At 65.2% G+C, this 55,108-nt stretch carries 60 protein-coding genes and 2 pseudogenes (1 of these 62 cut by a window edge); 31 read left to right on the top strand and 31 right to left on the bottom strand.

Annotated features, from left to right (window positions below):
- The 4 genes in view from R3P93_RS11565 to R3P93_RS11550 are tightly spaced (at most 10 nt apart) and all read right to left on the bottom strand, a layout consistent with a single transcriptional unit that may run on beyond the window.
- Positions 1-436 carry the 5' portion of a spermidine synthase gene (locus R3P93_RS11565; RefSeq protein ID WP_149406796.1) on the bottom strand. Its footprint begins 389 nt before the window's first position, so only the first 436 of its 825 coding nucleotides appear in the window; it begins with the start codon at positions 434-436; its stop codon lies beyond the left edge, outside the window.
- Positions 429-869 (bottom strand): cupin domain-containing protein, encoded by a 441-nt coding sequence (locus R3P93_RS11560; RefSeq protein WP_149406795.1) that lies wholly within the window; start codon positions 867-869, stop codon positions 429-431. Before R3P93_RS11560 ends, R3P93_RS11565 begins: the two co-directional genes overlap by 8 nt.
- A gap of 10 nt (positions 870-879) precedes the next feature.
- Positions 880-1,545, bottom strand: a complete 666-nt coding sequence (locus tag R3P93_RS11555) for an SDR family NAD(P)-dependent oxidoreductase (protein ID WP_149406794.1) — start codon at positions 1,543-1,545, stop codon at positions 880-882.
- Positions 1,542-2,243, bottom strand: coding sequence for a TetR/AcrR family transcriptional regulator (locus R3P93_RS11550; protein ID WP_149406793.1), 702 nt, complete (start codon positions 2,241-2,243; stop codon positions 1,542-1,544). The genes R3P93_RS11555 and R3P93_RS11550 overlap by 4 nt, the downstream gene beginning before the upstream one ends.
- A 188-nt stretch (positions 2,244-2,431) precedes the next feature.
- On the opposite strand from R3P93_RS11550, the gene R3P93_RS11545 reads away from it, so the two are divergent.
- Genes R3P93_RS11545 through atzF form a run of 5 tightly spaced genes read left to right on the top strand, consistent with a single transcriptional unit; the run spans position 2,432 to position 9,171 of the window.
- Complete coding sequence (locus tag R3P93_RS11545) at positions 2,432-3,979, top strand: amino acid permease (protein WP_068049473.1); 1,548 nt, start codon at positions 2,432-2,434, stop codon at positions 3,977-3,979.
- 6 nt (positions 3,980-3,985) lie between these two features.
- Positions 3,986-4,774: an urea amidolyase associated protein UAAP1 gene (locus R3P93_RS11540; RefSeq protein WP_149406792.1), complete on the top strand. Its 789-nt coding sequence runs from the start codon at positions 3,986-3,988 to the stop codon at positions 4,772-4,774.
- Positions 4,771-5,412 (top strand): urea amidolyase associated protein UAAP2, encoded by a 642-nt coding sequence (locus R3P93_RS11535; RefSeq protein ID WP_149406791.1) that lies wholly within the window; start codon positions 4,771-4,773, stop codon positions 5,410-5,412. The genes R3P93_RS11540 and R3P93_RS11535 overlap by 4 nt, the downstream gene beginning before the upstream one ends.
- Positions 5,409-7,421, top strand: a complete 2,013-nt coding sequence (locus tag R3P93_RS11530; protein WP_121871507.1) for a 5-oxoprolinase/urea amidolyase family protein — start codon at positions 5,409-5,411, stop codon at positions 7,419-7,421. Before R3P93_RS11535 ends, R3P93_RS11530 begins: the two co-directional genes overlap by 4 nt.
- Complete coding sequence (gene atzF / locus R3P93_RS11525) at positions 7,411-9,171, top strand: allophanate hydrolase (RefSeq protein ID WP_259468088.1); 1,761 nt, start codon at positions 7,411-7,413, stop codon at positions 9,169-9,171. Before R3P93_RS11530 ends, atzF begins: the two co-directional genes overlap by 11 nt.
- Here the strand turns inward: atzF and R3P93_RS11520 are convergent.
- Positions 9,096-9,737 (bottom strand): LysE family translocator, encoded by a 642-nt coding sequence (locus R3P93_RS11520; protein ID WP_121871509.1) that lies wholly within the window; start codon positions 9,735-9,737, stop codon positions 9,096-9,098. The two genes, atzF and R3P93_RS11520, sit on opposite strands and share 76 nt — an antisense overlap.
- 63 nt (positions 9,738-9,800) lie before the next feature.
- Entirely contained in the window at positions 9,801-10,691 is an 891-nt protein-coding gene (locus R3P93_RS11515) for an SGNH/GDSL hydrolase family protein (RefSeq protein WP_269596144.1), read from the bottom strand.
- 254 nt (positions 10,692-10,945) lie between these two features.
- Here R3P93_RS11515 and R3P93_RS11510 point away from each other — a divergent pair, with 254 nt between their 5' ends.
- Positions 10,946-11,113, top strand: coding sequence for a hypothetical protein (locus tag R3P93_RS11510; RefSeq protein ID WP_269596145.1), 168 nt, complete (start codon positions 10,946-10,948; stop codon positions 11,111-11,113).
- On the opposite strand, the gene R3P93_RS11505 is transcribed toward R3P93_RS11510, so the two are convergent.
- Positions 11,110-11,352: a hypothetical protein gene (locus tag R3P93_RS11505; RefSeq protein WP_269596146.1), complete on the bottom strand. Its 243-nt coding sequence runs from the start codon at positions 11,350-11,352 to the stop codon at positions 11,110-11,112. The genes R3P93_RS11510 and R3P93_RS11505 overlap by 4 nt on opposite strands.
- Before the next feature lie 237 nt (positions 11,353-11,589).
- Here R3P93_RS11505 and R3P93_RS11500 point away from each other — a divergent pair, with 237 nt between their 5' ends.
- From R3P93_RS11500 to ggt, 3 genes are all read left to right on the top strand, one after another.
- The gene (locus R3P93_RS11500; protein WP_269596147.1) at positions 11,590-12,564 is read left to right on the top strand and encodes an NAD(P)/FAD-dependent oxidoreductase; all 975 of its coding nucleotides are present in this window, start codon (positions 11,590-11,592) and stop codon (positions 12,562-12,564) included.
- A gap of 166 nt (positions 12,565-12,730) precedes the next feature.
- Positions 12,731-14,962 carry a putative bifunctional diguanylate cyclase/phosphodiesterase gene (locus R3P93_RS11495; RefSeq protein WP_269596148.1) on the top strand — a complete coding sequence of 744 codons (2,232 nt, stop codon included), beginning with the start codon at positions 12,731-12,733 and terminating at the stop codon, positions 14,960-14,962.
- A 30-nt stretch (positions 14,963-14,992) separates the two neighbouring features.
- Entirely contained in the window at positions 14,993-16,915 is a 1,923-nt protein-coding gene (ggt, locus tag R3P93_RS11490; RefSeq protein WP_394855290.1) for a gamma-glutamyltransferase, read from the top strand.
- Here ggt and R3P93_RS11485 read toward each other — a convergent pair.
- The 8 genes from R3P93_RS11485 to R3P93_RS11450 all read right to left on the bottom strand — a co-directional run bounded on the left by R3P93_RS11485 (position 16,912) and on the right by R3P93_RS11450 (position 25,554).
- Positions 16,912-17,589, bottom strand: a complete 678-nt coding sequence (locus R3P93_RS11485; protein WP_317533056.1) for a response regulator — start codon at positions 17,587-17,589, stop codon at positions 16,912-16,914. The genes ggt and R3P93_RS11485 overlap by 4 nt on opposite strands.
- Positions 17,586-20,039, bottom strand: a complete 2,454-nt coding sequence (locus R3P93_RS11480) for a sensor histidine kinase KdpD (RefSeq protein WP_317533055.1) — start codon at positions 20,037-20,039, stop codon at positions 17,586-17,588. Before R3P93_RS11480 ends, R3P93_RS11485 begins: the two co-directional genes overlap by 4 nt.
- Complete coding sequence (locus tag R3P93_RS11475) at positions 20,023-20,679, bottom strand: potassium-transporting ATPase subunit C (protein WP_149406782.1); 657 nt, start codon at positions 20,677-20,679, stop codon at positions 20,023-20,025. Before R3P93_RS11475 ends, R3P93_RS11480 begins: the two co-directional genes overlap by 17 nt.
- 2 nt (positions 20,680-20,681) lie before the next feature.
- Positions 20,682-22,682: a potassium-transporting ATPase subunit KdpB gene (kdpB, locus tag R3P93_RS11470; protein ID WP_317533054.1), complete on the bottom strand. Its 2,001-nt coding sequence runs from the start codon at positions 22,680-22,682 to the stop codon at positions 20,682-20,684.
- Positions 22,679-24,343: a potassium-transporting ATPase subunit KdpA gene (gene kdpA, locus R3P93_RS11465; RefSeq protein ID WP_317533053.1), complete on the bottom strand. Its 1,665-nt coding sequence runs from the start codon at positions 24,341-24,343 to the stop codon at positions 22,679-22,681. Before kdpA ends, kdpB begins: the two co-directional genes overlap by 4 nt.
- A gap of 7 nt (positions 24,344-24,350) precedes the next feature.
- Positions 24,351-24,434 (bottom strand): potassium-transporting ATPase subunit F, encoded by an 84-nt coding sequence (locus tag R3P93_RS11460; RefSeq protein ID WP_082898670.1) that lies wholly within the window; start codon positions 24,432-24,434, stop codon positions 24,351-24,353.
- An 89-nt stretch (positions 24,435-24,523) separates the two neighbouring features.
- Entirely contained in the window at positions 24,524-24,982 is a 459-nt protein-coding gene (locus R3P93_RS11455) for a hypothetical protein (RefSeq protein WP_317533052.1), read from the bottom strand.
- Positions 24,967-25,554 (bottom strand): RNA polymerase sigma factor, encoded by a 588-nt coding sequence (locus R3P93_RS11450; RefSeq protein ID WP_317533051.1) that lies wholly within the window; start codon positions 25,552-25,554, stop codon positions 24,967-24,969. Before R3P93_RS11450 ends, R3P93_RS11455 begins: the two co-directional genes overlap by 16 nt.
- 149 nt (positions 25,555-25,703) lie before the next feature.
- On the opposite strand from R3P93_RS11450, the gene R3P93_RS11445 reads away from it, so the two are divergent.
- The 7 genes from R3P93_RS11445 to R3P93_RS11415 are packed head-to-tail and all read left to right on the top strand — an operon-like array spanning position 25,704 to position 28,453.
- Positions 25,704-26,195 carry an Asp23/Gls24 family envelope stress response protein gene (locus tag R3P93_RS11445; RefSeq protein ID WP_068049443.1) on the top strand — a complete coding sequence of 164 codons (492 nt, stop codon included), beginning with the start codon at positions 25,704-25,706 and terminating at the stop codon, positions 26,193-26,195.
- Between the two features lie 11 nt (positions 26,196-26,206).
- Positions 26,207-26,482 (top strand): Asp23/Gls24 family envelope stress response protein, encoded by a 276-nt coding sequence (locus tag R3P93_RS11440; protein WP_317533050.1) that lies wholly within the window; start codon positions 26,207-26,209, stop codon positions 26,480-26,482.
- 4 nt (positions 26,483-26,486) lie between these two features.
- Complete coding sequence (locus R3P93_RS11435; RefSeq protein WP_317533049.1) at positions 26,487-26,771, top strand: hypothetical protein; 285 nt, start codon at positions 26,487-26,489, stop codon at positions 26,769-26,771.
- 15 nt (positions 26,772-26,786) lie between these two features.
- The gene (locus R3P93_RS11430; RefSeq protein ID WP_027495126.1) at positions 26,787-26,966 is read left to right on the top strand and encodes a hypothetical protein; all 180 of its coding nucleotides are present in this window, start codon (positions 26,787-26,789) and stop codon (positions 26,964-26,966) included.
- On the top strand, positions 26,959-27,339 hold the full coding sequence (locus R3P93_RS11425; protein ID WP_317533048.1) for an Asp23/Gls24 family envelope stress response protein: 381 nt from the start codon (positions 26,959-26,961) through the stop codon (positions 27,337-27,339). The genes R3P93_RS11430 and R3P93_RS11425 overlap by 8 nt, the downstream gene beginning before the upstream one ends.
- A complete protein-coding gene (locus tag R3P93_RS11420; protein ID WP_317533047.1) occupies positions 27,336-27,878 on the top strand; it encodes a DUF6286 domain-containing protein in 543 nt (180 codons plus the stop codon). Before R3P93_RS11425 ends, R3P93_RS11420 begins: the two co-directional genes overlap by 4 nt.
- Positions 27,875-28,453, top strand: coding sequence for a hypothetical protein (locus R3P93_RS11415; protein WP_317533046.1), 579 nt, complete (start codon positions 27,875-27,877; stop codon positions 28,451-28,453). The genes R3P93_RS11420 and R3P93_RS11415 overlap by 4 nt, the downstream gene beginning before the upstream one ends.
- A gap of 15 nt (positions 28,454-28,468) precedes the next feature.
- Here R3P93_RS11415 and R3P93_RS11410 read toward each other — a convergent pair whose 3' ends face one another.
- Genes R3P93_RS11410 through R3P93_RS11400 form a run of 3 tightly spaced genes read right to left on the bottom strand, consistent with a single transcriptional unit; the run spans position 28,469 to position 32,097 of the window.
- Positions 28,469-29,440 (bottom strand): endonuclease/exonuclease/phosphatase family protein, encoded by a 972-nt coding sequence (locus R3P93_RS11410; RefSeq protein ID WP_317533045.1) that lies wholly within the window; start codon positions 29,438-29,440, stop codon positions 28,469-28,471.
- Positions 29,441-29,454: 14 nt separating this feature from the next.
- Entirely contained in the window at positions 29,455-30,753 is a 1,299-nt protein-coding gene (locus R3P93_RS11405; protein ID WP_269596158.1) for a lipase family protein, read from the bottom strand.
- Between the two features lie 60 nt (positions 30,754-30,813).
- Positions 30,814-32,097 (bottom strand): HNH endonuclease signature motif containing protein, encoded by a 1,284-nt coding sequence (locus R3P93_RS11400; RefSeq protein WP_269596159.1) that lies wholly within the window; start codon positions 32,095-32,097, stop codon positions 30,814-30,816.
- Positions 32,098-32,333: 236 nt separating this feature from the next.
- On the opposite strand from R3P93_RS11400, the gene R3P93_RS11395 reads away from it, so the two are divergent.
- Positions 32,334-33,578, top strand: a complete 1,245-nt coding sequence (locus R3P93_RS11395) for a molybdopterin-dependent oxidoreductase (RefSeq protein WP_269596169.1) — start codon at positions 32,334-32,336, stop codon at positions 33,576-33,578.
- Positions 33,579-33,698: 120 nt separating this feature from the next.
- Positions 33,699-34,300: pseudogene (gene lppU, locus R3P93_RS11390) on the top strand (LppU family putative lipoprotein).
- Here the strand turns inward: lppU and R3P93_RS11380 are convergent.
- The gene (locus R3P93_RS11380) at positions 34,297-35,058 is read right to left on the bottom strand and encodes a class I SAM-dependent methyltransferase (RefSeq protein ID WP_317533044.1); all 762 of its coding nucleotides are present in this window, start codon (positions 35,056-35,058) and stop codon (positions 34,297-34,299) included. The pseudogene lppU and the gene R3P93_RS11380 overlap by 4 nt on opposite strands.
- A 97-nt stretch (positions 35,059-35,155) precedes the next feature.
- Between R3P93_RS11380 and R3P93_RS11375 the strand changes: the two genes are divergently transcribed.
- Positions 35,156-36,406 carry an Nramp family divalent metal transporter gene (locus R3P93_RS11375; protein WP_300514765.1) on the top strand — a complete coding sequence of 417 codons (1,251 nt, stop codon included), beginning with the start codon at positions 35,156-35,158 and terminating at the stop codon, positions 36,404-36,406.
- Here the strand turns inward: R3P93_RS11375 and R3P93_RS11370 are convergent.
- Entirely contained in the window at positions 36,403-36,846 is a 444-nt protein-coding gene (locus tag R3P93_RS11370; protein ID WP_394855281.1) for an SRPBCC family protein, read from the bottom strand. The genes R3P93_RS11375 and R3P93_RS11370 overlap by 4 nt on opposite strands.
- A gap of 53 nt (positions 36,847-36,899) precedes the next feature.
- Complete coding sequence (locus tag R3P93_RS11365) at positions 36,900-37,769, bottom strand: D-2-hydroxyacid dehydrogenase (protein WP_317533042.1); 870 nt, start codon at positions 37,767-37,769, stop codon at positions 36,900-36,902.
- A gap of 113 nt (positions 37,770-37,882) precedes the next feature.
- On the opposite strand from R3P93_RS11365, the gene R3P93_RS11360 reads away from it, so the two are divergent.
- Together R3P93_RS11360 and R3P93_RS11355 are read left to right on the top strand one after the other, a co-directional pair.
- A complete protein-coding gene (locus R3P93_RS11360) occupies positions 37,883-38,389 on the top strand; it encodes a GNAT family N-acetyltransferase (protein ID WP_269596164.1) in 507 nt (168 codons plus the stop codon).
- A gap of 10 nt (positions 38,390-38,399) precedes the next feature.
- Entirely contained in the window at positions 38,400-38,960 is a 561-nt protein-coding gene (locus R3P93_RS11355) for a sugar O-acetyltransferase (RefSeq protein ID WP_269596165.1), read from the top strand.
- Here R3P93_RS11355 and R3P93_RS11350 read toward each other — a convergent pair.
- Complete coding sequence (locus R3P93_RS11350) at positions 38,952-40,019, bottom strand: hypothetical protein (protein ID WP_269596166.1); 1,068 nt, start codon at positions 40,017-40,019, stop codon at positions 38,952-38,954. The genes R3P93_RS11355 and R3P93_RS11350 overlap by 9 nt on opposite strands.
- Before the next feature lie 26 nt (positions 40,020-40,045).
- On the bottom strand, positions 40,046-40,846 hold the full coding sequence (locus R3P93_RS11345; protein ID WP_394855280.1) for an ABC transporter ATP-binding protein: 801 nt from the start codon (positions 40,844-40,846) through the stop codon (positions 40,046-40,048).
- Between the two features lie 35 nt (positions 40,847-40,881).
- On the opposite strand from R3P93_RS11345, the gene R3P93_RS11340 reads away from it, so the two are divergent.
- On the top strand, positions 40,882-41,685 hold the full coding sequence (locus R3P93_RS11340) for an SDR family oxidoreductase (protein WP_317533041.1): 804 nt from the start codon (positions 40,882-40,884) through the stop codon (positions 41,683-41,685).
- Positions 41,686-41,743: 58 nt separating this feature from the next.
- Positions 41,744-43,309 carry a Na+/H+ antiporter gene (locus R3P93_RS11335; protein ID WP_269596168.1) on the top strand — a complete coding sequence of 522 codons (1,566 nt, stop codon included), beginning with the start codon at positions 41,744-41,746 and terminating at the stop codon, positions 43,307-43,309.
- Here the strand turns inward: R3P93_RS11335 and R3P93_RS11330 are convergent.
- Together R3P93_RS11330 and R3P93_RS11325 are read right to left on the bottom strand one after the other, a co-directional pair.
- Complete coding sequence (locus tag R3P93_RS11330) at positions 43,306-44,088, bottom strand: pirin family protein (protein WP_149406764.1); 783 nt, start codon at positions 44,086-44,088, stop codon at positions 43,306-43,308. The genes R3P93_RS11335 and R3P93_RS11330 overlap by 4 nt on opposite strands.
- Before the next feature lie 31 nt (positions 44,089-44,119).
- Positions 44,120-44,611, bottom strand: a complete 492-nt coding sequence (locus tag R3P93_RS11325; protein ID WP_149406763.1) for a VOC family protein — start codon at positions 44,609-44,611, stop codon at positions 44,120-44,122.
- An 85-nt stretch (positions 44,612-44,696) separates the two neighbouring features.
- Here R3P93_RS11325 and R3P93_RS11320 point away from each other — a divergent pair, with 85 nt between their 5' ends.
- The 3 genes and pseudogenes from R3P93_RS11320 to R3P93_RS11310 form a co-directional block, all read left to right on the top strand.
- Positions 44,697-45,149 (top strand): MarR family winged helix-turn-helix transcriptional regulator, encoded by a 453-nt coding sequence (locus R3P93_RS11320; protein ID WP_094669507.1) that lies wholly within the window; start codon positions 44,697-44,699, stop codon positions 45,147-45,149.
- A complete protein-coding gene (locus tag R3P93_RS11315; protein ID WP_317533040.1) occupies positions 45,146-45,868 on the top strand; it encodes a pirin family protein in 723 nt (240 codons plus the stop codon). The genes R3P93_RS11320 and R3P93_RS11315 overlap by 4 nt, the downstream gene beginning before the upstream one ends.
- A 13-nt stretch (positions 45,869-45,881) precedes the next feature.
- Positions 45,882-46,589: pseudogene (locus R3P93_RS11310) on the top strand (alpha/beta fold hydrolase); the annotation flags it as partial.
- Between the two features lie 103 nt (positions 46,590-46,692).
- Here R3P93_RS11310 and R3P93_RS11305 read toward each other — a convergent pair.
- Positions 46,693-47,127 (bottom strand): MarR family winged helix-turn-helix transcriptional regulator, encoded by a 435-nt coding sequence (locus R3P93_RS11305; RefSeq protein WP_269596015.1) that lies wholly within the window; start codon positions 47,125-47,127, stop codon positions 46,693-46,695.
- Between the two features lie 63 nt (positions 47,128-47,190).
- Here R3P93_RS11305 and R3P93_RS11300 point away from each other — a divergent pair, with 63 nt between their 5' ends.
- From R3P93_RS11300 to R3P93_RS11285, 4 genes are all read left to right on the top strand, one after another.
- Positions 47,191-47,562, top strand: a complete 372-nt coding sequence (locus R3P93_RS11300) for a VOC family protein (RefSeq protein WP_317533039.1) — start codon at positions 47,191-47,193, stop codon at positions 47,560-47,562.
- A gap of 148 nt (positions 47,563-47,710) precedes the next feature.
- Complete coding sequence (locus R3P93_RS11295; RefSeq protein ID WP_317533038.1) at positions 47,711-47,908, top strand: hypothetical protein; 198 nt, start codon at positions 47,711-47,713, stop codon at positions 47,906-47,908.
- A gap of 148 nt (positions 47,909-48,056) precedes the next feature.
- On the top strand, positions 48,057-48,644 hold the full coding sequence (locus tag R3P93_RS11290; RefSeq protein ID WP_317533037.1) for a helix-turn-helix domain-containing protein: 588 nt from the start codon (positions 48,057-48,059) through the stop codon (positions 48,642-48,644).
- 8 nt (positions 48,645-48,652) lie between these two features.
- Positions 48,653-48,865 carry a hypothetical protein gene (locus R3P93_RS11285; RefSeq protein ID WP_269596018.1) on the top strand — a complete coding sequence of 71 codons (213 nt, stop codon included), beginning with the start codon at positions 48,653-48,655 and terminating at the stop codon, positions 48,863-48,865.
- 12 nt (positions 48,866-48,877) lie between these two features.
- Here the strand turns inward: R3P93_RS11285 and R3P93_RS11280 are convergent, their stop codons facing one another.
- The 4 genes from R3P93_RS11280 to R3P93_RS11265 form a co-directional block, all read right to left on the bottom strand.
- Entirely contained in the window at positions 48,878-49,819 is a 942-nt protein-coding gene (locus R3P93_RS11280; RefSeq protein WP_094638341.1) for a DUF808 domain-containing protein, read from the bottom strand.
- Between the two features lie 115 nt (positions 49,820-49,934).
- Positions 49,935-51,098, bottom strand: coding sequence for an NADH:flavin oxidoreductase/NADH oxidase (locus R3P93_RS11275; protein ID WP_269596020.1), 1,164 nt, complete (start codon positions 51,096-51,098; stop codon positions 49,935-49,937).
- Positions 51,099-51,222: 124 nt separating this feature from the next.
- Positions 51,223-52,443 (bottom strand): pyridoxal phosphate-dependent aminotransferase, encoded by a 1,221-nt coding sequence (locus R3P93_RS11270; RefSeq protein ID WP_149406755.1) that lies wholly within the window; start codon positions 52,441-52,443, stop codon positions 51,223-51,225.
- Positions 52,440-53,381: a DMT family transporter gene (locus R3P93_RS11265; RefSeq protein WP_269596021.1), complete on the bottom strand. Its 942-nt coding sequence runs from the start codon at positions 53,379-53,381 to the stop codon at positions 52,440-52,442. Before R3P93_RS11265 ends, R3P93_RS11270 begins: the two co-directional genes overlap by 4 nt.
- Between R3P93_RS11265 and R3P93_RS11260 the strand changes: the two genes are divergently transcribed.
- Positions 53,380-54,774, top strand: a complete 1,395-nt coding sequence (locus R3P93_RS11260; RefSeq protein ID WP_269596022.1) for an aminotransferase-like domain-containing protein — start codon at positions 53,380-53,382, stop codon at positions 54,772-54,774. The genes R3P93_RS11265 and R3P93_RS11260 overlap by 2 nt on opposite strands.
- Here R3P93_RS11260 and R3P93_RS11255 read toward each other — a convergent pair.
- Positions 54,767-55,042: a PLD nuclease N-terminal domain-containing protein gene (locus R3P93_RS11255; protein WP_269596023.1), complete on the bottom strand. Its 276-nt coding sequence runs from the start codon at positions 55,040-55,042 to the stop codon at positions 54,767-54,769. The two genes, R3P93_RS11260 and R3P93_RS11255, sit on opposite strands and share 8 nt — an antisense overlap.
- Positions 55,043-55,108: the final 66 nt, after the last annotated feature.

Below are 55,108 nucleotides of genomic sequence, written 5' to 3'. Positions count from 1 at the left end.
TCTCGCTGAGCGTCTCGGTGACCGCCCGAGCTTCGCCGACGCGGATGCGCAGCAGCGGTGCTCGTGGCAGGTCGAACCATTCGCGCACCAGCTCTGAAAGCTTGCCGTCGAGCTCCACCACCACCTGACGCGCCCCGGGATATTCCGCGGTGAACGAGCGCGCCAGGGTGCACGCCCCGCCCCCGAGGTGCAGCGCCCGCAGCGGAAAGCTCGAATCCCACTGCGCACGAACGAGGCCCGAGATCCAGCGCATGTACTCGAACTCGAGCACCGTGGGGTCGTTCATGTCGATGTGCGAACTCGGGACGTCGTTGACGTTGACGACCCACCCGTCGTCCGAGAACGCGTCACGGACCAATTCACATGTGCCCGAATCGATTTGGAACACTCCGGGTTTCAGGGAGCCGGCCGGTGCCGATGCCCGCTTCCTACCCACGTTGGCCCTCGAGTCTGAAGTCCTCGAAATCGAATCCCGGGGTGACGGTGCAGCTGACCAGGCTCGGTTCGTTGCCCACCGGCCGAGCGCGCTGCCACACGGACGGCGGCACGATTTGCTGCGGAGATTCCGGCCCGACCAGCAGCGAAGTCACTTCACCCGGCTCGGTCCCTGAGCCGCCGAGATCGAGCTGCACCGGACTACCCCGGTGGTACAGCCACATCTCGGTGCCGCGGACGGTATGCCACGCCGACTGCTGACCGGGCATGAGCAGGAACAGGATTGCCGTGCCTGCGGCGCGCGGGCCGGGATAACCGTCGGGCAGAGATGTCTGTGGAATCGTGACCTCGCTGCGCCAGGTCTCCCGGAACCAACCACCCTCGGGGTGGGGTGCGAGGTCGAGGGCCTGAGCCCAGTCGGGCAGCGACGTCATGTACGCAACCCTAGTCAGTCGAAACCTGAACCCGGAACCTGTCGCGTTCGGTGTGCAGGCTCCACAGCTGCTCGGCGAGTGCCTCGGGGCTCTTCTTCGGATCCTTGCCGTCGATGGCGCCACCGATGATCAACTGCGACACCTGGATTCCTTCGCCCGCCAACTCCTCGTTGAGCAGCTGCGCGTATGCGGCCTGGCCTGCGAACGCGATGGAGGTGCCGGTGACCGTACGCCCGGGCTTCACCGCAGAGCCGCCGTTGACGAACAGAATCGTGCCCTTGTTCTCGCCGAGGAACCGCATGCCCGGCAACACCTGATGGACGGCGGCGATCGGTCCGTAGATGGAGAACTCGACCGGCCCGACCATGTCGGCCGGGGTGGTCTCGAGCACGGGCCGCATGAAGTCCTTCTGCGGCAGCGGGCTGTACTGCAGCACCTCGATGGGTCCGAGTGTTTCGGTGACCTGCTCCAAGGCTGCGGCGATCGAGGCCGGATCGCGCACATCGGCGACGAAGCCCTTCGCGGACACGCCGTCGGCGACCAGCTGATCGGCGAGTGCGTCGACGCGGGACTGATTACGAGAGATGAGGCCGACCGAGAAGCCCTGCGCGCCGAACTTGCGCGCGACTGCTGCTCCGAGACCTGCACCTGCTCCGACTATTGCTATCGATGTCATGTCGAATGCAAGGACCGAGGCTCGAAGACTATTCCGACGACCGTCTCGAGCAGGGCCTCCGCAGTCCGATGCAACGCGGTGACATCCCCGGTCCAGCCGAGTACCCGCAGAGCGGCCTCGGCGATTCCGGCCGCGTCCGCCGTCGCGTCCCGGCGGCCGTTCTCCCGATCGGCTCGCGCGTTCACCACGGTCTCCACCAGGCGAAACGGTAGGTCCTCGGTACCCGGCCTGCGCTCGGAATCGAGCTGGACCAACGTGTCCGACGCAATGTCCGCATACAAGCTCATCAGCGTGTACCGATGGTCGCGGAAGGTCTCGAAGCGCTCGCTGCGCAGTTCGGGCAGTAGATAGAGCGCGCCGAGATTCCAGGTGGACGCACCGAGCTGTCCGGCGTCGAAGTAGGCCAGCGCGTACATCTGGGTCGCCGCCTCGGCTCCCGACTGCCGAATGCGCAGCGCGACGGCCAGCGGCGCATCGACCGTGCCGCTGAGCAGCGCGTCGAGTATGTCGTCCTTGGTGGCGAAGTGGTGATAGAGCGAGGCCTGACGCAAACCGACGGCGTCGGCTATGACGCGGGTGGAGGTATTTGTGAATCCGCGAGTGGTGAAGAGCTCGGCCGAGGCGTCGAGAATTTCCTCGCGAGCGGTGTCGCCCGGCCGCTTCTTCGTGCTCAGCCTTGGCCTGCCTGCTCCGGTCATGACTGCATCTTGTCAGGTCGACGTGACGGTGAGATTTCTGTCATCTGATCGAAATAGACGAAACGAGGTTGTTTCACGACGGACACCGCCAGGGAACGGCGGTGCCGAAAACTATCAACTGACAGAAACCCGCCTCGGCGATGCAGCGGGCGGTCACTCACCACCCACCTCGCCCGTAGGAGACTTCCATGAGCTCGACAACACTGCCGGCCCCGGGCTCGGGTTCGGAACCCTCGCCCACCACCGACCATTCCGATCTGGCTTCCCTCGGCTACGACCAGCAGCTGCACCGCAGCCTCGGCAAGTACGCGTCCTTCGCCGCCGGCTTCTCGTTCGTCTCGATTCTCACCACCATCTTCCAGCTCTTCGGACTCGGCTTCAGCTTCGGTGGCCCGGCCTTCTTCCTCACCTGGCCGCTCGTGTTTCTCGGGCAGTTCATGGTGGCCCTGAACTTCGCCGAACTCGCTGCCCGCTATCCCATCTCGGGCGCGATCTACCACTGGTCCAGGCGTATGGGCGGTGAGCTGGTCGGGTGGTTCGCCGGCTGGTTCATGATCATCGCGCAGATCGTCACCGCCTCCGCCGCCGCGATCGCACTGCAGGTCGTTCTCCCCAGCATCTGGGGCGGCTTCCAGCTGATCGGCGAGGACACCGCGCTCACCTCGCCGAGCGGAGCCGCGAATGCCGTTGTGCTGGGCTCGATTCTGCTGGTGCTCACCACCACGATCAACTGCATCGGCGTGAACTGGATGTCGCGCATCAACAGCATCGGCGTCACCTGCGAGATCGTCGGCGTCATCGCGCTGGTGCTGGTGTTCTTCACGCACGCCGAGCGCGGACCACAGGTGGTGTTCGATACCGGAAGTGCCGGAGCCGATCCCGGCTACATCGGTGCCTGGATCGTCTCGGGCCTGATGGCGGCCTACGTCATGGTCGGCTTCGGCTCGGCAGGCGAACTCGCCGAGGAAACCCGCAATCCCCGACGCGTCGCGCCGCGCACCATCCGTCTGGCCCTCTCCGCATCGGCACTGGGCGGTGGCCTGATGATCGTCGGCGCACTGATGGCCGCACCGAGCCTCACCGACGGTCAGCTCGCAACCCAGGGGCTTCCGTACGTCATCGACTCGATCCTCACCTCACCGTGGGGCAAGGTCCTGCTGGTCGACGTCGCCATCGCGGTGTTCATCTGCACCCTCGCCATCCAGACCGCGGCATCGCGGCTGATGTTCTCCATGGCCCGCGACGGACGCCTGCCCGCCTCGACGGCTCTCGCGAAGGTCAACTCGCGCACCGGAACTCCCATCGCACCCTCGGTCCTGATCGGTCTGGCCTGCGTGGCGATCCTGGCCGTCAACGTCGGCAACTCCGCGATCTTCACCACGCTCTCCAGCGTCTGCATCGTGCTGATCTACCTCGCGTACATGATGGTCACCGTCCCGCTGCTGATCCAGCGACTCAAGGGCTGGCCGCACGGCGGCGTGCAACACGACTCCGACGGCCAGAAGCTCTTCACCCTCGGACGCCTCGGCCTGCCGGTCAACATCGCCGCAGTTCTCTACGGCGGCCTGATGGTGGTCAACCTGTCGTGGCCGCGGGCCGAGATCTTCGACCCCACCGGCGAATTCCCACTGCTGCGCTGGGCCGCACCCCTGACCGTCCTAGCCGTGATCGTCGTAGGTATCGCCTGCCTACCCCGCGGCAAAGCCCACCCCAAGCCCGTCACGATCGGAGCCTGAACCAGTATGAGCACGGCAACTGCAACCACCCACTCCGCCAAGGAACACGCACGCTCCCAGGCGACGGTCGCACCGGCACCCACTGCACCGGAGGGCATCTCGGAGCTCACTTGGGCAGAATCGGTCCCCGGCGGCAGCTACACCACCAAGGTCCTCGCTCGCGGAACCCGGCTACGCCTCGTCGACGTCGACGGTGATGCCTGCGCCAATCTGCTGCTCTACCGCGCCGACGCCCCGTGGGAGCGACTCAACACCGCCGACACCGTCAAGGTGCCGTGGCAGGCGTATCTGAGTGCCGGCCATCCTCTGCTCTCGGATCAGGGGCGCGTGCTGGCGACCATCGTCGACGACACCTCCGGCCACCACGACGCCCTGTGCGGCACCACCTCCACCGCTACCAACACCGCGAAATACGGAGTCAGCGGACCACATTCGTCCGCTCCCGCAGGCCGCGAACTGTTCACCCTGGCCGCGGCGAAGCACGGACTGGAACCACGCGACGTCGCACCGTCCCTGTCGTTCTTCCACGGCGTGAGAGTCGACGCCGACGGGGCTCTTGTCGGCACCGGCTCGGCGGGAGCGGGGAAGTCGGTGGACCTGCTGATCCACCTGCCGGTGATCGTGTTGCTGGCCAACACCGCTCACCCGCTCGACCCGAGGTCCGAGTTCCCTACGACGGCCCTCGACGTGCTGGCGTGGCGAGCACCCGAGGAACTACTCACCCTCGACAACACCGAACCGGAATACCAGCGCGCAGTACAGAACACCGAGAACGCATGGAAGGCAGCGCAATGACCGCCAGCACCCTCGAGACCACGATCGTTCGTGACGAGATCGCCCCCGCATTCGGCCCGTGGTCCGCCGTCGTCGAAGCCGGTGACGTACTGACGATCGTCGATCTGTACGGCAATCAAGCCGTCGACACCCTGATGTACGGCGCGCACGATCACTCGATCCGTTACTCCGCCCCCGCCACCGTCACCGCTCAGCAGAACCTGTTCCTGACCACCGGAACCGTTCTGCGCAGCGATGATTCGACTCCGATCATGACGATCGTCGACGACGAGGTCGGCAACCACGACACCGTCGGAGGTGCGTGCTCCAAGGAATCGAACACCCTGCGCTACGGCCACCACACTCAGCATCAGCACGCGTGCGTCGAGAACTTCCTCATCGAGGGATCCAAGTGGGGACTCGGCAAACGGGACCTGGTGCCCAACATCAACTTCTTCATGAACGTCCCCGTCGACGCCGACGGCACGCTCGGCATCGTCGACGGTCTGTCGGCTCCCGGCAAGAAGCTCTCCTTGCGTGCCGAGATCGACACGCTGGTACTGGTGTCCAACTGCCCCCAGATCAACAACCCCTGCAACGGATTCGACCCCACCGCGGTGCGGATGATCGTGACGCGAGAGCCGGGCGGTCGAGCATGAACGCGACCAAGATGACCGTCCAGCGACCCGGCATGATCACCACCGTGCAGGACTGGCCGGGTCGCATCGGGTACTGGAAGGTGGGCGTACCGCCGTCGGGGCCGATGGACGACCTGTCGTTCCGGCTCGGCAACGTCGCGCTCGGCAACCCCGAGGGTGCCCCGGGCCTCGAATCCACCATGGCCGGGCCGGCATTGACGTTCGACGCCGACACCTACGTCTGCGTCACCGGCGCAGCGGTACCGGTTCGCATCGACGGCCGATCGGCCGCGCAGTGGAAGCCGGTGCTGGTTCCCGCCGGCGCCACCCTCGATGTCGGCACCACCACCGGGCACGGGCTACGGGTCTACGTTCTGATCCAGGGCAGCCTCGAGGTCGACGACTATCTCGGCAGCGCAGCAACGTTCACTCTCGGTAAGTTCGGTGGACATCGCGGCGGCACCCTCGGTGAGGGCGACGTCATCGGCCTGGCCGGACGCTCGGACAACTCCGAGATTCTCGGTCCGATACCGATGGAACACCTGCCGGTGCTGACGTCGAACTGGGACATCGCCGTCACCGAGGGCCCCCACGGCGCACCGGAGTTCTTCACCCGCGAGGACATCGACACCCTCTACGCCACCCGCTACGAGGTGCACTTCAACTCCGATCGCACCGGGGTCCGGCTCATCGGGCCGAAGCCGCAGTGGGCTAGGACCGACGGCGGCGAAGCCGGACTGCACCCGTCCAACATTCACGACAACGCCTACAGCGTCGGCGCACTGGACTTCACCGGCGACACCCCGATCCTGCTCGGACCGGACGGCCCGAGTCTGGGCGGATTCGTCTGCCCCGTCACCGTTATCGCCGCCGAGCGGTGGAAGCTCGGCCAGCTCCGCCCCGGGGACACCATCCGCTTCGTACCGGTGCGAGCCGCGGCCACCGCGCCGTTGGGATCACTCGGACTCGCTCGGCGCGCTTCTCTGCCTGCAGTGTTCTCCGCAGGCGGCGACGGGGACGACGGCGTCCTCGCTCGACGCGACGCCGATACGTGCGTCACCTACCGGCGCTCGGGAGACGACAACGTCCTCGTCGAGTACGGCGACATGAAACTCGACCTGGCCCTGCGTGCCCGAGTCCACGCCCTGCACCAGCGCGTCGAGGCACTCGCCCCGCGCGGGTTGGTGGACCTGACCCCGGGCATCCGCTCGTTGCAGGTGAAGGTGAATCCCGATGTGCTGTCCATCGATTCGTTGATGGGTCTGCTGTCCGAGGTGGAGGACGATCTTCCCGCGGCCTCGGAGCTCGTGGTTCCCAGCCGCCAGGTTCGGCTTCCGCTCTCGTGGGACGACCCCTCGACCCGCGAGGCGATCCAGCGGTACATGCACGGTGTGCGCGCCGACGCTCCATGGTGCCCCTGGAACATCGAGTTCATTCGGCGCATGAACGGACTCGACTCGGTGGCAGACGTGTTCGACACCGTCTTCGCCGCCGACTACATGGTGCTCGGACTCGGCGACGTGTATCTGGGCGCTCCGGTGGCGACACCACTCGATCCGCGACACCGCCTGGTGACGACGAAGTACAACCCGGCGCGAACCTGGACGCCGGAGAACGCCGTCGGCATCGGTGGGGCATACCTGTGCATCTACGGCATGGAGGGTCCCGGCGGATACCAGTTCGTGGGTCGCACCACACAGGTGTGGAACCACAGCGCCGCCTACAGTGACGGCCCGTTCGAGGAGGGCACCCCGTGGTTGCTCCGGTTCTTCGACCGAATCTCCTGGTACTCGGTCGAACCCGAGGAACTGATGGATCTGCGCGCCGATCTGGCGGCCGGCCGCGGCGGCGGCGTGGACATCACCGACGGTGAATTCTCGCTGGCCGAGCACGAGAACTTCCTGGAGACCAACGCGGACTCCATCGCCGAGTTCCGCGCGACGCAAGCCGTTGCCTTCGGTGCCGAGCGCGATGCGTGGTCGGCAGCAGGCGAATTCGATACGACGAAGGGCAAGACCGATGCAGCCTGAGGTGCGAGAGCGAGTTCTGCAGGCCTACAAGCGGATCGCCGAGGTGGATCGGCCCGAGGTCTGGATCACCCTGCGTGACGAGAACGACGTGCTGGCCGAGGCAGTCGCCCTCGAGGAGGCGCTCGCGGCCGGTGCGGAGCTACCGCTCGCGGGCACACTGGTCGCGGTCAAGGACAACATCGACGTGGCCGGTCTGCCCACCACCGCGGCCTGCCCCGAGTTCGCCTACACCCCTTCGGCATCTGCTGTCGCCATCGAACGACTGACCAGCCAGGGCGCACTGATACTGGGCAAGACCAACCTCGACCAGTTCGCCACCGGATTGGTCGGCACTCGCAGCCCCTACGGCGCGGTGCGGTGTGCCTGGGATCCCACGCTGGTCTCGGGAGGCTCGAGTTCCGGGTCCGCCGTCGCGGTGGCACTGGGCATCGCGGACATCGGAATCGGAACCGACACAGCAGGATCGGGTCGAGTACCCGCAGCCTTCCACGGAATCGTGGGCATCAAGACCTCACTGGGTATCGTGCCGAACACCGGTGTCGTTCCCGCCTGCGCCGACTACGACTGCGTCACCGTCCTCGCCCGTGATCTCGACAGTGCCACTGCGGCCATGAAAGTCATGACCGGCCCGACTGCCACCGATTCCCGCAGCCGGGCCTGGCCCGCCGACGTCGGACTGGCCGCATCCCCGCAGCCCCGTGTGGCCGTCCCACGAGGTGAGGATCTGACGTCGCTCAGCCCGGCGTACCGTCGAGCATTCGAGGAGACGGTCGCCGGCCTGGCCGACAAGGGAATGTCCTACGCCGAGGTCGACATCTCGGCGCTGCTCGACGCGGCGACACTGCTGTACGACGGAGCGATTGTGGCGCAGCGCTATTCGGCCGTGGGGGAGTTCCTCGACACCGCGCCTGCCGGTGCCGATCCCACGGTGGCCGCGATCGTCCGCTCGGCCGCAGGGCCGTCCGCGCACCGATACGTGGATGATCTCGACACCCTTGCGCGAACGAAGACAGCAGCCCGCACATTCCTCAGCGAGTTCGACGGCCTGCTGTTACCCACCACCACCGAACATCCCACTATTGCAGCGGTGCAGTCGGATCCGATGAGCATCAACCGGCGACTGGGTACGTTCACCAACTTCTGCAACCTGCTCGACATGGCCGCAGTCGCCGTTCCCGGAGCTCCGACGGCGGACGGCACTCCGTTCGGAGTCATGGTCGTCGTACCCGCGTTCGAGGATCAGATCGCAATCGACCTGGCGGCACAGTTGAGCGGAATCGAGTCACCGTCGTTGATCGACGACGGCATCGAGGTACTGGCCGTCGGCGCACATCTGCGCGGTTTTCCGGTGCATCACCAGTTGACCGATCGCGGTGCGCGATTCAGCGGCGAGGTGACGACCACGGCGGACTACCGGCTGGTGGATCTGCACACCACCCCGCCCAAGCCCGGCCTGATACGGCGGGCAGGCGACGGCGCTCCCATCTCCGGAGAGCTCTATCGCATGTCCGCTGCGGCGCTCGGGACCTTCCTCGCGGGGTTGCCCGCGCCGATGGGTCTGGGTCCGGTCGAATTGTCCGACGGTCGCTGGGTCACCGGATTCTGCTGTGCGCACGACGCGGCCGAGGCGGGAACCGACATCACCGAATTCGGCGGCTGGCGCGCGTACAGAGCTCACGCCGGGACCGGTTTGCCCCCGTCGGTCGCCACTCGTACCGCGAGCAGCCCGAGCACCGTGCCCATGACGTAGCGCTGCACCCGCAGCCACGTCGGGCGAACGGCGAGGAACCGCGCGATCGATCCGGCGAGCACCACGATCGCCAGGTTGACCGCTACGGCCACGGCGATCTGCACCCCGCCGAGCGTGAATCCCTGCAGCAGAATGTGTCCCGCTGCAGGGTCGACGAATTGCGGGATGACCGAGATGTACATGATCGCGATCTTCGGATTCAGCAGGTTGGTCACCAAGCCCGTCGTGAACAGCCGGCGGTTCGAATCCTGTTGCAGCTCGGTCGGTTCGAATGCCGACACCGTCCCGCGCACGGCCTGCACCGCCAACCAGGCGAGGTAGGCCGCGCCGGCGAGCTTGACCGCCGTGTACAGGGCGGGCACGGCCGTGAACACCGCGGCCAGGCCGAGATTGGTGGCCGTCAGATAGATCAGGAATCCGATCGCGACGCCGGCCAGCGATACGAATCCCGCCCGTCGGCCCTGCGAAATACTGCGCGAGACAAGGTAGATCATGTTCGGCCCCGGCGTCAGAACCAACGCGAGAGCCACTGCGAACACACCGAGAACTGCGGAGTACGAGACCATGCGGTCAAGACTTCACGTCTACCGGCCTGCAGGAGAAGAGCCAGTTACGGTGTCGTGGTTCCCTTATCCGGCACGCACTGCCGAGGCCACCGCGGCACCGATCGCCGCCATTCCCGCCGCCGTCGGATGCAGGGGTGCCGCAGGATTCTGCGGGACGACCCCCTCGAAGTACCGCTGATCGGCAGCCACGCACACGTCGTGGCCGACACTCAACGGCTCGGTGTCGACGAACTCTGCACCGTGTTCTTCGGCCTGGGTCTGCAGGGCGTCGTTCATGGCGGTGATGCTGCCCTGGATGTAGTCGGCGTCCTCGGGCAGCATGGGTTGAGTGGGGAAGCAGCCGCCGTCCGGCAGATAGGTGCCGTAGCCGACGACCAGAATTCGAGCATCGGGCGCACGCTCGCCCACCGCGTCGAGCATGGCACCCCAGCTGGGGGCCTTGTCTTCGATGGCAGCGGCGACGGTATCCACGCCACCTGCGGTGAGCCGGTCCTTGCAGACGTTGGCGGCGGAGGTGTCCGCGAAGGTGAGGCATTGCACGGCTGTCGAGACCAGCCCGATGTCGTTGCCGCCGATCGTGACGGTCACCAGATCGGTTTCAGGGGTCAACGCGTCGAGTTGCACAGGAACCTCACCGCTGGAGGTTTCCTGCGGAGTGGAGAGGATGTTCTCGGTGACGGCACCCGAGCAGGTGACGTCGACGAACGAGCCGACCGCCAGATCCTCGGCGAGTACGTGCGGGTAGTTGGCATCGGACTGCTGGCATCCCGGTACGCCGACCTGGTTGGGGATTCGCGGGCCCGATGCGGCCGAGTCACCCAACGCGACGTAGTTCACCGAAACCGGGGCCTCCGACGGCTGAGCGGGCGCTTCCGATACCGAAGACTCCGACGAACAGCCCGCCAGTACGCAGGCGGACACAGCAAGACCGACGAGAATTCCCTGGCTCCTCACAGCTTCGACGCTACAGCTGCCGGTAACCTCGACCGGGTTGTCCAGGACAGAGCGTCCATCGCATCGAACAGAGGAATTTTCATGATCACCGCGTTCATCAACCAGATCCTCGGCGGCTTCGGCTCCATTTCCGCTGGCAGCAGCGGCTTCGAGCTGGCACCGGGAACGCTGCCCTTCGGGCTGTAGAGACCTCCGGAACGCCCGCCCGTGCGGGGCCGACGATTGCATCGGTTCCGCGCGGGTACCCCGGGGTCATGACTACCCACAACAACGACTCGAAGAACGACGACACCGCTCCCGACGCCAAGGAAGACGTGACCTCCGATCCGGCCGCGGCGGCGGAAGACAACGATTGGTCGAGCGAAGGCGGAGCGATCGAAACCGGTCCCGCGACCGACGACGAGCGAACCGACAGCAACTAACCGATCAGACGGCGGGGAGCGGCCCGCAACGTGCGGACGTCGCCGTCGGCGACTATATGCTCCACCGTCTCGCCTCGGGTGCGCATCGACTCGCCGACGGTGAAGCTCACGCGAGCGTCACCGAGCCAATCGACGCCGACGACGATTCCCACGGTCCCTTTGGGAATTCCGCTACGCCATCGCACATGTCCCAGGTTGCGGACCGTGATCACGGTCTCGCCGATCTCGAAGTGCCCCACACGCCCCCCCGGCTCGATTCTTACCGACCAGTAGACCTCGAGTGAACGCCCTGTTCAAGCGGTAGATCCGCGCTTACATCGACCGCTGGCCGCCTCGATGCCAGTCGGCACGATCACAATTCGGCACTAGGCCGGGTATGGGCGTTCGATCCCGTCGTGCGGTATTTTTCGATTCCACCATTTGCTGTTGTGGCAAGTTTTCTTGCCAACTGTTGGGCTGTGTCGGACACTCTCCCCATGACTACAGACACCGATCGACACACTCCGGTCGACGCGATCATCGTCGGCGGCGGAGTCGCCGGACTCAGCGCCGCCGTGGCCCTCGGCCGTTCCCGACGATCCGTCGCGATCATCGACGCGGGCGATCCCCGCAACGCTCCGGCAGCGCATTCACACAACTACCTCACCCGCGACGGCGAGTCGCCTCTCGAGCTGGTTCGCCTCGGCCGAGACGAGGCGCTCCACTACGGCGCACGCATCGTCGAGGGTGTCGCGACGTCCGCGAGTCGAACCGAAGCCGGGTTCGAGGTGACTCTCGCCGACGGTTCCGTCGTCCGCGGACGCCGCCTCCTGGTCACCACCGGCCTCACCGATGTACTGCCCGACATCCCCGGCCTCGCCGATCGGTGGGGGCGCGACGTACTGCACTGCCCGTATTGCCATGGCTGGGAGGTACGCGATCGCAGGATCGGCATCATCGGCAGCGCCATGATCGGACATCAGGCACAGATGTGGCGTCAGCTCACCGAGCACGTCACGGTGTTCGCCCACACGGCAACACGATCGGCCACCCAAGAACGCGAGCGACTTGCCGCACGTGGCATCGAGGTCGTCGACGGGGAGATCGCTCGGGTCGATGTCGAGGGCGACGCGATCGTCGGAGTGACGCTCGCGAGCGGCACGCAGATCCCGGTCGACGCATTGGTCGTCGGACCCAACTTCACCTCCCGCGCAGACGTCCTGTTGTCGCTGGGGCTGGCCACGACCGAGATGGTCATGAACGACCATGTTCTCGGCACGTACGTCGAGGCCGACCCCGTCGGTGCCACATCCGTGCCCGGCGTGTGGGTTGCGGGCAACGTGTCTGCACCGATGGACACCGTCGTGGCGGCGTCCGCGGCCGGAGTCAAGGCAGGCGCGGCGATCAACGGTGACCTGATCGAGGAGGAGGTTCGCCTCGCCGTCGAACAGGCGAAGGCCATCGCCTCCTGAATGCCCGGAGACTGGCGCCTGTGCGCTGTCACAACATCTGTTGAGCTTCTCCGGCCTCCGGGTCGTCTTCGGCCCCGTGTGCGCTGCGCAAAGACGTATATTCACCCATGGAGGCGCCGCGAACAGGCACGCGAACGCTACGAGCGAGAAGGAAGTAGGTCCTTCGATGAATACGAAGGTCGCTGCGCCCTTCGCCATGCACACCGTACGAACCGTCGGCCTGGGTGCAGTGGTCGTCGTCGCGGGCACCGTCTTCGTTCTCGGCGACGCCGGAGTGCGGGCCGGTGTGCTGGCCACCGTCGCAGTCGGATCGGTACTGGCCATCAGCGCCGCGATCCGTAGATACCGTCCCGACGACTCTCGATGCTGGTGGGCACTGTTCGGTGCCTCGGTGCTGTTCATGTTCGGGGTCTCGCTCCGCAGCGATCCCACCGCTCTGAACCATTCGTTCCCGCTGCTGCCGGATCTGTTCACCCTGACCGGGTACGCACTCGTCGGGTACGCACTGTCGCGGTGGATTCGAGATCGCCGGTCGATCGACGACATCACTCCGCTCGTCGACGCCGGCCTGATCTTTCTCGGCACCCTGTTCCTGTCGTGGTTGCTGTTCATCTCTCCGGCCCTGGGATCTCCCCGTTCGTCGGCATCGACGGTGTTCAACGGGCTGTATCCGGCGATCGACGCGGCACTGATCACCTTGACCACCTACCTGCTGTTCTCGTCCAAACCCCGTACCCCAGCGCTGCAGTGGGCTCTGATCGCACTCGTCGCGACACTCGTCGGCGACATCTCGTACGCCTTCGCGGCCACCACCGACGACGCGCCGTCCTCGGGATTGCTCGACGGCATCTACCTGTTCGCGTATCTCGCCCTGGCGATGGCCGCCCTGGATCCGTCGATGCGCACCGTCTCCCAGCGGCAGACTCCTGCACCGGCGCACAGCAGCCGCCGCGTCGTGTTCGTGGTGACGCTGCTGGTCGTCTGCGCCACGGTCCCGCTGCTGGGCTCGGCCGTGTCCACCGGAGATCTGATCGTGCGGTCCCTGTTGCTCGCCTCGATCCTGGTGGGGGCCTTCCTGCGCGGCGAACGCGCACTGACCCGAGTGCAGGTCGGCGAGGAGCACGCGAAATACCTTGCCGCTCACGATCTGTTGACCGGCCTACCGAACCGCACGATGCTCGACGAGGAGTTCACCCGGCTCGAGCGCACCGAGACTCCGGGGCGCACGTGCGTCCTGTTCGTCGACCTCGACAACTTCAAGATGGTCAACGACTCGTACGGTCACCGCGTCGGTGACGAACTCATCGTCGCCGCAGCGCGACGCATCCGCGCCGCCGTCGGTGCCGCCGACACCGTGGTCAGGTACGCCGGTGACGAGTTCGTCGTGTTGACCCGCCGCGATCGCGGCGGAGCAGAAGCGTTGGCCCGCCGCATCATCGATCGGACCAACGAGCCGTTCCCTCTGAGCGCCGCAACGGCATACGTCACGGCCTCGGTGGGAATCGCGGACGCGGACCGACTGCACGACGCCATCCGAGAGGCCGACACCGCGATGTATCACGCGAAATCTCTCGGCGCGGCGCGCTACGCGTCCTTCGACGAATCCCTGCGGGCCCGAGCGACATCCGCGATCGAGACCGCCACCGCGCTGCGCGGCGCGATCAGACGCGGCGAGCTCGAGGTGTACTACCAGCCTATCGTCGAGACGACCTCGCGCACCACCGTCGTCTACGAGGCACTCCTGCGCTGGAACTGGCAGGGGCGAGTGCGTACCCCCAACGAGTTCATCCCGATCGCCGAATCCACCAATCTCATCAAGGAAATCGGCGAATGGGTGCTGCGCACCGCGATGTCGGATCTGGTGACACTTCGTTCCAACGGGCAGGACGTCACCATGTCGGTGAACGTGTCCCCGATGCAGTTGCGTGACGATTCGTTGCCGGTGATCGTCGCGCGACTGCTCGACACGTACGGCCTCGACGGAGCAGATCTGGCCCTCGAGATCACCGAGAGCGTGCTGATCGACGACATGGGTACGGCGAAAAGCGTTCTCGACCGACTCGCCGCGATGGGTGTGCTCATCGTTCTCGACGACTTCGGTATCGGCTACTCCTCGTTGAGCAGGCTGCGCGCGATGCCGATCGCACTGCTCAAGATCGACAAGTCGTTCGTCCACCAGATCGGCACTTCGGAATCCGACACGCAGCTGATTCGCGCGATCGTCGCCATGGCGTCGGCGCTGCCGGTGGCCACGGTCGCCGAGGGCGTCGAGACCGAGGAGCAGGCCGCGATCATCGAGGCTCTCGAATGCCGCTTCGCGCAGGGCTTTCTGTTCGGTAGACCGGCACCCGTCGCGCATTGGCTTCTCGAATCTGCCGAGACCCGTGCCGGCAGGTGAGCCGGGTGTTAGCGTCGGGCGGTGTCTGTAATCGGAGTGCACCGCTCGACTGTCCTTGCGTGTGCCCTACTGCTGGTGCCGCTCGCCGCGTGCAGTAGCAGCGAGAGCACCGATCCCGACCCCGCGTCCGAGAACAGCTGTGTTCTCGGTGCCAGCGGCGGCACCCCGGTAGAGGGGACGCCGAGTGCGAGTTCGGGTGACATCTCCACCAATCCCGAAGTGGCGACCGGGTATCGATCCGACATGGCTCCGGTGGAGACGGCCTCGTATTCCGTCTCGACGGCCAACCCGGTCTCCACCGAGGCCGCGTGCGCGGTCCTGCGTGACGGTGGCACCGCGACCGACGCGCTGATCGTGGCGCAGACGGTGCTCGGCCTCGTCGAGCCGCAGTCCTCCGGCATCGGCGGCGGGGCCTTCCTGATGTACTACGACGCGGCCACCGGTGAAGTACAGAGCTACGACGGCCGCGAGACCGCCCCGATGAGTGCGACCGGCGACTACCTGCGGTACATCGACGACGTCGATCGCACTCTGCCGCAACCCGATGCCCGTTCGAGCGGCCGATCGATCGGCGTCCCCGGGGTGCTGCGGATGCTCGAGCAAGCCCACGACGATCACGGCACCAAGCAGTGGGGTGAGCTGTTCGACCCCGCAATCGGTCTCGCCGACAACGGAATCGAGATCAGCCCGCGCATGGCATCGTCCATTGCCGACTCGGCACCGAAGCTCGCCCTCGACCCCGCGTCCAAGGACTACTTCCTGCAGCCGGACGGCACCGGCAAGCCGGCCGGGACGGTGCTGAACAACCCGGCGATGTCGAAGACGCTCTCCGCCATCGCAACCGACGGTGCGGACGCCTTCTACACCGGTGACATCGCGCAGGCCATCGTCGACGCGACCGCGGACACCACCGCCGGCCGTACCCCCGGACAGATCACGCTGGAGGATCTCGCCGCGTACGAACCCAAGACCCGCACGGCCGTCTGCACCGAGTATCGCGACCACGACATCTGCGGTATGCCCGGCCCGTCCTCGGGCGGTATCGCGGTGGCGTCGGCGATGGGAATTCTGTCGAATTTCGATCTCGCGCAGTACGCCCCGACGGGAATGGACGCCAACGGCGGAACCCCGACGGCCGAGGGCGTGCACCTGATCGCCGAGGCCGAGCGCTTGGCCTACGCCGACCGCGACAAGTACGTCGCCGATCCGGACTTCGTACCACTGCCCGGCGGATCCCCCGATGCACTGCTCGATCCCGAATACCTCAGTGAGCGAGCGGGACTGATCGACGAGGGCAGATCCATGGGCACAGCGCAGCCCGGCGACTTCGGCCCGGTGCAGTTCGCCTCGTCCACCGATCCCGAGTTCGGCACCAGCCACATCTCCGTCGTCGACAGCCAGGGCAATGCAGCCTCGATGACGACGACCGTCGAGTCGGCTTTCGGCTCGTTCCACATGGTCGACGGCTTCCTGCTCAACAATCAGCTCACCGACTTCTCGGCATCGCCGGTGGCCGAGGACGGTACGCCGGTGGCCAATCGCGTCGAGCCGGGGAAGCGTCCGCGTAGTTCGATGGCACCGACCCTGGTCTTCGACCGAAACGACGACGGCACGCGCGGAGATCTGGCGCTCGTCGCCGGCTCTCCCGGCGGTTCGGTGATCATCCAGTTCGTCGTCAAAACACTGGTGGGACTGCTCGATTGGGGTATGGATCCGCAGCAGGCGGTGTCGATGGTCGACTTCGGTGCGGCCAACACCCCGTCGACCAACTACGGCGGTGAGCACCCGAACGTGATGGGCGAGAACGATCCGGTGGTCGTGCAGCTCCGCGAGATGGGCCACCAGGTGTCGGTCGCCGACCAGTCCAGCGGACTGAGTGCGCTGCAACGGACCGACGGAGGTTGGATCGGGGGAGCGGACCCACGCCGCGAGGGTGAGGTACTGGGCGGTTAACTCACAAACCGGTAGCCCATACCGGTTTCGGTGATCAGATGCACCGGGGACGCCGGATCTCGTTCGAGCTTCTGCCGCAGTTGGCCGAGATAGATTCGCAGATAATGTGTTTCACGCTCGTGGCCGGGTCCCCACACGGTGCGCAGTATGTCCTTCTGCGACACCAGCTTGCCCTCGTAGCGCACCAGCAGTTCGAGAACCCCCCATTCGGTGCGGGTCAGGTGCACGTTCTCGCCCTGCCGTACAACGGTTTTGGCGGCGAGATCGACGGTGAAGTCCTCGGTGACGACAACGGGGTCGGCGACGGAGTGCGGTCCACGGCGCAGCGCGGCGCGCAATCGGGCCAGCAACTCGTCCATGCCGAAGGGCTTGGTGACGAAGTCGTCGGCACCGGCGTCGAGTGCCTCGACGGTATCGGCCGAATCGGTGCGAGCCGAGAGCACCAGGATCGGTACGTCGGTCCAGCCGCGCAGACCGGCGATGACGTCGATTCCGTCGATGTCGGGCAGCCCGAGGTCGAGAATCACGATGTCCGGGTGGAAGTTCGCGGCCACCCGCAGCGCCTCTCCGCCACTCGCCGCGCTGACCACCTCGAACCCACGGACATTGAGGTTGATCCGCAGCGCCCGCACGATCTGCGGCTCGTCGTCGACGACGAGCACCCGCACCTTCACCTACTCGCCGCCTTCAACTCGACCGTCATCGTCAGCCCGCCGCCCACGGTGTTCGATGCCGTGACGGTACCGCCCATCGCCCGCACGAATCCTCGCACCACCGACAACCCGAGCCCGACGCCCACCGAGTTGTCGCGATCCCCGAGGCGCTGGAACGCGTCGAACATCGTCTCCTCGGCTCCCTCGGTGATGCCGGGGCCGTGGTCGGCGACGGAGATACTCGCCCACTCGCCGTGCACCGCCGCACTGACGATGATGTCGCCGGTGGGTGCGTAGCGGGCACTGTTGTGCACCAGGTTCGCCAGCACCCGCTCGAGCAGACCCGGGTCCGCCAGCACTTCGACATCGCCCACGTCCACTCGAACCCGATCGTCGGCTCCGATCAATGCGCCGGCCAACACGTCGTCGACGAAAACGGGTCGCAGGCTCGGCTGAACCACGCCCGCTTGCAGCCGCGAGGAATCGAGCAGATTGCTCACCAGAGCGGTCAGCTGATCGGCAGACTCGTCGATGGTGGCCAGCAACTCGTCGGTGTCCTCGGGCGAGAATTGCACGTCGGTGCTGCGCAGCGACGAGGACGCCGCTTTGACCGCCGACAGTGGCGTCCGCAGATCGTGGCTGACGGCGGAGAGCAATGCTCGACGCAACGCGTCGGCCTCGGCGAGCGCGTTGGCTCGGCTGGCTTCCTCGGCAAGACGCGCCTGACGGACCATGCCGGCCGCCTGATTGGCCACCGCCGCGAGTACCCGCCGATCGTGCGCGTGTGTGCGTTCGCCGACGAGCAGCAGCGTGAAGTCGCCCGCGTCGACCTCGGTGTCGGCTGCGGCACGGTCGACAGGAGCCTGCGCACCGGCGCTGCCCACGATGGATCCGGACTGGTTGTCCCACAGCGCAACGCCCGTCTGCCGATAGGTCTCACGGGCGCGTTCGAGGAGTGCGGTCAGATCCGCTCCGCGGAGTACCGATCCGGCGAACAGCGTCAGCAGCTCGGCTTCCTGGGTGGCCCGGCGTGCCTGACGCGTCCGCCGGGCGGCGGCGTCGACGAGGGCGGCGACGGCAACGGCGACGAGGAGCAGCACGACGGTGACGACGAAGTTGTCGGGCTCGGCGATCGTCAGGCTGTACCGGGGTGTGGTGAAGAAGCAGTTGAGCAGGAAGCCCGCGATCAACGCCGAGAGTGCCGCCGGCGCAACCCCTCCCAGCAGCGCGACACAGAGCACCACCATGAAGAACAGGGCGCTCTCACCGCTGGAGTCGAAGTCCGGTCCGACCGTGCTCAGTACGGCCGCGGCCAGGCACGGCACCAGGACGGCGGCGACCCACGCGATGATCCGTCGACGACCCGAATCGACCTGCATGCCCCTGCGGGTGGCCTGCTCGGCGTGGGTGACCATGTGTACGTCGATCTTTCCCGAGTTCTGCACCACCGCAGCGCCGATGCCCTCGTCGAGGATGCGGGCGGCACGTGACCGTCTCGAGGTGCCGATCACCAGCTGCGTCGCATTCACCCCGCGGGCGAAGTCGAGCAGCGTCGTCGGCACGTCGTCGCCGACGACGCTGTGCACGCTGGCACCCAGCCCGGCGGCCAGCTTGCGCACCGAACCCATCTGCGGTGCCGAGACACCCATGAGCCCGTCGCCGCGGACGATGTGCAGCACCATCAGCTCGGCACTGGACTTCGAGGCGATGCGACTGGCGCGGCGCAGCAACGTTTCCGATTCCGGGCCACCGGTCACCGCCACCACCACGCGCTCGCGGGCCTCCCACGTGTCGGTGATGCGATTGTCCTTGCGGTACTTCACCAGTGCCGCGTCGACCTGATCGGCGATCCACAGCAGCGCGAGCTCGCGCAGGGCGGTGAGGTTACCGCCGCGGAAGTAGTTGCTCAGTGCGGCGTCGACCTTCTCGGCGGCGTAGACGTTGCCGTGCCGCAATCTGCTGCGCAGCGCCTCGGGGGTGATGTCGACCAACTCGACCTCGTCAGCGGCTCGAACGACGCTGTCGGGCACGGTCTCTCGCTGCGGCACCCCGGTGATCTGCTGCACCACGTCGTTGAGCGATTCGAGATGCTGGACGTTGAGGGTGGAGATGACGTCGATGCCTGCGTCGAGCAGCACTTCGACGTCCTGCCACCGCTTGCCGTGCACGCTGCCCGGGGTGTTGGTGTGCGCCAGTTCGTCGACGAGCACCACCTGCGGCTTTCGGGCCAGGACGGCGTCGAGATCGAGTTCCTGCGCCGAGGACCCGCGGTACTCGACGGTCGCCATCGGCAACACTTCGATGCCGTCGAGCGCGTCGATCGTTCGCGCTCGGCCGTGTGTCTCGACGACCGCCGCCACGACGTCGCAGCCCCGGCTGCGCAGTCGATGCGCCTCGCCGAGCATGGCGAAGGTCTTGCCGACGCCGGGCGCTGCGCCGAGGTAGATCCGCAGCTCACCCCTGTCCGCCACAGCCTGTCTCCTCACCCGGCCGGTATGTGTCCCGTAGTGCCAGGTTCAACTCCGGAACGTTCACCGCTTCGGCACCGAGTACACCGTACTGCGGCCCGTGCGTGTACTCCGCGACCAGAGCCTCGACGTCGCTCACCGACGCCCCGTTGGCCTGAGCCACTCGCGCGATCTGGATGGCCGCGTAGGCGGGGCTGATGTCGGGATCGATCCCCGAACCGGACCCGGTGACGGCATCGGCGGGTACCGCAGCAGGATCGACGTTCTCCCGAGCGGCGATGGCAGCGCGGCGCTGCTCGACGAACGACGCCAGCACCTCGCTCGACGGCCCCTGGTTGGTCGGCAGCGCCGCCGCCGGATCCCCCGGAGCGAACGCGTCGTCGTCGGACACCGACCCGGTGACGCGGGTGTGGAAGAACGGATCCGGCTCTCCCGGAGCCACCTGCGGGTCGACGCCGATCAACGAGCTTCCGACGACGCAGCCCCGGGCGTCGCGCAGCGGCGAACCCTCGGCGGAGTCGGTCCCGATACGGCTGATGCCCCAGACCACGGCCGGGTAGCCGATGCCGAGAACGACCGTCAATGCCAGCAGCACTGCGAAGCCGGCCACGACCTGGCGAAGAAATCCCTGTACGAAGCGCATGATCAGCCAATCCCTGGAATGTGTCGAACGAGGAGGTCGATGAGCCAGATGCCGACGAACGGGCTGATGACGCCGCCGACGCCGTACACCAGCAGGTTCCGGCGCAGCAATGCTGCCGCCGACGCCGGGGTGTAGCGAACACCTTTCAGCGCCAACGGGATCAGCGCGACGATCACCAACGCATTGAAGATCACCGCAGACAGGATCGCCGATTCCGGCGTCGCCAGACGCATGATGTTGAGCCCACCGAGCTGCGGATAGACGGTGGAGAACATCGCCGGCAGAATCGCGGAGTACTTCGCCAGATCGTTGGCCAGCGAGAACGTCGTCAGCGCGCCGCGGGTGATGAGGAGCTGCTTGCCGATCTCGACGATCTCGATCAACTTCGTCGGGTCGGAATCGAGATCGACCATGTTGCCGGCTTCCTTGGCGGCGGACGTGCCGGTGTTCATCGCGACACCGACGTCGGCCTGGGCGAGAGCCGGGGCGTCGTTGGTCCCGTCGCCGGTCATCGCGACCAGCCTGCCGCCCTCCTGTTCCTGCCGGATCAGCGTGAGCTTGTCCTCGGGCGTCGCCTCGGCGAGGTAATCGTCGACCCCGGCCTCGGCGGCGATGGCCTTGGCGGTGAGCGGATTGTCGCCGGTCACCATCACCGTCCGAATTCCCATGGCGCGCAGCTGTGCGAACCGCTCGGCGATGCCCGGCTTGACCACGTCGGAGAGCTCCACGACACCGAGAGCACGAGCAGCAGAACCGGTCTCGCGTACCGCCACCACCAGCGGCGTACCGCCGTTCTGGGCAATGTCGTGCACGGTGGCGTCGAGATCTGCCGTCCCGCCACCCTCACGAATCCAGCCGTAGACCGAATCCGCTGCACCCTTGCGGATCTCCATGCCCGGTAGGTCCAACCCACTCATCCGAGTTTGCGCCGTGAAGGCCACGAACTCACCGCGCTCGGATTCGCCTTCTGCCGTTGCAGATTCGAAGTCACGCTCGACCAGTTCGACGATGCTGCGGCCCTCGGGGGTGCCGTCGGCGAGTGAGGACAGTCGGGCTGCCCGAGCCAGTTCGACGGCGTCGACGCCTGTGGCCGGGTGCAGTCCGGTCGCGCGTCGATTTCCGAACGTAATGGTGCCGGTCTTGTCCATCAGCAACGTGTCGATGTCGCCTGCCGCTTCCACTGCGCGTCCGGACATCGCCAGCACGTTGCGTTGCACCAGTCGGTCCATGCCCGCGATGCCGATCGCCGAGAGCAGCGCGCCGATCGTGGTGGGGATCAGACAGACCAACAGTGCGATCAGCTGGATCAGATCCTGCTGCTGCCCTGCGTAGTTCGACATCGGACCGATGGCGACGACGGCGAAGAGGAACACGATCGTCAGGGACGCGAGCAGGATGTTCAGGGCGATCTCGTTCGGCGTCTTCTGCCGAGCCGCGCCCTCGACGAGTGCGATCATTCGATCGACGAACGTCTCACCCTGCGCTGCAGTGATTTTCACGACGATCTCGTCCGAGAGCACGATGGTTCCGCCGGTCACCGCCGATCGGTCGCCGCCGGACTCGCGCACCACGGGAGCCGATTCTCCCGTGATCGCCGACTCGTCGACGGTGGCGATGCCCTCGATGACGTCGCCGTCACCGGGTATGACCTCACCTGCCGAGACGATCACCTCGTCGCCGACGAGCAATTCGGCACCGGCGACCTCTTCCACTCCGGATGCGGTGCGACGTCGGGCAACAGTGTCCTGCTTGACCTTTCGCAGGCTGGCGGCCTGGGCCTTGCCGCGGCCCTCGGCCACGGATTCGGCGAGGTTGGCGAACAGCACCGTGAACCACAGCCATCCGGTGACGAACCAGGCGAACACCGACGGCTGGGCGATCGAGAGGATGGTGGTGACGATGGAGCCGAGGAAGACGACGAACATGACCGGGTTGCGGGCCAGGTGCCTCGGGTCGAGTTTGCGGAACGCGCCGGGGACGGCCGTTCTCAGTGACAGGTTCATTGCATGGCCTCTGCTATGGGTCCGAGAGCAAGTGCGGGGAAGAACGTGAGGGCGGCGACGAGAATCGCGGTGCCGATCAGCAATGTGCCGAACAGCGGCCCGTCGGTGGGGAGGGTGCCTGCGTTGGGTGCGCTGCGTTTGGTCGTCGCCAGCGATCCGGCCAGTGCCAGCACGAAGACGATCGGCAGGAAGCGGCCGAGCAACATCGCGACACCGAGGGAGATCTGGAACCAGTCGCTGGTCACCGTCAGTCCACCGAAGGCGCTGCCGTTGTTGTTCGAGGCCGACGCGTAGGCGTAGAGCACCTCGGTGAAGCCGTGGATACCGGGATTGCCCTGATAGCTCGTCGTCGATTCGAGAATCACGGTGATGGACGTGCCGACGAGCACGAGGATCGGCATCACCAGTACCGACAGCGCGGCCATCGTGATGGCGCGTCGACCCAGCTTCTTGCCGAGGAATTCCGGAGTGCGGCCGACGAGCAGGCCACCGACGAACACGGCGATGACCGCGAGCACGAGCAATCCGTACAGGCCGGTGCCGACGCCGCCGGGCGCGATCTCGCCGAACAGCATGTTCAGCAGTACTGTTCCGCCGCCGAGTGCAGACATACTGTCGTGGGCGGAATTGACTGCGCCGGTGGATGTTCCGGTGGTGGACACGGCGAACAACGCCGACGCCGGAATTCCGAAGCGGACTTCCTTGCCTTCCATCATCGCGCCCGCGGCGGTTGCTGCGACGCCACGGGTTCCGGACTCGGCGAACAGCGTGACCGCCAGCAGCGTGGCCCAGAGCGACGCCATGACCGCCAGCAGCGTCACGCCCTGCTTGCGGTTTCCGACCATGGTGCCGAACGTGCGGGTGAGCGCGACCGGAATCAACAGCAGCGAGATGATCTGGACGATGTTGGTCAGTGGGGTCGGGTTCTCGAAAGGATGCGCGGAGTTGGCTGCGAGGATGCCGCCGCCGTTGGTGCCGATTTCCTTGATCGCCTCCTGAGAGGCAACGGGCGCAAGCGCATTGGTGACAGCCTGCCCGTCCAGTCCGGTGGAGGTGAATCCGGTCGAGAACGACATGATGGTGCCCTGAGTCAGCATGATCACGGCCACCAGCAGCGCCAGCGGCAACAGAATGCGCAGTGTCCCGCGAGTGAGGTCGACCCAGAAGTTGCCGAGCTCCCCGCCGGTGGAGACACGCACGAAGCCACGGATGACGGCGATCGCAACCGCGAGACCGACTGCGGCAGAGACGAAGTTCTGCACCGCGAGGCCCAGCGGCTGCGTCAGGTTGGACAGCGTGGTCTCGGGGACGTACGACTGCCAGTTGGTGTTGGTGACGAACGACGCGGCGGTGTTGAACGCCATCGCCGGGCTGACACCGGACAGGCCTCCGTTCAGCGGCAGCACACCCTGAATTCGCTGCAGTACGAACAGGAACACGACGCCGGCGAACGAGAACCCCAGCAGACTGGTGGAATAACCCACCCACGTCTGTTCCGAGGCGGAGTTCACCCGAGCCACCCGATAGAGCAGACGCTCGACGCGCGTGTCGTGGGACGAGTCGAACACTCGGGCCATGTAGTCGCCGAGCGGTACGTACGCCGCAGCCAGCACGACGATCACCACCGCGATCTGCAGGCCCGCGACAAGAGCAGGATTCATGGCGGCGTCAGAACCTCTCCGGATCGAGGAGAGCGACGAACAGGTACACCGCAACACATGCGGCAACCACGAGACAGAGCAATTCGGTCATTGCTCGATCCTGAATCCCGCCACCGAGCCGAGCCGCGTTCCTTACGCTTTCTTACGCCGTCGACCAGCGGTCATGACGCAGTTATTACGCTAGCGCTCCTCGATGTCGTCGACGCGGATCTCCACGACATCGCGTCCGAGGGTGGTGCCCAGCAGATCCGACACGGTGTCGATCGCGATGGTCGCCAGCTCGTCTCCCGCGGCCTGCAGGTCGTCGCCGTACACGCCGATCACCGCGACGAACAGGCCGATACAGGCATGGTCGTCGAGGTCGAGGTCGATCTCGGTCGGCTGCGCGCCGCGTACGCCTGCGAGTGCACGCCGGAGCGTCGTCTTGACGATGTGATCGCTGATGCGCAGCGAGTCCGCCGGTCCCGCCGTGGAGCCGAGCGGATACGCGCTGTCGATGGGCCACGTACGCCTGGTGGTGTTGCGCACTTTCGTGAGGATGGACGCGCTGATGTCCACCCAATTCGGTTCCGGCGGTGCGTCCCGAAGTTCGGTGGCAGCACGCGCGAGAACCGAATCCGGCTCTACTGGGTTCGCCATGTTGCCAACCTTTCGCTCAATGTTGCTCGTGCTCTGGTCAACTGACCACGTACTGCGCCTGCGGACAACGTCATGATCGCGCCGATCTCGGGATGTGTCAGGCCCTCGACCTCGCGGAGCAGCCAGCATGCCCGCTGGCGATAGGGCAGCTCCGACAACGCGACGCCCAGCTCGGTCATGAAGCTGTCGGCCTCGACATCGGCCTCGGGATTGCTGCCCGCGCCGGTGCTCTTGCGCTCGAACAACCAATCTTCGGCGGGTGGAACGCTGCGCTTGCGGCGATGGTCGATCACCTTGTGCGACACCAACGAGAACAACCATGTTCGCAGAGCCGATTCCCCACGGAAATTGTCGAGGCCCTTCCACGCTGCCACAAAAGCGTCCTGCACCACCTCCTCGGCGGCACCTTGATCGGACAACATGTTGCGCGCATAGCGGAACATCTCCGGGCCGTAGCGCCGGACGATCTCCTCGAACGCATCGGTCTCGCCCAGCGCCGCAGCGCCGACGAGAACGCGGTCCGACGCGTCAACCCACTCCATCGGGCCCCCAGTTCGCTTCATCGTGGTCATCGATCACGCAAGTCTCTCGATACCGGTTTACCAGTAGACGTAATCTATGACGTAGGTCACTTTATCCGGGCGTGCGTTTCACCGATCGAGCTACGACCAACTCCTGTCACACACTCTGCACCGAAGACATACAACGAAGAGAGGCATTCATGAGCTCCACGACGGACACCAAGGCAACCGTATCCGCAGCAGGCGAAGGAAAGACCGACATCACCACCAAGTCGGACTCCGTGCTCGTCAGCTCGCAGGGCCGCACCACCATTGCCGATACCGTCGTCTCCAAGATCGCCGGCATCGCCACCCGTGAGGTCCAGGGAGTGCACGCCGTCGGCGGCGGAGCCAGCCGCGCAATCGGCGCTCTCCGCGAGCGCATCCCCGGTGCCCGCGTCAACCAGTCGCAGGGCGTGTCGGTCGAGGTCGGCGAGCGTCAGGCAGCGGTCGACATCGACATCGTCGCTGACTACGGCGTCTCCATTGCAGACCTCGCAGCGGGCATCCGTCGCAACGTCATCAACGCCGTCGAGCGCATGACCGGCCTCGAGGTCACCGAGGTCAACATCGTCGTTCACGACATCTACCTCGACGACGGCTCGGACGACGAAGACACCACCAGCGAGCCCGCCACCACCCGAGTGCAGTGACCGACCCGCACATGACGGAACGTGACAGGTCCGAGGACATCGCCGACGCCGTACTGGCGATCGACGGTGTCGTCGGGCTGCACGGCGGCATGTTCGGTGAGGCCGCTACGTATCTGCCCGGGCGTCGTATCGCCGGCATCCGAATCGGTGAGGACGGGACCGAGGTCCACGTATCGCTGGAGTTCGGTGTCGCAGTCCGCGAGACGGCCGATGCAGTACGACGCACAGTGGCGGCGATGGTCGACGGGCCCGTGCACGTCACCGTCGAGGACATTGTGCGAGTCTGACCAGGTGAACCAGCACGCAGCGCAGGACCGAGCCGCCGAATACAAGGCGGCTCGGCGCGCTGTGGCACGCGAACACCACCCCGACATCGGCGGCGATCCGGCCCGGTACATGGCCGAACTCGCTGATGTCGACCGACGATTCGCGGTGCTGCCCTCGGCCCCTGTCAACGCAGCGAGCACACCGACGGCATTCCGTGCGTCCTCGATTCCGTCCCCTCTACGCACACTTCCCAAGCGGATCGCTCGTATCCGCAAACGCGTCACCAGGCGCAACTACTTCGAACTCTGAGTGGAGATCAAGACCATGACCACTGCAACCATCGGTTTGTTCGTGGGACTTCTGCTGGCCATCGCCGCAGCGGCAGGCGGCTTCACCGGCTTCCTCATCGCCATCGTTCTCGGCGGCCTCGGATTCTTCGTCGGCCGCTACATCGACGGCGAACTGGACCTGAACTCGATCATGCGTGGTCGCGGTCGTGACTGAGACAGCTGCGACCGACACCCCCGAGGACGCCGGCGAACGCGGATCACTGGAGATCAAGCACAAGGCCGTCGAGCGCCTGGCAGTACTCGCTGCCCGCAGCACCGACGCCGTTGCCGATCCTCAGCCGGGCCTGCGCGTCCTCGGTGGGCGTGACCTACCCAAGGCCGACGTGACGATCAACGGCTCCCGCGTTCGCGCCCAGGTCGCGGTGGCGGTCACCTGGCCATCGCCGCTGGCGAAGGTGGCCGCTGAAGTTCGCGCCGCCGTGGCTCGGGATCTGTCCGAGCTGGGCATCTACACCGTCGATCGAGTCGACGTCACCGTCCAATGCGTACCCGCCGAAGCAACCGTCGAAGAAGGGAGAGTGCAATGACCGCGAAAGCGACGAAGAAGCCGGTAGCGAACCCCGCCGCGGCCGTACCCGCAATCCTGTTCGCACTCGTCCTCATCGGAGCCGGTGTGGTCCTCGGCCGAGAAGCGTTGCTGAACCTGGGTGCCATCGACGGCCCCGAGTGGGTCGGCCCCGCTGCCACGAACCTGGACGGGCTCACCGCGCAGAGTTGGATGTTGCCGGGCGGAATCGCCGCCGTCGTCGTCGGATTCATCCTCGTTCTGCTCGCCGTCAAGCCACGCCGGCGGACTCACCGTGCCCTCACCGAGCAGGACGTCTGGCTCCGCAAGGGTGACGTCGCCGCTGTTGCTCGCACTGCCACTCTCGACAACGCCGGTGTCGACTCCGCGACGGCCAAGGCCGGAAACAAGAAGGTCACCGTCGCCGCGTCGACCGTGACGGGCACCGACACCGCAGCGCTGAAATCGTCGATCGCCACCTCCGTCGACGACGCTCTCCGCCCACTCGCGCCGGCACCGAAAGTCCGCACGCGAGTGCGAACGACAGGACAACCATCGTGAAACGCGCAACTGCCTCGGTCGACCGCACCAGTACAGCGGTCGTCGGACTCGCACTGATCGCCCTCGGCGGCGGAGCAATCGCGTGGGAACGTGGCCAGTTCCCGGGCCGCGAGCGCATCGATGCCGCGTTCGTCGACACCACCGTCGACGCCGGCTGGTGGCCTTGGGCTCTCGGAGCAGGCGCGATCGTTCTCGTACTTCTCGGACTCTGGTGGTTGCTCGCGCACCTGCCCCGCCGTTCGGTCGGCACCGTCGCGTTCTCGTCCACCGCAGACTCGGATGTCGACGGCAGGCTCAGTGTCGATCTGACCACCGTCGCCAAGAGTGCTGCCAAGTCCCTGGCAGCTCACGAGGGCGTCGTGTCGGCACACGGCCGATCGGTGTCGGACCGCGGTCAGCGGGTCGTCGAGATCACCGCGACCATCGACCCGGCCGTGACGACACTCGACAAGGTCTCCGCGGTGGCGGCACAGACGCGCAACGACATCGTGACGTCACTGGACGGCACTCCCGCCGCAGTGCGAATCCTGTTGCAGTGCGGAAAGTCTCGAAAGCAGTCCGTTCGCGTGAGCTGACTTCCGCTCGCACGCTCAGGAGAATTCGATCTCCCCGATCAGGCCGTGATGGTCCGATCCGGGGAGATCGATTCTTTCCAGCGACCGCGCATGGCCGGAGTTGGTGAGGATGTGGTCGATCCCGACGACAGCGGGCGTGCCCTTGTCCGTGGGATAGGTCGGGATCAGGCCCTTGCCCAATTGTGCTGCGGCGTCCGAGTATCCGACGTCGAGCAGGTTGCGGAACTTCTTGTGCGAGTACGTGGTGTTGAAGTCCCCGCTGACGATCACCCGGCCGGTGCCTGCCACCGCCTCCAAATCGTTTCGGAGCGTGTCCAATTCAGCGGTCCAGATGTCCGCCGGGGTGATGTAGGCGGGACCGGGATGCACGGCCAGCAGCGTGACCGGCTCGGAACCGGGGACCTCGACCTCGGTGGCGAGATTGACCGGGCCGTATCCGTTGAGCTGCCGGTTGTCCGAGATCGGGAATCGGCTGTAGATTCCGGCTCCGCCGCCGCCGGTCACGTGCGGCTCGAGGTAGCTGTAGGGAAAGAGTTCGTCCATACCGGCGTCACGGAGACCGACCACCGACGCGTCGGTCAGTTCCTGGATCGTGACGACATCGACGGCACTGTCGCGGGCCTGACCGACCACAGCAATGGGATCGGCCAGCCCGATCATCAGATTCGCCTGCATGACGCGCAACCGCACGCCCTCGCTGCCCGTCGCGTCCTCCGGTGCCGCGTCCGCCACGTAGAGCGGTGCGTAGGCCACTGCGCCTGCAGCGAGAACCAGTGCGGAGACTCCCGCCAGAACCCAGCGCCTACCGATCAACGCCACCAGGGCACCGACCACCACGGCGATGAACATCAGCGGAACGAACGACGCGAGCGCGATCAGGACGTTGACCCGGGTGTCGGTGTAGTAGACGCCCAGTGCCACGAGCCCAGTAGCGATGCCCAGAATGGCGATCGAGCCGGTGAGTATTCGTATCCAGGTTCGCTGCATCCGCCCTAGAGTAGCTACGCTCGCACGCCGCCGACCAACGCTCGGATGGTCGTCCAGGTCATCGACAACAAACCGCGAACCGCCGCGAACGAGAACGCAATGGACCACACCGTTCGTGTCGACGGTTCTTCGACCGGCACTCCGGCGAATCGATCGGACAACCAGTTCAAAGTCAGAGGCGCACCGATCGGGTGCAGCGACAGGTGTTCGCTCAGCCGATCCCGCAGATAGGTCACGTGGGCTCCGGCCTCGATGTACCGATCCACCTGCCCGTCGACGTCGTCGACGGCGATGATCTGATCGTGCACCGACTGAATGACCAGCAGCGGTGCCGTCGGGGCGGTGCGCCCGGGCTGAATATCCAGGAACACCTGCACGATCTCGGGCAGTGCCAACAGATCGGCCAGCGGAACGTCGATGTAGTGGTCCAGGTCGTGCCTGGCCAGTTTGGTCACGGCGCGCACTGTCGTCATCGACTCCACGGAATCGAGAATGCGCATTCCGTCCTCGTCGACGTGCTGACGGATCACCCGATCGAGCTCGGGGTAGGTCCGCCGCAGGCCGGCCACCACCAGTGTCGGCAATGCTGCGTGCAGCGTCGCATTGAGCCGGGTGAACGCCGAACCCGGATCGCCGACGGGGGAGCCGAGGGCGGCACCGACCAGCTCGATCTCCGGTGCGTATTCCGGAGCCATCTCCGCTGCCCAGGATGTTGCGAGCCCGCCGCCCGAGTAGCCCCACAGCGCGACCGGCGTGCTGTCGTTCAATTCGAGCGGCTCGAACGACAACGCCGCGCGGATGGCGTCGAGCGTGCAGAACCCGGGTTCCTGCGGCGAACCCCAGTGGCCGTCGGGTCCCTCGTGATCCGGGATCGAGATGGTCCACCCTCGGCGCAGGGCGTGCAGTACCAGCAGGAACTCGAACTGTGGGACCGCGCCGAACGCCCGCGAGCCACGCCGAAGCGCGTAGGACGGGAAGCACGAGGATGCGACGCCGTCGATCGCACACTGATACGACAGAAGTACCGGCTCCGCGTCCCGCGGGCGCAGCACCGTCGTGACGCTGGCCTGGGGATACCCACCGAGATCAGCGGTTCGATAGAGCAGCTGCCATGCATCGACTCGCTGGCGCACACGACCGAACATCGCGACCTCGACCGGCCGTACCTTGAGAATCGTCCCCGGTGGAGCCGCTTCGTACCCATCGGGCGCGGCGTAGAAGGGGTCGTCCTCCGGCCTGGTCGCGTCGCTCCGGCTCGGTGCTCGTTCCACCGGCCAGGGCTGTTCGTCCTCCATCGATCTGTCGACGCTCATGTCCCACCGCTTCTTGTCCGAGTCTCGCCGTCACACTAACTTGCCCTCAACGACTCCATTTCATGCAGCCTGCTGCCAATTGGTGATCAGGACGTCGGTCGCGTAGCTGAGGTCGAGGCCCTCCCCACCCCAGTTCGGGATTATGGCGTCGGGCGCGATGCCTTTGTGTCGCCGCCTGAGTTCGTCCGCGTCGCCGGACATCGTCGGCGCGTGAATCATCTCCATTCCCGAAGGATGGTGAAACGAGAAGCGTTGATCGTCGAGGGCTTCGATGAAGAAGTAGCCGTCGTGCAGCGCTCGATGGTGTTCGCCGCACAGCAGGACCAGGTTGTCGAGCGTGGTCTTGCCTCCCTGTGAGCGGTAGGTGACGTGATGGGCATGCAGAAATCGAGTGCGCCCACACCCGGGCACCGTGCAGCATCGATCCCGAATGATCAACTGCCGCAATTGGGTTCGGCTCGGCGCTTTCGCAGTCGAACTCCACCGCACAGTCTTGCCGAGGCGGCCGTGGCCGACCGTCCGCATGACCGCAGAACACAGCACCTGAGCCAACGTTTCGTCGTCCAGACCCGGGCCGTCGTCGAAATGGGCATGATCGTGACCCGCCTCGTCGATGCCGCCGAGGTGGACCAACACTTCCGCTGCCGGTGAGACCACCGGCGAATCCATTCCGGCACAGACCATCTCGGCCATGGCAATCATCGCCGGCACCGGGTTCGACGGTGCCGGAGCCGCCCGGTCACCCTCGGATTCGCCCTCGGTTCGGGTGCGCTCGTACTCCGCCCTGGTCAATGCAGCCAGAAACCGCTTGCCGTCCTCGGGCCGAAAGCGCGCCGTCAGCACGAGCGAGCCGTCGTCCTCGTCCCAGCGCCACCGCCCCACGGACGGATCGGCATCGACTCCGTTACCCCTGGTCGGACGCATCGCTTTCTTCAGGCCACGGCACAGACGCTCGATGTGGGCAGCAGGTGCATCGAGCGCCTTCTGCAGCAGCGACGCCTCGTTGTCGACCGTGGCCACCCTCGTCATCGCCCGAACCTTCGAGTAGGAAACCGTGCCGCTCAGGTACGCCGAGGTGATCAGCGGCAACTCCCGCATCGCCTTGGCCACCCGTACCTGCTCACGGGCCGTGTGCAGGTCGACTCCCGCACGCCACGACAACCAGTGCGCACAGGACCGCACTTCCCATCCCGCCCATCCGCGTCGAGCATCGAACTCACCCACCAGAATCAGATACTGCGCCGACGCCGCAGCGATCTGACCGGCCAGAGCGCAGATCTCGGTCTCGATTTCTCTCGTCTCGATCCGTCCCGCCTCGGATCCTGCCTCTTGCATGTCGCTCATGAACGCCCCCATTCATCGAATGCATGTTCGACGAAGCGTACGACGCGGTACCGACAAGAACTTCTCGACGAGGTCCGACGCGTCCCCGCGGGGACGTTCCGGGCTTGCTTTCTCGCTGTCCGGCCCGATACTGACACCGGATGCTGGTTCCGAGCGGAGGGCGGTAGGCGCACGTGAGCGACGACCCGCCGGTACCCGAGCAGGCCACGAGACATCCGGCACCGACTGGGCAGCGAATGCCCTACATGGCCGACGTCCGCAATCCTCTCGCGCGCTTTCGCAGTCCGCTGCGCAGCACGTGGTTGACGTCGCTGTTCGGTGCGGTGCTGCTCGTCGCGCTGCCGATCATCACGGTGACGGGGCTGCTCTCGTACAGCGCCTACGGACCGCAGTTCGGCCAGGCCAGACCCGGAGCCGTCGGGTGGCTGCGGTTGCCGTACTTCGACTGGCCCACCAACCCTGCCTGGCTGTACCAACTCACCCAGGGCCTGCACGTCGGGCTCGGGCTGATCATCGTGCCGCTCGTCATCGCCAAACTGTGGTCGGTGATGCCCAAGCTGGTCGAACTACCACCGGTCCGATCGCCGGCACATGCGCTCGAACGACTGTCGCTGTTGGCACTGGTCGGTGGCCTGCTGTTCGAGATCGTCACCGGCGTTCTCAACATCCAGTACGACTACGTGTTCGGTTTCGACTTCTACGCCGCTCACTACTTCGGTGCCTGGGTGTTCATCTCCGGATTTCTCGTGCACCTCGGTCTCAAGGTTCCGCTGATGTGGCGCACCCTGAGGTCCGAGTCCCTGATGGACGTGTTGCGGGCCCGCAACGAAGCTCCGGACCAGCAGTGCGACGACAGCCCCCCGTCGACCATGAGTCGACGCGGTGCCATCGGATTGGTCGCTGCCGGAATGGGTTTCGTCGCGGTGTTGACCGTCGGCCAGACGCTCGGAGGAGTGCTGCGCAAGGCCGCGATTCTGCTGCCTCGCGGACGCTCGTACGGTGACGGCCCCAACGACTTCCAGATCAACCGAACCGCCGAAGCTGCGGGGATCACCGAGGCGCAGACCGGGCCCGACTGGCAACTGACGATCAGCAGCGCAGCCGACGACGCCGTCCCGGTGGTGCTGTCTCGGGGCAGGCTGCTGTCGATGCCGCAGCGCACTGCCGAACTTCCGATCGCGTGCGTAGAAGGATGGTCGACCACGCAGACGTGGACCGGCGTCCCGTTGGCCGAACTCGCCGCGCTCGCAGGCGTACCCGCACCGCGATCGGCCGAGGTCACTTCGCTCGAGCAGAACGGTGCATTCACGCGCGCGGTACTACAGGGAAATCAAGCGAGCCATCCGGATTCGTTGCTCGCGTTGCAAGTCAACGGCGTGGATCTCTCGCTCGATCACGGATTTCCCGCGCGCGTGATCGTGCCTGCGCTGCCGGGCGTACACAACACCAAATGGGTTGCCACCATCGTGTTCCGTTCGTGACTTCCGGCTGTGCGCTTTTCAAACCTCCGTGAATGGTAAAGAATCTTTCTTCGGTGGCCCGTGGGGCTGCCGACGAGGGTGTGTTCTCTCGCCTCGATGAGTTCCGAAGGTCATGCCACGATGCTTGCTTTGTCCAGAGGCCTCCTCGCCGCAGGTGCAGCGCTCACGCTGCTGTTCGCCGCAGGATGCTCGTCGTCCGAATCGGGCAATGCCGTTGCCGCAGACACCACCACCTCGTCCTCCACGTCCGCCGCGGCCGGCACCACCGATGACGTATCCGGCCAGGAAGGCATCGACGCCGGCGGCTCCACCGACATCGACGTCGAGATCGGTCAATGCGTCCAACTCGGCGGAACGATGACGGCCGCCACCATCGAGAACGCCGAATGCGGCAGCATGGAATCGAACTACAAGGTCATCGCCAAGGCCGAGCAGAACGAGCAGTGCCCCACCGACGTGAATCAGACCTACTACGAGACACTCGACGGTGTGGAGCAGGGGGCACTGTGCCTCGACGTCGACTGGGTCGTCGACGCTGCATGAGCGTGCCCACCGTCGGTATGGACGAGCCCTCACGAGTCGACTGCAACGACCCCACCGCGACCGACGTCGAACAGGTCACCGAGATCAAGACCGGTACCGCCGATCCCAACGAATGCCCCGAGGGTGGATTCGCCTACGATTCAAGGCAATTCGTCGTCTGCACCACGACGATCTCCTAGTCGAGCTGCGCCGTCACCATCTGCGTGACGTAGCGGTAGTCCACGTAGCTGTGGCGGGCGATGGCCGCGTGTACTGCGCCCAGGACCTCGCCGCGGCGCACGTCGTCCAGGGCTAGATGGCTCGAGTACGTGGCGGCCATGGCGCAGAATTCATCTGCGGAATAGCGCTGAACCCATTCGTATGTCGAGGTCGTCCACGGACCGAAGCCGGCAGCGCGGGGCACGTTCGACTCCGGTTGCGCACCGAGAGAGTGCGCCAACAGTGGTGCCGCTGCCGGCTCGGTTGCGTCGTAGGCCGCCCTGACCGCTTCCCATGCCGGGCCCTCTAGGTCGCCCGGCATGTTCCACCACAACCGAAGGACGCCGCCGGGGACCAACGCGCGGGCCGCTACTGCAGCTCCTTGCTCGTGGTTCACCCAATGCCAGGATTGGGCGGCGACGACTACATCGAACGACGCCGCCGGGACTGCACAATCCTCGAACCGTGACACCTGCACTTCGACGTCGCGGTTCTCGGTGCGCCGCCGAACCAGCTCTGCCATAGCCGGATCCGGTTCCACCGCAACGACGGACGCACCGAGTTCGGCCAATGCAACGGTGGCTTTACCGGTGCCTGCTCCCGCCTCGAGCACTCGCAGCCCGTCCCCGGTCACGACGTCCGCGTACAACTCGGCGGGGTAGCCGGGACGGGCCCGGTCGTAATTCTCGGCAACCTTGCCGAAGCTCAGTGCACGCGATGACTGCTCTCCGTCGGTCACCGCATCGACGGTACCGAGCGCTGACTTGCCAGGAACCGTACGTTTCGTAAAGAGTGAGACAGGTCACTGAGCAACCCCCGGCGCACGAGGAGAATCGATGACCGAGACCACTGCACCTCCGAAATGGAAGGTGGTCGGCCCCGGACTCGTGGTCGCCGCAACCGGCATCGGGGCTGCCGACCTAGTCGCGACTCTGGTGGCCGGCTCGCGCTACGGCTACGCACTGCTCTGGGTCATCATCGTCGGCGTCGTCATGAAAGTCGTTCTGGTGGAGGGTGCCGGCCGCTACACGTTGGCGTCGGGCAACACGATCTTTCAGGGCTGGCGTTCGCTGGGTAAGTGGACGACGGTCTATTTCGCGCCGTACATCGTGATCTGGGGATTCGTCTACGGTGCTGCGGCGATGTCGTCGAGCGCGTTGCCGATCGTCGCGCTGTTCCCGGCCTTGGATCTGAAGGTTGTCGCCATCGCGTCCGGGCTCCTCGGGTTCGCGTTGATCTGGCTCGGTAGCTACGGGTTCTTCGAGAAGATCATCACCGTCTTCGTGGGCATCATGTTCGTGACCGTGATCGGCGCTGCGGTAGTAGCGGTTCCGAACGTTCCCGCCATCGTCAAGGGCATCGTCCCCACCATTCCCGACGGCTCCATCGTGTACGTCCTCGGCCTCGCAGGTGGCGTCGGCGGCACCATCACGCTCGCCGCATACGGCTACTGGCTGCGCGAGAAAGGCTGGATCACACCGAAATTCATGCGCGTCATGCGCATCGACAATTCGATGGCCTACGTCATCTCCGGAATCTTCGTCCTCGCCATGCTCATCGTCGGTGCCGAGCTGCTGTACTCGTCGCAGATCGCGATCTCCACCGGCGATCAGGGCCTGATTCAACTCTCCGACGTGCTCGCCGAGCGCTACGGCACGGTGTTCGGGTACGTCTTCCTCATCGGATTCTGGTCGGCGTCGTTCTCGTCCCTGATCGGGGTGTGGAACGGAGTGAGCCTGATGTTCGCGGACTTCGTCGGCAATCTGAAGGGGCTCGAACAGGGCCACCCCGAAACACGCGTGGGCGGTAAGTACTTCCGCTGGTACGTCGCATGGTTGACGTTCCCGCCGATGGCGCTGCTGTGGCTGGACCAACCGATCGGACTCGTGCTCGCATACGGCGTCCTCGGGGCGGTCTTCATGCCGTTCCTGGCGGTGACGCTGTTGATTCTGCTCAACAGCGATCGGGTGCCACAGCAGTGGCGCAACGGCTGGTTCACCAACCTGACGCTGGGTGTCTGCGCATTCCTGTTCGCGTGGCTCGCCGTCGACCAGGTCTTGGACGCACTCGACAAGTACGTGTACTAGTCGGCCGCTTCCAGGCGGGCGCGCAGCGTCGACTCCGTGTGCTTGATCGCCTGACCCACAACGGGTTCGACCACAGCGCCGAGCACCTTGCCTGCAATTCCGCCGGGAAGGCTGTAGCGGAACACCACATCCAGACGGGTACCGCCGTCTGCCGTGTCGGAGAACGACCACGTGGACGAGTTGGACAGGCCCTCGACCGATTCGAGCGTGAGCCTCTCGTTGTGGACCCATTCGGTCACGTGCACAACGGAGGTGAGAGCCTTCGGACCGATCTGCATCGTCGCGTCGTACGTGGCTCCGAGACCGGACAAAATGTCGCTCCTCGGCTCGAACCGGGTGATGCCGAACATCCACTGCGGGACGTTTCTGAAGTCGTCCATGTAAGCGAATGCCGCATCACGACTGGTCGACGCCATGGCCGAACGATTGATTTCACGCACTCGTGCACCCTAGTACATGCTACGGCGTGTTACGCATACTTTGGCGGTCCGTTTCAGCGGCGCACGTATCCCGCCTGCATATCCACCACGTTGACCAATGCCGAACCGCGGACGTACCGCTGCAGGTTGTCCTCGAACAGCGCCCACAGACGCTCTGCGAAATCGTCGGAGTCGCCCGCCAGATGCGCGGTCAGGATGACGTTGTCCATGTCCCACAGCGGGCTCGTGTCCGGCAACGGTTCGACCTCGAACACGTCCAACACGGCCCACCCGATCGCTCCGGATCCCAGGGCATCGCACAGGGCCCGCTCGTCGACGACGGGACCGCGGGCGATGTTGACCAGGCCTGCATCGGAACGCATGGCCCCCAGCACCGCCGCGTCGACGAGTCCGCGCGAGGCATCGGTCAGCGGTGTCGCCAGCACGATCACGTCGTATTCGCCTGCATACGAGGGCAATTCTCGAAAGTTTCGGATCCGCGAGAACTCCGAATCGCCCGGTCGCTCGGACGTTGCCGCCGCCTCGACGCGCATACCGAGCGCGCCGAGTACGCGGCCGATCTCGCGTCCGATCGAACCAGGACCGACGACGAGGGCGGCGCGACCGTGAATTCCGCCGGCAACTCTGTGCTCCCACACCCGCTCGCGCTGCCGAGCAAGCGCCAGGGGCAGCTTCTTCACCGACGCCAGGATGCCGGCTGCGACGTACTCGGCGATGGCCCGGTCGAGGATGCCACCGGAATTGGTCAGCGTCCACAGGCTCTCGCGCAGAACCGGATCCAGCAGTCTGTCGACTCCGGCACTCGACGCGTGGATCCAGCGAAGATTCTCGGCACCGGGCCACACGCCCCGCAGATCGGCAGTCTCGAAGGTCCGAAACAGCAGCACCTCGGCCCACGACACCGCGTCGGCGAGTTCGTCCATGAGGCAGCTTCGGAAGTCGACTCCATCGATCAGGGGGAAGGTCCTCCGGTCCGAACCGCTCTCGACCACAAGCACGTTCACCACAGAACTCGCCACCTCCGTACCATGGCACCGTGCTCACCGTGGAACCCGCAACTGCCGCCGACGCGGCAACGATACTCGGCCTCCGGCACGCCGCCGAGGACTGGCTCTCGGATCGAGGAATCGATCAGTGGACGCCACGCGAGGTGCCCCTCGGCACTGTCGCAGCGCAGATCGAGGCAGGAGAGTTCTACGTCGCCCGACGCGATCCCGGCGGCCCGATAGTCGGAGCACTGCGCTTGATCGGATCCGACCCGACCATCTGGCCCGAGCACGACGAACTGGCCTGCTACGTACACGGATTGGTGATCGACAGAAGCGAGGCCGGTACCGGCCTCGGCGCGTCGCTGCTCGAGTGGGCGTCGGAGCAGACTCGCCGGGAAGGACGCTCGCTGCTGCGTCTGGACTGCGCCGAGACCAACGGTGCGTTGCGCAGCTACTACCTCGATCAGGGGTTCCGCTACGTCGGCCGCCGCGAGTTCGCCGAGGGCAGTGCATGGTTCAGCGTTGCCCTTTTCGAGAAGCCGACCGATCGGTAGTGTCTCGTCCATGGGCGAGAACCGGGATCGTATGCTGCGCGGAGAACTGTACCGAGACAACGATCCCGAACTGGTGGCGTCTCGGGTGGCGTGCGGCAGGCTATTGGACCGATTCAACGCAACCGACGCAGACCGGAACGAAGAGCGTCGGGAGATTCTCGGCGAATTGCTCGGATCCTTCGGAGACGATTCGTGGATCATGCCCAGGTTCCAATGTGATTACGGCACAAACATTTCCATCGGATCGAACAGTTTCCTCAACTACGACGCGATCCTGTTGGACTGCGCGCCCATCACCATCGGCGACGATGTGTCGATCGGACCACGGGCACAACTGCTGACGCCGCTGCACCCCATGGAGGATCACGAGGCGCGCCGAACACGCTGGGAGAGCGCTCTTCCCATCGTCATCGGGAACAACGTCTGGCTGGGCGGCGGAGTCATCGTGTGCCCGGGCGTCACGATCGGCGACAACTCGGTGATCGGTGCAGGCAGCGTCGTCACCCGGGACGTGCCGTCGCGCACCTTCGCTGCCGGCAACCCGAGTCGGACCATTCGCGCCCTACCGTGAGATCACCTCGTGCAAGATCTTGTCGGAGTCACCGACGAGGGTGCCGACGGCCATCCGGGCGCCCCACCAGATGCCCAACCACCCGATAGCCGCGGCCACGGGAACGGACAGGTACGCGAACGCACCGGGCAGGAGCAGTGCCAGCAGCAGACCGGGCACCACCGACACTCCGAGTACGACCATCGACAGCAAGATCAATGCGAACGAACCTCCGTTGAACGACCCTCGGGTGTTCAGCGAAAAGGCCTTGGTGGGTTCGGGGACCGGGTAGGCGGCACGGACCGAGATCACGACGATGAGCCCTGCACTGACCCCGAGCATCGACAGCGTCACCGAAATGGGGACCGCCAGCCGGTCGAGCCCGAGGTCACCGAACACTCGGACCACCGTCGTCGACACGATAGCGAACGGTGCCGCAACCATCAGCCACGCGATCTGCCGACCACGGACGTCGTCGCGCAGAGCCTGCGGAATCATCACCAGATGCCACATCGAACCGCCGTCGAGGCCGTACAGATTCGATCCCGCGCCCATCGCCATGTAGATCACCATCCACGCACCCCACTCTGCGGTGAACGGAATCGAGTCGGTCAGCAACGGCTGAGACATCGCCACGGTGACCACCCTGGACAGCGTCACGAAGAGTACGACGGTCGCAGGCCAGGCCACCAGGGCAAGCGGAAGTGCTGCGAGAGAACGGGACACGGCATAGATCGGGATCGACGCGGTCGCGATGGCTGTCAACGGCACGAGCATCCCGTACGCCGAGGTGGCCAACAGGGCACGCGCCAGGCGTGAGGGTTTCACCGACAGCATCTGGAAGTGGCGGGGCTGGATGTTGTCGTCGGAGATACCCGAGAGCACCGGGAACAGCACCCAGCTCAGACCGATCAGTGTCAGCCCGAGGCTCACGGTGCCGCCGACCAACACCTGCGAGGCTCCACTGCGCGCAGACAACACACACGCCAATACCGCGAAGACCAGCCCCAGCAACCCGAACACGCTTTTCACCACTGCTTGGCCGCCCCTGAATTGCCTGCGGTAGAGCGTGATTCGCATCTGCAAGACGGTTCGACCCAGAGACGTCACGAGCGCATCCAGGACAGGCCGTCGGGGTTCTGTTCGCGAGTACCGACCAGGCGAACGAAGGCCTCGTCCAGACTTCCGCCGTTGCGGACCTCGTCCACCGTTCCCGCAGCCACGACTCGGCCACCGGTGATGACGCCGACGTGGGTACAGAGCTGCTCGACGAGTGCCATCACGTGACTCGACAGGATCACCGATCCGCCGGACCGGACGAATTGGACCAGGATGGTGCGAATGGTGGTGGAGGAGATGGGGTCGACCGCCTCGAAGGGCTCGTCCAGCACCAACAGCCGGGGGCCGTGCAACAGCGCCGAGGCCAGCCCGATCTTCTTGGTCATACCCGCTGAATAGTCGGCGATGACGGTTCCCCCGGCGTCGGCAAGATCCAATGCGTCCAACAGCTCGTCTCGACGCTGCGCAATCACGTCCTCGGGCATTGCGCGCAGTCGTCCGAAGTAGGTCAGAAGCTCGTGGCCGGTGAACTGGGATGGCAGAGCGAGCCCGTCGGGCAGTACTCCGAGTAGCTCTTTCGCGGCGATGGGGTCGGCCCAGACGTCTCGTCCGAACACCAGACTTCGGCCGTACTGTGGCCTGAGCAGACCGACTGCCATGGACAGACACGTCGTCTTGCCTGCGCCGTTGGGGCCGACGAGCCCGAACATCGAACCGGGTGGAACCATCAGCGACAGGTCGTCGACTGCAACTTTGGGGCCGAAAGCCATACAGAGGTGCTCGATCAGCAGGGCAGCAGAATTCGTTTGCACGGGTAACAGACTAACCGGTATGGGACGGTTCGTCATCCGGTATCGATCAGCCGTCCCGGTACCATCTGGGCATGAATCGCACGGCAGTGGTCACCGGAGCTTCGTCGGGTATCGGACACGCGGTTGCGCAGGCGCTCCTCGCCCGGGGGTATCGAGTGATCGGCACCTCCCGCAATCCGGACTCGATGACCGACGCGCAACGGGCCACCGGCGTCGAGTATCGCGCTCTCGACCTCACCGATGCCGACTCGATCCGGAACTTCGTCGCCGATCTCGGTGTCGTCGACGTGTTGGTCAACAACGCCGGTGAGAGTCAGTCCGGGCCGTTCGAGGAGCTGCCGACCGATGCCATCGAGCGGTTGTTCCAGTTGAACGTCTTCGGTGCAGTGACGCTGTCCCAGGGCGTCATTCCCGGTATGCGCGAGCGTGGCTACGGCCGCATCGTGATGATCGGATCGATGCTGGCGAGCTTCCCGCTCGCCTACCGCTCGTCGTACGCGTCGACGAAGGCCGCCATCAAGGGCTTCTCCGATGCCGCGCGCCTGGAACTCTCGCCCTTCGGCGTGTGGATGACCACCGTCGAGCCGGGCTCGATCAACACCGGAATCAGTGAGCGTCGGACCAAATACATCGCACCGGATTCGGTCCACCGAGACGACTTCCACACCGCGATCTCGTCCCTGGACCGCAAGGAGGGAACCGGCATCTCCGCCGAGCAAGTCGCGGAGGTGGTGTTGAAGGCCATCGAGGCAGACAAGCCGAAACCGTTGTACGCCAGAGGAAGCAACGCACCGGTCGTGTTCATGGCGCGGCGATTGCTCCCGGCGACCTTCATGGAGAAGACAATTGCGAAGATGTTCGGGCTGAAGAGATAGTTTGAACCTCTGACCTGGTGGAATACAGCCGGGTGAACTATTTCCCTCTCGACTTACCGTGATAGAAACTCTCGGCTTGGTCCTGGCCGCCACGGGTCTGATCGTCGCCGCACAGGTGATCTCGAAGAAGACGACGCTGCCCGCGGCCGCGTTGCTGACCCTCGCCGGCCTGGCGGTCTCGGCATCGGCGTTGCCCGACATCGTTCTCGACCCCGAGGTCGTTCTGACCCTGGTAATTCCGCCGCTGCTCTACAGCGCTGCGCTGAACTCTTCACTGATCGCCATCCGCCGCAACGTATGGACGATTCTGAGCTTGTCCGTGGCCTTGGTGGTGGCCACGGCAGCACTGGTGGGAGTGGGCCTTTGGCTGCTCGTGCCCGGCATCACGTTGGCGGCCGGTATGGCGCTGGGTGCTGCCGTGGCACCACCGGACCCGGTGGCGGCGCTCGCGGTGGGTCGACGCGCGGGCATCCCACCGAAGCTGGTGACGCTCATCGAAGGCGAGGGACTGCTGAACGATGCGACCGCGCTGACGATGCTGACCGTGGCGATCGCCGCGATCTCGAGTCAGGACATGACAGCCGCCCATGCCGCGGGATTGTTCGTGCTCGCCGCAGCAGGCGGCATCGTCGTGGGCCTCATCGTTGCACTACTGATTCGATTGGTGCAGAGGTTCGTTCACGATTCGCTACTGCTCAATATCGTGTCGCTGTCGACGCCGTTCGTCGCGTACCTCGCGGCCGAAGAAGTGCATGCGTCCGGGGTGTTGGCGGTCGTCGTTGCAGCATTGGTGATCGGTCACCACACCCGTCACGCCATCTCCGGAGCCAGCCGCCTACAGACCAGCGCGGTGTGGCGATTGATCGATCTTCTGCTGGAAGGCTTTGTGTTCCTGTTGATCGGCGAGCAGTTGCCCACCGTGGTGGGCGGCCTGTCGGCCTACTCGGGGACGACCATCGCCCTGGCAGTCACGGTCACGCTCGCCGGCGTCCTCCTGCTGCGGCCGCTGTGGTTGCTGACCACGGGGCTGTCCGCCCGCGAGGCGGTGGTGATGAGTTGGGCAGGCACTCGCGGAGTCATCACCGTCGCCGCCGTCTTCACGTTGCCGCTCACCATCGACTCGGGCGAGCCGTTCGAGAGCCGAGATCTGCTGCTGTTCTGCGCATTTCTCGTCGTGCTGGTGACGGTGATAGGTCAGGGGCTGACATTCGCGCCACTGGTACGCAGGTTGAACGTCGTGGCCGATCCCGCAGAGGAGGCGCGACTACGGAACGAAGCGCGCGAGGGTTCGACGAAAGCTGCTCTGTCACAGTTGGATCGAATAGCCGACGAGGAGAACCTGGACGACGAGGGTCGGGAGATATTGCGGCACGAGTTGGAACACCGCATCGACCGCTACCACCGCCGGCTCGATCACCTCGACGAATCCGAAGTGGGCGATTCGGTAATTTCACCGGAGCAGATCGCCGCGATGAGTACCCGGCGACGCATCCTGGCCGTCGAGCGTGAGGAGTTGCTGTGCTGGCGAGACGCCGGCCGGTTACCGGACAACAGCATGCGCAGCCTCGAACACGAACTCGACCACGAGGAGCACTCCTTCCGCCCGCACCGAGAAACCGACTAACCGGCGATCGCCGCGTGCATTTCCCACACGATCACTTCGGCTCCGGTTGCGGTGCTCAGTTTCTGCCCGCCGCCTCCGGAGATCCGCACGGCGTCGCCCTCGGCAAGTACGCCGACACCCTCGAGCATCGCTTCACCCTCGGCTACGAAGATGTGCACGAACGGCGCGTCGGGAACGTCGACCGGGGCTTGTCCTGGCTGCAGACGTGCAGCGTGCATCGCGGCGTACTTGTTCTTGATTCGGATCGCCGCGTGATCGGCGTGGCGCGCCATCCCTGACGCCACCGGAACCAGCCCGCCACTGAGCAATTCGCTGTCGATTTCGAGCTGCTCGTAGCCCGGGGTGATGCCCTGTTCGTCGGGCACAACCCACATCTGGACGAATCGAACGGGATCGCCGTGCTTGCCCGAGTACGAGCCGGCGGTTTCACCGAGTCGCCACGAGTCGTTCTTCTCCGAGTGCAGAATTCCTGTGCCTGCACTCATGCGCTGCGCGAGGCCGGGATAGATGACGCCGGAGTGGCCCATCGAATCCTGGTGCACCAGCGATCCTTGCAGTACCCAGGTCACGATCTCCATGTCACGGTGTGGGTGGGTGTCGAATCCCTGCCCGGGGGTGACGATGTCGTCGTTGTTGACCATCAAGACACCGTGGTGGGTGTTGCCACGATCGAAGTGATTGCCGAAGGAGAAGGAGTGCTTGGAGTCGAGCCAGCCGATCTTGGTCTTGAATCGGTCGTCGGCCCGTCGGACGTCGAGTGTGGTTGCTGCAGAGGTCATGTCATTGCCTCGAATCTCGAAGTATGGGGGGTCAGAGAACGTGCGAGCCGTACATCTCACCGAGTGGATCGGCGATCAGTTCGAGACGCGCACCGTCGGGGTCGCGGAAGTACAGCGAGACATCGCTGTGCTCGATCAGTTCCACTCCGGCGTCGATCAGCTTGGTACGCAGGTGTTCCCACCTGGTGGGCTCGACGCTGATCGCCACGTGGTGGAGGCCGCCGAGCACCTCTGCATACGGTCCGACGTCGAGTCCGGGAAAGTCGAAGAACGCCAGCAGGTTGCTGTTGCCGATATCGAAGAAGAAGTGCGAGGAGCCTGGGTAGTCACGGTTCTCGATGAGTTCGGTGAGCGGGAACTCGAGGAGATCCTGGTAGAAGCGAACCGTGGCTTCGACGTCGCTGCTGACCAAAGCGGTGTGATGCAGTCCCCTGGCCGACGACGCGGGCCGCTCGCCTGCAGGCTTCATGTGCTGGGCACGGATGCGGTCACGCTCGATGGTGTGCTGATCTGTCTCGGTCATCGCTCTACCCTTCGGGTCAAGTAGTTGCTTCGTCAACTACCACGACAGTACACCGAGTAGTTGCGTTGTCAACTAATATGGACCCATGGAATCTCCACGGTGGCTCAGCCAGGACGAACAGTCGGCCTGGCGCGCATACCTCGACGCGACTCGGCTGCTGCTTCGCGATCTCGACAACCAGCTCACTCGCGACTCCGGTATCTCGTTCACCGACTTCGAGTTGCTGGTGGTGCTCTCCGAAGCGCCCGATCGCCGACGCCGCATGAGCGAACTCGCCGACGCCGTCACCACCACTCGAAGCGGCGTGACGAGGGCTATCAGCCGGTTGGTCGAGTGCGGTTGGGTTCGACGCGTCAAATGCGACGACGACAAGCGGGGCATGTCCGCCGAGCTCACCGAGTCCGGCCTCAGCACCCTCGCCGAGGCCAGTCCAGGGCACGCCGCAGCGGTACGGGAGAACATGTTCGACCTGGTGAACCCAGAGGATCTCGCGGCCCTCACCCGCACTTTCTCGGCAATGCGGAACCACGCGTCGTGACCCTCACCCACATTCCCGGCGAGCAGCGGCATCACTGGTGGAACGAATGGCTCGACTCCAAACAGTCCTTCCCCGCCACCGGCAACTACGACCTGGCGGCGAACGCACACGGGCTGCTGATGGTGCACAACGAGGACACCGTCTTTCCCGGTGAGGGCTTCGATTCGCACGAGCACCGGAACATGGAGATCCTCACGTGGGTACTCGAGGGCACGCTCGCGCACACCGATTCCGAGGGCAATTCCGGACTGATCCGCCCCGGTCTGATTCAACGCATGAGTGCGGGCACCGGCATTCGCCACACCGAACGCAACGCGTCGAGCCTGACCAGCCGCGACAAGCTACGCGTCGTACAGATGTGGATCCCGCCGGATGCCGACGGACGAGTGCCCTCGTACGACGAACTGGACGTGCGCGGCGAGTTGGCATCCGGCGAGCTGGTCTGTGTGGCATCGGGAATGCCGAGCAGAAGTGGAATTCACATCGGCAATCGCTTTGCGGCACTGCACGTTGCGCGGCTCCGGCCGGGGCAGTCCATCACCGTTCCCGACGCGCCGTTCGGTCACGTCTTCGTCGCCGACGGTTCGGCGATGTTCGAGGACATCGGCGATCTCGCCCAGGGTGACGCGGTGCGACTGACCTCCACCGGCGGACACCGTGTGACAGCATCGACCGCGAGCGAAATCATGATCTGGGAAATGCACGCCACCTTCGCCTGAGGGAGTGTCGACTATGCCGACCATCACCACCGACGATGCTGTCACCCTGAACTATCTGGACGAGGGCACAGGCCCGGCCGTGGTGCTCATTGCCGGTTTCTGCGCGCCCGCGACGACCTGGGCGCTGCAGCAGAAAGCGTTGGTGGACGCCGGATATCGCGTTCTGGCGCTCGATCGACGAGGACACGGCGCTTCGGAGGCACCGATCCACGGGGCGTCCATGGAGCGACACGGACGCGACGTGGCGAACTTCCTGTCCGAGGTGGGCGTCGACGAGGCCGTCTTGATCGGCGGCTCCATGGGGGCTAGCACCATCTGGTCGTACATCTCGCAATTCGGCACCGAGCACGTACGAGCCGTCGTATCAGTGGATCAGACGCCGAAGATGGTGAACAGCTCCGACTGGAAGAACGGCTTCTACGGTCTCACCGAGGACAACCGAACGACGTTCTTCGACAACGGAATACCCGATACCGGACACGGCCTGCCCAAGTGGAAGTCCGTGCCGTCGCTCCTGAAGCTCACGCTCGCGCTACGTGCGGTTCCGAAGATGGCGTCGCCCGATACCCCGCCGATGAAGGCTCTGCTCGCAGACCATGCTGCCCAGGATTGGCGCGCGACCATCGCAGCAACGGATCGGCCGTACCTGATGGTCGCCGGGCGTGAGAGTCAGTTCTGGCCTGCTGCACACGCTTCCGATTCCGTCGTAGGCAACTCACACGGTCGATCGGTAGTGCTGGAAAAATGCGGCCACGCCGCGAACATGGACCGGCCGAACGAATCAACACGGCAATGCTGGAGTTCCTCGACTCGATCGAGTGAGGTCACGCGTGCGGGTGGCCGCCCAATGCCTCCGCGCACGCAACAAGATTGCGATGCAGCACTTCCCGCTCCTGCGCGGAGAGCGATTCGATCATGGTGCGTTCCACGTCTGCGACGGCGGCCGACGCTTGTCGTAGCCGTTCGATTCCCCGAGCCGTCACGTGCAGGCGTTGGTCTCGACCGGTGCCTTCGATCTCCACCAAGCCATCGCGCGTCAGCCCGGCCAGCAGCTGATGGGTTGCCTGCCGGCTGACGAACACCGCGCGGGCGAGCTCTGCGTTGGACAGCCCCGGCTTGTGTGCGAGGAGTTCGAGGCTCGAATACTGCGAGACCGTGATGTCGAGTTCGCGGAGGCGGTCGTCCATCGCCGAACGCAGGGCGGAGGTTGCCCGCTTGAGGGCGTAACCGATCGAGGTGTCGAGGTCCACTTGACTCATGTCAACATCTTGACATACATTCCAACCGTCAAGAACTTGACGACCATCTCGAAAGGACCCCACATGACCACGGCTACCGTTTCCGGACCGAGCTTCCTCTCTCTGCAAGTACGCGACCTCGCCGTCAGCGCAGACTTCTACGAGAGCCGGCTCGGTCTGGTCCGCGCTCCCCAGGCACCCCCCGGAGCGGTGGTGTTCACAACCTCACCCATCCCGTTCGCCGTCCGAAACCCAACTCCCGGAACCGATCTCGACAGCGGACAGGCGGGACTGGGGGTAGCCCTGTGGCTCTCCTGCGACGACGCCGAGGCGCTGCACGAGTCACTGGTCGCCGCCGGCGTGCCCATCCTGACAGCACCCTTCGACGGCCCATTCGGTAAGACCTTAGTCCTGTCCGACCCGGACGGATACGCCGTGACCGTGCACAGCAGTTAGTTCCGAAAGCGCGGCGGCCATGAGACCCTGAAACCGCCACGGCCTCCGCAGAGTAGGGACCTTCACCATTCTCAGAGCCTTGATCGACCGGACCATCGCGGCATCCAATGCACCACGAAAGCCCGCCAAACCACCAGGCCCGATCCTATTGACATTCACCACAAGCGTCGTCGCCGCCTGGGTCTGTCTGTCCAGAAGTTGGTGGCCGTCCCCGTACGGCGAGCTGACAGGACCTGACCGGTTGCTCGTCGCACTGATTGCAACCGTGGCACTGCTGATCATCGGCCTGATCTGGGCCATCCGGGTTCTCCACGTCATCGGCCAGGATCGACGATGGTCGTGGTGAATAGTGCCCGCTCCGATCATCGTCGGCATCGGGGCGACACTGTTGATGCTGTCGCCGTCGGCGTAGTTCCGCAGACAACACCTACCTATACAGCAGTAAGTTCCGAAAGAACTATTGCGAAATATCTCTTTCGGGTTATGGTTGTCGTATGACCCCACCACCTCAGGATCGGACGCCACGGAAGCTGACGGACATGTCCGAGCTGAAGGCGCTGACGCATCCCATCCGGCTGCGACTGCTCTATGCGTTGCGCGCCAACAAGTCGATGACAGCGACCCAGCTCGGCGATCTGGTGGACGAGTCACCCGCCTCGGTGAGCTATCACCTGCGGAAACTCGCCGAGCACGGGTTCGTGAAGGAGGTCGAGAACGGATCGGACAAACGTCAGCGCTGGTGGTCGGAGGCCAACGAGAACGGGTTCAGCTGGTCCGAGAACGACTTTGCGGACTCACCCGAATCGCTACAGGTTGCGAAAGCATCCAAGGACTCCTGGTTGGCACACCAGTGGTCGCGTCTGCGCAACTTCGATCGAACATCCGAATCGTGGGGTCCGGAGTGGGTATCGGCTGCCTTCAGCACCGACAACGTCCTGCGACTGACCGCGAGCGAAACCGCCGAGATGGACGTGGAATTACGTGCCGTCGTGGACAGGTGGCGTCGACATGGGGAAGCCGCGACCTCGGGGGAGCGCGAACACGTCATGGTTCTGATGCACGGATTCCCCACGACACCATAGGAGTTGGCATGTATCCGTTCGATCCGCACACGTACCTGTTCATCGCCCGGCACGATCGCGAGTTGCATGTGCTTCGAGCCGAGCGCCGCAGACTGGCTGCTGCCCAGAAACGCCTGCGCCGCGACGAACTTCGCGTTCAGCGCGCATGGGACCAGTTGACGGCATCGCTCGCCGATGTCTGCGTATCCGAGCAACGGGTGCTCGAGCTCATTCATCGGTAAGGAAAGCGGCCACTACTTCGCGGCAGCCCGCTTGGCGAGTACCTTCGAGATCCCCAGCTGCGCAGCGACGATGATGCCGCCCACGATCGCGCCGATGATCGCGGACGCGAGGGTGTTGACGATCCACGCCAGCACTCCGCCGATGCCGGCCACGCCTCGTACGGCATCCTCGCCGTGGTGCACGAGTTCGTAGATCGGATGGAATCCGAGCTCGTCGATACCGACGAGCAGGATGTGTCCGCCGACCCACAGCATCGCCGCGGTGCCGACGACCGAGAGCACCGACATGACCTTCGGCATGCCCTTGACCAGGCCTCGGCCGAACTTCTCCACGAATCCGGTGGAGCCGTCGGCCAGTTTGAGACCGATGTCGTCCATCTTCACGATCAGCGCGACGACTCCGTACACGACGATCGTGATGACCACGGCGACAACCGCCAGGATGATCAGGCGGCTCCAAAAGTCCTCTGCAGCAATGGTGTCCAGCGCGATGACCATGATCTCGGCGGACAGAATCAGATCGGTGCGCACTGCGCCGGAGACAACGGTGTCCTCGTCGCGCGGCTCGTCCTCGGCGGCGGCGTGATGGTCGCCGTGGCCGAACAGCGCGCCCCAGATCTTGTGCGCGGCCTCATAGCTGAGGTAGCAGCCGCCGAGCATCAGAATCGGCGTCAACAGCCACGGTAGGAACTGACTGAGCAACAAGGCGATCGGCAGAATGATGAGCAGCTTGTTGCGCAGTGAGCCCACGGCGATGCGCTTGATGATGGGCAGTTCACGTTCGGCTGCGAGACCGCGAACGTACTGCGGCGTCACTGCTGCGTCGTCGATCACGACGCCGGCGGCCTTGGCCGTCGCCTTGCCTGTCGCCGCACCGACATCGTCGATGGACGCAGCTGCCAGACGCGCCAGCGCTGCCACGTCGTCGAGCAGGGCTACGAGTCCGCCGGCCATCACAAACCTCCGCGTCGATACGAGAACACCACTGGGCTCCTCATGATGCGAGCCCTTGGAACCCTACCGTCCGCAGGTGGTCTGTGATCGCCGTCCGGCCCCTCCTTGTCGGTGGCTACGCGATCTTGCGCTCCTCCTCGACCTCGACGACCTTCGCAGGCGGCAATCCGATGCTCGGGTCGTGTCCTCGGAAATTCTTCAACCACCAGCTCCAGTCCTCGGGCACCAGCGAGAACGGGTCACCGTGGCCGAGCTCGCGTGCAGCCCACACCGGCCAGTGCGGGTTGGCCAGCGCCGGACGACCGAGCAACACCACGTCGATCTTGCCGTCGCGGATCACGGCGTCCGCATTTTCCGGAACACCGAGGTTCCAGCTGCACGTCACCGGAATATCCAGCTCACGCTTGACCCGCGCGGCGCGCTCGACCATGAACCCCATGTCGCCGAACGGCGGGTCCACCATGTCGTCCGTGTTGAAGCCGAGGCTGACATCGGCCATATCCAGGCCGTGTTCCTTCATCCATCCGATGGCGATCATGGATTCGTCGAACTGAACCCCGTCGGGGTGATGGTCGTCCGAGCCCAACCGCATGGTGAGCGGGTACTTCTCGGGCCACACCTCACGCACCGCGTCGAGTGCCTCGAGGTGGAACCGTGCCCGGTTCTCCAGGCTTCCGCCGTACTGGTCGGTGCGCTGGTTCGCCAGCGGGGAGAAGAAGCTGGCACCGAGATAACCATGGGCGTAGTGCATTTCGAGCCACTCGTACCCGGCTTCCGCAGCACGAACAGCTGCGTCGGCGTAGCTCTGATGGATCGCCTTGATCTCGGGCACGCTGAGTTCGTGGACGGGGAACGAGTGGTCGCCGCCGTAGGGAATCGCCGACGGCGCAACACACTCCCATCCGTCGGGATGGTCTGCCGGAAGCTGGTGTCCGCCCTGCCACGGTGGCACTTCACTGCCCTTGCGTCCGGTGTGGCCCAGCTGAATCGCCGGAACCGATCCCATCTGCTTGATCATCGCCGTCACGCGAGCGTGACCCTCGATCTGATCGTCGTCGTAGATCCCGGCGCATCCGGGAGTGGTGCGTCCGTCAGGCGTGATCGCAACCTGCTCCGGGAACACCATCCCGAAGCCGCCTGCCGCACGCGCACCGAGATACATGAGGTGGAAGTCGTTCATCTTCCCGTCGACGGCGCGGTACATCGTCATCGGCGACATGGCGATGCGGTTTCGAAGCGTGACGCCCTTGAGCGTGAACGGACTGAAGAGATCGGGCATGGCAGTGGTCCTTTCCTCGGTAGAACCACCTCATCACCTGGCAGGTTTCGACCGACTACACCGGTGGTGCAAATCGGTGACGGTTTTCTCACCGTCCAACTCACCCGAGTGTGAGGGCCGATCTTCACTGCCGGTACGAGCTCATGAAGTTGCCCAGCCGCTCGAGCGCCGTTGCGAGATCGTCCACGTTGGGCAGGGTCACCAGTCGGAAGTGATCGGGCACATCCCAATTGAATGCGCGGCCGTGGCTGACCAAAATCTTCTCGGACTCGAGCAAGTCGAGGACGAATTTCTCGTCGTCGACGATGCCGAAGCGTTCGGTGTCGAGTTTGGGGAACATGTACAGCGCACCCGCTGCCTGCACGCAGCTGATTCCGTCGATGGAGTTGAGCATGCGATGCGCCAGATCGCGCTGCGCGGTCAGCCTGCCCGCCGGAAGTAGGAGATCCTCGATCGACTGCCGACCGCCGAGCGCGGTCTGTATCGCGTGCTGCGCCGGGACATTCGCACACATGCGCATATTGGACAGCAGGGTAATGCCCTCGATGAAACTCGCCGCGCGCCGACGCGGGCCCGTGATCGCCAGCCACCCGGCACGAAATCCACACACTCGGTAAGCTTTCGACAGACCCGAATAGGTCAGGCACAGAACATCTTTGCCCGTCAGAGTGGCGAGATTGATCATCTCCGCACCGTCGTAGACGATCTTCTCGTAGATCTCGTCGGCCAGCAGAATGAGATCGTGCTTCCGCGCCAGGTCGACGAATCGCTCCAGTGCCTCACGCGGATACACCGCTCCCGTGGGGTTGTTGGGATTGATCACCACGATCGCACGGGTGCGGGGGGTGATCTTGGCTTCGAGGTCCTCGAAGTCCGGGGCCCAGTCCTGGCTTTCGTCGGCCAGATAGTGGACGGGTACGCCCCCGGCGAGAGCCACCGAGCCCGTCCACAGCGGATAGTCGGGCGACGGGATCAGGATTTCGTCTTCAGGGTTGCACAAGGCCTGCATCGTCATGGTGATCAATTCCGATACCCCGTTGCCGAGGTAGACGTCGCCCACGTCGAGATCGGTCAGGCCTTTGGTCTGGTAGTACTGGACCACCGCGGTGCGGGCAGAGAACAGGCCCCGGGAGTCCGAATAACCCTGTGCGGTAGGGAGGTTGCGGATCATCGCCATCATGATCTCGTCCGGTGCCTCGAAACCGAACGGGGCAGGATTGCCGACGTTGAGCCGCAGGATCGCGTGCCCCTGCTCCTCGAGTTCTTCGGTCTTGTCCAGAATGCGTCCACGAATGTCGTACCGCACGTTCTCGAGCTTGCGCGCTTGATCGATCGATTTCGTCATTTCGAAAACTCCTCCTGCCGAACGGTCGGCGACATCCGGGTCCGGACCGCCACTGTTGCACACACGATGACCGCCGCTCCACCCACGAGCACCGGCCAGGTCAAGCCCTCGCGCAGGATGATCGCGGCCCAGCAGATGGTGAGCACAGGTTGGATCAACTGGACCTGGCTGACGCTGGACATCGGACCGATCGCCAATCCCCGGTACCAAGCGAAGAACCCCAGGTACATACTCACCACCGCCAGATACCCGAAGGCTGTCCACTCGGGCGCACCGGCTGTCGAGGGTTGCTGCCACCACGCGAACGCGGCCGATGCGCCGGTGACCGGTACGGACACGACCAGCGCCCACGACACCGTCTGCCACGCGCCTAGTTCTCGCGACAACAGGCCGCCCTCGGCGTATCCCACCGCCGCGGCCACCACTGCTCCGAGCAGCAGCAGATCCGACCACTGCACACCCGTCGACTGCCCGCCTTGCAGAGCAGCGAATCCGACTGCGACGGCAGCGCCCACGCCTGCGACCAACCAGAACATCGGCCGCACGGGTTGCCGTTCGCGGACAACAGCGACGACGGCGGTGGCGGCCGGCAACAATGCGATGACAACGGCGCTGTGCCCGGCCGATGCAGTGGTGAGGGCGTACGAGGTGAGCACCGGGAAGCCGATGACGACACCGGCCGCGATCACCGCGAGCCGCATCCACTGCCGCCCCTGAGGGAGCCGTTGCCCAGTAGCGGCGAGCGCTACCGCAGCCAATGCGGCGGCGACTACAGCGCGTCCAGTTCCGACGAAAAGCGGGGACAGGCCCCCGGTGACGGCGACGCGGGTCAGCGGCACCGTGAACGAGAACGCCGTGACGCCTGCCAGGCCCCAGAGCAGTCCGGCGCGGGATAGCAGACCCGCCCCAGACCGAGTAGCGCTACTATGCTGTGTCATGTCCGACGATAGCAGTTCCCGGATCGTGTCTGCACTGAGAATATGGATTGCGACTGCGCCACCGGAAGCCCGGCTGCCGTCCACCCGCGCCCTGGTCGCCGAACATTCGGCAAGCCCGGTCACGGTTCAGAAGGCTCTCCGCACGCTCATCGCGCAGGGCGTCATCGAAAGCCGGCCTGGCGTCGGCACATTCGTCAAGACGGTGCGCACAGCGCGCCCCAACGATTACGGGTGGCAGACTGCGGCTCTGGGAGCGCCGGACAATCGACTGCAACTGCCAGCGGCTCTGCAGTCGACCTCGAGCGACGTGATCGCTCTGCATTCTGGCTACCCGGCCCGAGAGTTGTTGCCGGAAAGGCTTGTTCACGCGGCATTCACTCGCGCCTCCCGCACCGACGCGGTGATCGACCGACCACCCACCGCGGGCCTGCCGGAACTGCGGGCATGGTTCGCCGCCGAGTTGGGGGCGTCGACACCGTTGGGCATCACGCCACCGTCGGCCAGTGACGTCGTCATCATCCCCGGCAGCCAGACCGGACTCAGCACGGCATTTCGGGCGCTCGTCGGAGCCGGTCGGCCGTTGCTCATGGAGTCCCCGACGTACTGGGGCGCGATCCTTGCTGCCACGCAGGCAGGTGTCCGCGTCGTACCGATACCCAGCGGCGTCGACGGTCCGGACCCCGACGCGCTCGCTCGGGCATTCGCGCACACCGGCGCTCGGGCGTTCTATGCCCAACCCACGTTCGCCAGCCCCACCGGTGCACAGTGGTCGCCCACATTGTCCGAGCAGGTCCTCGCCACTGTTCGACGCCACGGCGCGTTTCTGATCGAGGACGACTCGGCCCACGATTTCGGCATCACCGCGGAGCCGAGTCCGCTGGCCGCACGGGACGACGCCGGGCATGTCGTCTACCTTCGCTCACTCACCAAGACGGTGTCACCCTCGGTTCGCCTGGCAGGCCTGATTGCTCGCGGGCCCGCACACGAACGCATCCTCGCCGATACGGGAGCCGAATCGATGTATGTCAGCGGGATTCTGCAAGCCGTGGCGCTCGATGTGGTCACGCAGCCTGCCTGGCGAACCCACCTGCGGCGGTTGCGTACTCAGCTGGCTTCGCGTCGAGACTTGTTGGCGAACAGCCTCATCGAGTTCGCACCGCGTGGACATCTCGACGCGGTGCCCCGAGGTGGACTCAATCTCTGGATGCGACTGAGCGACGACGCAGATCTGGAACGCATTGTGCGAGAATGCAAATCGGCGGGCGTCATCGTCGGGGCCGGCGACGACTACTTCCCCGCCGAACCAACCGGAAAGTACCTTCGACTCAACTATGCGGGCCCCAACCCCGGGGAGTTCGCCGACGCGGCGCGCACGATCGGTTCGATCATCTGAGACCGTTGGAGGCATCGACGGCGAACGTCGACTTCCGACCCCACACGAACCAGACCAGGGGACCGAGGAACGGGAACGCCAGAACGACGAAGATCCACACTGCGCGACCGGCGACGGTGTAGTTCGGCGATCCGATGATGCTGACCAGCGCAGCAACGAACAGTACGACCGCGCCGAGCACTGCCACCAGAACGACGGTTCCCAACCCCCACCCCAGCACCTGCTCGGTGGTGGACGGTTGCTGAGACAGAAGTGTTACGGCGTGCATGACGGTTCCTCCGATATAGCTGTTTCGTTGACCTGGACAACGTTACGAACCGGCAGGCCGCGCCAC

The sequence above is a fragment of the Rhodococcus cerastii genome (genome assembly GCF_033042195.1).
In the GTDB taxonomy this organism is placed as follows: domain Bacteria; phylum Actinomycetota; class Actinomycetes; order Mycobacteriales; family Mycobacteriaceae; genus Rhodococcoides.
Note: the sequence above shows the minus strand (reverse complement) of the source record. Positions and strands in the feature narration are given on the sequence as shown.

What these genes read in the sequence shown, in the direction of transcription:
- R3P93_RS11560 (WP_149406795.1), bottom strand. Translation starts at nt 869, where the DNA reads ATGACGTCGCTGCCCGACTGGGCTCAGGCCCTCGACCTCGCACCCCAC.
- R3P93_RS11555 (WP_149406794.1), bottom strand. Translation starts at nt 1,545, where the DNA reads ATGACATCGATAGCAATAGTCGGAGCAGGTGCAGGTCTCGGAGCAGCA.
- R3P93_RS11550 (WP_149406793.1), bottom strand. Translation starts at nt 2,243, where the DNA reads ATGACCGGAGCAGGCAGGCCAAGGCTGAGCACGAAGAAGCGGCCGGGC.
- R3P93_RS11545 (WP_068049473.1), top strand. Translation starts at nt 2,432, where the DNA reads ATGAGCTCGACAACACTGCCGGCCCCGGGCTCGGGTTCGGAACCCTCG.
- R3P93_RS11540 (WP_149406792.1), top strand. Translation starts at nt 3,986, where the DNA reads ATGAGCACGGCAACTGCAACCACCCACTCCGCCAAGGAACACGCACGC.
- R3P93_RS11535 (WP_149406791.1), top strand. Translation starts at nt 4,771, where the DNA reads ATGACCGCCAGCACCCTCGAGACCACGATCGTTCGTGACGAGATCGCC.
- R3P93_RS11530 (WP_121871507.1), top strand. Translation starts at nt 5,409, where the DNA reads ATGAACGCGACCAAGATGACCGTCCAGCGACCCGGCATGATCACCACC.
- atzF (WP_259468088.1), top strand. Translation starts at nt 7,411, where the DNA reads ATGCAGCCTGAGGTGCGAGAGCGAGTTCTGCAGGCCTACAAGCGGATC.
- R3P93_RS11520 (WP_121871509.1), bottom strand. Translation starts at nt 9,737, where the DNA reads ATGGTCTCGTACTCCGCAGTTCTCGGTGTGTTCGCAGTGGCTCTCGCG.
- R3P93_RS11510 (WP_269596145.1), top strand. Translation starts at nt 10,946, where the DNA reads ATGACTACCCACAACAACGACTCGAAGAACGACGACACCGCTCCCGAC.
- R3P93_RS11500 (WP_269596147.1), top strand. Translation starts at nt 11,590, where the DNA reads ATGACTACAGACACCGATCGACACACTCCGGTCGACGCGATCATCGTC.
- R3P93_RS11495 (WP_269596148.1), top strand. Translation starts at nt 12,731, where the DNA reads ATGAATACGAAGGTCGCTGCGCCCTTCGCCATGCACACCGTACGAACC.
- R3P93_RS11475 (WP_149406782.1), bottom strand. Translation starts at nt 20,679, where the DNA reads ATGCGCTTCGTACAGGGATTTCTTCGCCAGGTCGTGGCCGGCTTCGCA.
- kdpB (WP_317533054.1), bottom strand. Translation starts at nt 22,682, where the DNA reads ATGAACCTGTCACTGAGAACGGCCGTCCCCGGCGCGTTCCGCAAACTC.
- kdpA (WP_317533053.1), bottom strand. Translation starts at nt 24,343, where the DNA reads ATGAATCCTGCTCTTGTCGCGGGCCTGCAGATCGCGGTGGTGATCGTC.
- R3P93_RS11460 (WP_082898670.1), bottom strand. Translation starts at nt 24,434, where the DNA reads ATGACCGAATTGCTCTGTCTCGTGGTTGCCGCATGTGTTGCGGTGTAC.
- R3P93_RS11455 (WP_317533052.1), bottom strand. Translation starts at nt 24,982, where the DNA reads ATGGCGAACCCAGTAGAGCCGGATTCGGTTCTCGCGCGTGCTGCCACC.
- R3P93_RS11450 (WP_317533051.1), bottom strand. Translation starts at nt 25,554, where the DNA reads ATGACCACGATGAAGCGAACTGGGGGCCCGATGGAGTGGGTTGACGCG.
- R3P93_RS11445 (WP_068049443.1), top strand. Translation starts at nt 25,704, where the DNA reads ATGAGCTCCACGACGGACACCAAGGCAACCGTATCCGCAGCAGGCGAA.
- R3P93_RS11440 (WP_317533050.1), top strand. Translation starts at nt 26,207, where the DNA reads ATGACGGAACGTGACAGGTCCGAGGACATCGCCGACGCCGTACTGGCG.
- R3P93_RS11430 (WP_027495126.1), top strand. Translation starts at nt 26,787, where the DNA reads ATGACCACTGCAACCATCGGTTTGTTCGTGGGACTTCTGCTGGCCATC.
- R3P93_RS11420 (WP_317533047.1), top strand. Translation starts at nt 27,336, where the DNA reads ATGACCGCGAAAGCGACGAAGAAGCCGGTAGCGAACCCCGCCGCGGCC.
- R3P93_RS11410 (WP_317533045.1), bottom strand. Translation starts at nt 29,440, where the DNA reads ATGCAGCGAACCTGGATACGAATACTCACCGGCTCGATCGCCATTCTG.
- R3P93_RS11405 (WP_269596158.1), bottom strand. Translation starts at nt 30,753, where the DNA reads ATGAGCGTCGACAGATCGATGGAGGACGAACAGCCCTGGCCGGTGGAA.
- R3P93_RS11400 (WP_269596159.1), bottom strand. Translation starts at nt 32,097, where the DNA reads ATGAGCGACATGCAAGAGGCAGGATCCGAGGCGGGACGGATCGAGACG.
- R3P93_RS11395 (WP_269596169.1), top strand. Translation starts at nt 32,334, where the DNA reads ATGCCCTACATGGCCGACGTCCGCAATCCTCTCGCGCGCTTTCGCAGT.
- R3P93_RS11375 (WP_300514765.1), top strand. Translation starts at nt 35,156, where the DNA reads ATGACCGAGACCACTGCACCTCCGAAATGGAAGGTGGTCGGCCCCGGA.
- R3P93_RS11365 (WP_317533042.1), bottom strand. Translation starts at nt 37,769, where the DNA reads ATGGACGAACTCGCCGACGCGGTGTCGTGGGCCGAGGTGCTGCTGTTT.
- R3P93_RS11355 (WP_269596165.1), top strand. Translation starts at nt 38,400, where the DNA reads ATGGGCGAGAACCGGGATCGTATGCTGCGCGGAGAACTGTACCGAGAC.
- R3P93_RS11350 (WP_269596166.1), bottom strand. Translation starts at nt 40,019, where the DNA reads ATGCGAATCACGCTCTACCGCAGGCAATTCAGGGGCGGCCAAGCAGTG.
- R3P93_RS11345 (WP_394855280.1), bottom strand. Translation starts at nt 40,846, where the DNA reads ATGACGAACCGTCCCATACCGGTTAGTCTGTTACCCGTGCAAACGAAT.
- R3P93_RS11340 (WP_317533041.1), top strand. Translation starts at nt 40,882, where the DNA reads ATGAATCGCACGGCAGTGGTCACCGGAGCTTCGTCGGGTATCGGACAC.
- R3P93_RS11330 (WP_149406764.1), bottom strand. Translation starts at nt 44,088, where the DNA reads ATGACCTCTGCAGCAACCACACTCGACGTCCGACGGGCCGACGACCGA.
- R3P93_RS11325 (WP_149406763.1), bottom strand. Translation starts at nt 44,611, where the DNA reads ATGACCGAGACAGATCAGCACACCATCGAGCGTGACCGCATCCGTGCC.
- R3P93_RS11320 (WP_094669507.1), top strand. Translation starts at nt 44,697, where the DNA reads ATGGAATCTCCACGGTGGCTCAGCCAGGACGAACAGTCGGCCTGGCGC.
- R3P93_RS11305 (WP_269596015.1), bottom strand. Translation starts at nt 47,127, where the DNA reads ATGAGTCAAGTGGACCTCGACACCTCGATCGGTTACGCCCTCAAGCGG.
- R3P93_RS11300 (WP_317533039.1), top strand. Translation starts at nt 47,191, where the DNA reads ATGACCACGGCTACCGTTTCCGGACCGAGCTTCCTCTCTCTGCAAGTA.
- R3P93_RS11290 (WP_317533037.1), top strand. Translation starts at nt 48,057, where the DNA reads ATGACCCCACCACCTCAGGATCGGACGCCACGGAAGCTGACGGACATG.
- R3P93_RS11285 (WP_269596018.1), top strand. Translation starts at nt 48,653, where the DNA reads ATGTATCCGTTCGATCCGCACACGTACCTGTTCATCGCCCGGCACGAT.
- R3P93_RS11280 (WP_094638341.1), bottom strand. Translation starts at nt 49,819, where the DNA reads ATGGCCGGCGGACTCGTAGCCCTGCTCGACGACGTGGCAGCGCTGGCG.
- R3P93_RS11275 (WP_269596020.1), bottom strand. Translation starts at nt 51,098, where the DNA reads ATGCCCGATCTCTTCAGTCCGTTCACGCTCAAGGGCGTCACGCTTCGA.
- R3P93_RS11270 (WP_149406755.1), bottom strand. Translation starts at nt 52,443, where the DNA reads ATGACGAAATCGATCGATCAAGCGCGCAAGCTCGAGAACGTGCGGTAC.
- R3P93_RS11260 (WP_269596022.1), top strand. Translation starts at nt 53,380, where the DNA reads ATGTCCGACGATAGCAGTTCCCGGATCGTGTCTGCACTGAGAATATGG.
- R3P93_RS11265 (WP_269596021.1), bottom strand. Translation starts at nt 53,381, where the DNA reads ATGACACAGCATAGTAGCGCTACTCGGTCTGGGGCGGGTCTGCTATCC.
- R3P93_RS11255 (WP_269596023.1), bottom strand. Translation starts at nt 55,042, where the DNA reads ATGCACGCCGTAACACTTCTGTCTCAGCAACCGTCCACCACCGAGCAG.